The sequence below is a fragment of the Cupriavidus phytohabitans genome (genome assembly GCF_000426345.1).
In the GTDB taxonomy this organism is placed as follows: domain Bacteria; phylum Pseudomonadota; class Gammaproteobacteria; order Burkholderiales; family Burkholderiaceae; genus Cupriavidus.
This window is the reverse complement of the sequence record NZ_AUFE01000002.1, coordinates 228,860-274,173: the sequence shown is the minus strand read 5'-3', so window position 1 is coordinate 274,173 and position 45,314 is coordinate 228,860. Positions and strand designations below refer to the sequence as shown.

Genomic DNA, 45,314 nt, shown 5'->3' with positions numbered 1-45,314 from the left:
CTATTTCAAGGACCAGATCGTCCCGGTGGTGAGCAAGGGCCGCAAGGGCGATGTGACGTTCGACACCGACGAGCACGTGCGCCATGACGCCACCATCGACGACATGACCAAGCTCAAGCCGGTCTTCGCCAAGGAAAACGGCACCGTCACCGCTGGCAATGCCTCGGGCCTGAACGACGCCGCCGCCGCGGTGGTGATGATGGAGCGTGCCGAGGCCGAGCGCCGCGGCCTGAAGCCGCTGGCGCGCCTGGTGTCTTACGGCCATGCCGGCGTCGACCCCAAGACCATGGGCATCGGCCCGGTGCCGGCGACCAGGATCGCGCTGGAACGCGCCGGCCTGCAGGTGTCGGACCTGGACGTGATCGAGGCCAACGAAGCCTTCGCCGCGCAGGCCTGCGCCGTGACCAAGGCACTCGGCCTGGATCCGGCCAAGGTCAACCCGAACGGCTCGGGCATCTCGCTGGGCCACCCGATCGGCGCCACCGGCGCGCTGATCACGGTGAAGGCGCTGTACGAACTGCAACGCGTGCAGGGCCGCTACGCGCTGGTGACGATGTGCATCGGCGGCGGGCAGGGCATTGCCGCCATCTTTGAGCGGATCTGAGGTTGGCCTTGCGCCTGGATTGCCGATCAGGATGTAAAGGCGATCCAGGCCACCGGCGCCCTCACTCTGACATGCCAGTCGTCAGCGCAACCCTGGATGGTGCCTGCGTAGCGGCTTTTTCCGTTGGCTGGCGGGTCAGGTTGTCCCGCACTCCGTGCTGAAGCCAGCGCTCAACTCGGCACGCAGATAGTCAACGAAAACACGCACGGTCCTGGGCAAGTAAGGACTGTAGGGGCGGATCGCGAACAGTTGGTCGCCGAAGGATCCCACGGGTCGCCATTGAGGAAGGACCTTGACGAGCTTCCCATCCGCCAGATCTGCCTGAGCGGTGAAATCCGGCAGCAATGCTATGCCCAAACCGCCGGCTCCCGCCTCCCGAAGCGCTTCACTGTTATTCGCAGCGAAACTGCCGCGAATGGACACGCTTCGACGGGTTGCCGCACTACTCTTCCGGACCGACTCAAAGCTCCATGTAGGAGTCTCGCCACGTCGGAAATAGTGCAGGCATGTATGCGCTGCAAGGTCTTCGGGTTGCCCAGGCGTACCGTGACGGCGCAAGTAGTTGCGAGTGGCCACCAGCACGGAATGTGTGCGGCACAGTGACCATGCGACATGCGTGTCCGGCGCAGTCGAGGAATGCCGTATTGCCAGGTCGAAGCCCTCTTGCGCCAGGGACGTGAAGCGGTCGGACAGCTCGAGCTCAATTCGCATTTCCGGGTAGCGCCGAAGGAACTCCGGGATGCGAGGAACTATCTGCTGGCGCCCAAGCGCGACTGGCGCAGTCACACGCAGAAGCCCTCGCGGCTCGCCGACATGGTCTTTGACACTCGCAAAGCTTTGTGCGATTTCCTCGAAGGCGCCCCGCATGGAATCCACCAGGCCCTGGCCTGCCTCTGTCAGCCGCACGCTGCGCGAGGTACGCACAACCAGGGCGCATCCGGCCGCGCGCTCCAGCTCCGCGATGCGTTGGCTCATGGAGCCTTTCGTGACCCCCAATCGCTCCGCTGCAGCCGTGTAGCTTCCGAGCTCTCCCAGGATCACCAGGGAATAAAGATGCGCCCAACGGGTTTCTTTATCGACGTTTTCCATGCGTAGATTGTTTAGTTTGCTAAACGATGTGTCAAGCCAAAGGCCGTAGCCGGGGTCGACAAGTCACCCTACACTGGCCTCCATGTTCATGACGCAACCCCAGGAGATACGCATGACTTCGGCCCCTTACACCGACGCCAGCCAAGTTGGTCACTACATCAACGGTTCCAATGTCGAGGGACATGGCGGGCGCCGACAGGATGTCTTCAACCCTGCGACCGGCAAGGCCGCGCGGACGGTAGCGCTGGCGACCGTGGACGAAGTGGGCACTGCTGTGGCAGCTGCCGCCGCAGCTTTCCCTGCATGGTCCGAAACGCCGCCGATTCGCCGCGCACGGGTCATGAACCGCTTCCTGCAATTGATGAACCAGCACCGCGACGAGCTTGCGGCAATCATCACGGCCGAGCACGGCAAAGTATTTAGCGACGCCCAAGGGGAAGTCGCCCGCGGCATCGATATCATCGAGTTTGCTTGCGGCATCCCGCAACTGCTTAAGGGTGATTACACGGATCAAGTCAGCACCGGCATGGATAACTGGACCATGCGCCAGCCGCTGGGCGTCGTCGCGGGCATCACCCCTTTCAACTTCCCCTGCATGGTTCCTTGCTGGATGTTCCCCATTGCGCTCGCCGCCGGGAACACCATTGTGCTGAAGCCGAGTGAACGGGACCCCAGCGCCAGCCTGTTCATGGCTAATCTCCTCGCGGAAGCCGGCCTGCCGAAAGGCGTGTTCAATGTCGTCCAAGGTGACAAGCTTGCGGTCGATGCGCTGATTGAACACCCGGAAGTGCGCGCGGTAAGCTTCGTCGGTTCGACCCCCATCGCCCAGTACATCAGCGAACGCGCAGCCCATCACGGCAAGCGCGTCCAAGCCCTGGGCGGCGCGAAGAATCATCTGGTGGTAATGCCGGATGCGGATATCGATCAAGCCGTGGATGCGCTCATCGGTGCTGCCTACGGATCCGCGGGCGAACGCTGCATGGCGATCTCCGTCGCTGTGCTGGTTGGCGAGGTCGCTGACAAGATCGTCCCTCTGGTTGCCGAGCGCGCTCGCAACCTCGTCATCGGCAACGGTATGGACGCCACCTCGGAAATGGGCCCCGTCGTTACCCGACAAGCGCTTGAGCGTATCGAAGGGTATGTGGCCCTGGGTCTTGAGGAAGGCGCCAGCCTGGTCGTCGACGGTCGCGGCTTGCGCGTAGCTGGCCACGAGGAAGGCTTCTTTACCGGCGGTACGCTGTTCGACAATGTCACGCCTGAGATGCGCATCTACAAGGAGGAGATCTTCGGGCCAGTCCTCGCCTGCGTTCGTGTCAAGGACTTCGCTGAAGCCGTTTCCCTGATCAACGCTCACGAGTTCGGCAATGGCGTCTCTTGCTATACGCGGGACGGCGGCGTGGCCCGCGAGTTCTCGCGCCGCATCCAGGTCGGCATGGTCGGCATCAACGTACCGATTCCCGTGCCGATGGCATGGCATGGCTTTGGTGGCTGGAAGCGTAGTCTCTTTGGCGACACCCATGCATATGGCGAAGAAGGTGTTCGCTTCTACACCAAGCAGAAGTCGGTCATGCAGCGCTGGCCGCAGAGCATCGGCAAGGGCACCGAGTTTGCGATGCCGACGGCGAAGTGACGACAAGACCCATATCCGTCGAAAGCTCATTCCACGGGGAACTTCAATGGTCCCGGCTAGCGCGTCTCACATAACGAGCCAGTAGCAACCGCTGTCGGTGCAACGGATTCATCTCCACCGTTATCGAAACGCACCGCGAAGGGTGGTCCGCTCCCAGGCTGAAAACTGCATTGGGAGCGGTCCGCACAGGACTCATCGCCTGAACACGAGCCTGAGTCTCTGCTCGTGTGTCTGGTTCGAATGGCCGATGGTGCTGAACGGGAACGTCACACTTTGCCCTTGCGTGGCGCCAATTCAAGGACGGCTCCCCTGTGGGCAGCGATGTGGTCGGTCTTGTCGCTCTTGATCTCGTACTGGGGATCGTCTTCCGAAGCGCGATGCCTATGCCCTTTATAGTCAAAATCCTCGGTATGGACAGCGATTATCGTCCCCGTAACATGGCCTGCCTCAGAATTCCAGGAGACATGCTCCCCAACCTTGAATCGCTTCGTCATCTCAAGACTCCTTGGATCATTCGTGTGGCGCGAGATCCGTTGCGCTGACCTCCGAAGTAGTTTAGCCCCCGTAGACGAGAATGAAGGTTCATTCGCCCTACCCTGCACGGCGATCCAGGCCAGCGCCTCATGCTGGCAGTGCGAAGGGATTGAACCCGGCTTCGGTGGTGTCGAAGCTGAGGTAGTCAAGGTCCGCGGCAGCACCACAGTCGGTGCATTTCGCCCGCACCATGTGCCAGGCGCTCTCGCAGCGCATAAGAGATTGCTTAAGTAGCGCGGCGGCTACCTCGGCAACACGGCGCGTGCCAGGCTGGCCGATTGTGACGCCGTGGTCCGCGCGCCCAGGCGAGGGCAGAGCGCCGGCGTGGGCGCCTGGCTGCAGGGCTTCACCGGGAACCCGATGAAATGCTGGCTGGCGCGTCCAGTCCCGCGCCGCGATACCGTCGTGTCCGGCTCACCCGGCCAGGTGCCGGGGTCTTACGCCGGGCACCGACATGCCAACCTGCAGAATCTCGCCCGCGGTGGAGTCGGTAACATACAGCGTGCTTCCATCCGGTCCGCCAAAGGCGACGTTAGTCAGCGAATGGCCGGGGGTGCCTCGGATCACCTCGACCGGCTCGGCGCGATGATTGAGCACCCAGACATAGGCAAGCCCCGGATTGGCGACAAGGAGGCGGCCATCGATGTCCATGGCGAGTCCGTCCGGCCCGCTGGGGCCGTATGACGTAAAGAACTGCCCGGCCTTGGATACGCTGCCGTCCTCCTGCAAGGGCATGCGCCAGACGCAGTTGCCCCGGGTGACGGCAACGAACAGGAAGCGCTCGTCGGGCGACAGCACGATGCCGTTCGGGCTCGGCACGTTGTCGAGCAGCAGTTCGAGCCGCCCTGCCCGGGTCAGGCGATACACCCGGCCGCTGGGGTCATGCAAACCCGTTTGACCCTGGTCGGTGAAATAGATGTTTCCTTGCGAATCCAGCGTCAGGTCATTGACGCCCTTGAAGCTTTCGGTATTACGGCGCGGCAGGTACGGCCGGACACTGCCGGCGCGCAGGTCGACTTCCATCAGCCCGTTGCGGTAGTCGGTAACCAGCAGACGCCCCGCATCCAGGAACTTCATTCCATTGGGCTCGCCGTCCCATTCGGCAACCAGGTCCCAATCCCCCTTCTGGTCGATCCTGAAAATCCGGCCATTGGGAATATCGGTGACGTACAGGTTGCCGGCATCGTCGACGACCGGGCCCTCCAGGAAGGAATCGACCTCGCGCCCGCCCTGGTTGGCGCTGGACCATTCGCTCCGCCGCGGATGGCGATAGCGCGCAGGCAGGCTGGAAAACTGCGACGCCTCACGTATGACCGGCGAATTCAGCAGAAACATGTCTCGACACCCGTTGATCGTCCTGTTGCAGCGGCGCTGGCCATTACTGCTTCTGAAACCCCGTGCCGCGGGCAACCTTCCCCCAGAATGCGGTCCTGTTGGCCACTTCGGTCCTGAAAGTGCCGGCATCCCAATAGCCCGGTTCGGCACCGATACTCTCAGCATAGGCCTGCATGTCCGGCGTCGCCATCGCCTTGGACACTTCCTTCTGGATTCGCCCCAGCACGTCGGGGGGCGTGCCGTTGGGCGCCCACAAGCCGGTGAAATTGGTGACACCGTAGCCCTTGACACCAGCCTCGGCAAAGGTGGGCACGCCGGCCAGCGCGGGCAGGCGCTTCGTGCCGCTGACGGCCAGCACCGCCAGCTTGTTGCCCTTGACCTGCCCGATCACACCCGGAATGGAAGCCATCTGGAAGTCGACGGTGCCGCCCAGCAGCGCGACGGTTGCTTCGCCGGCGCCCTTGAATGGCACGTGCATGAAGTGCGCTCCCGCTGCGAGCCCAAGGGCTTCGCTGGCGAAATGCGGGGTCGAACCTGGCCCGCCCGATCCGTAGGAAACCGTGTCGTCGGACTTCGCCGCGGCAATCAGGTCAGCCAGCGTCTTGTATTTGCCGCCGGCCTTGACCACCACGCCCATCGGCGCGAACACGTATGCCGCGACAGGCTGCAGGTCCTTGGCCGGGTCGAAGGGAAGCGACTTGAAGATGTGGGGCAACAGCGCGTAGGTTGTATCGTTGGCGAGCAGCGTGTAGCCATCGGGCGTGGCGCGCGCGACCTGGCCCGAGCCGATCGTTCCGGTCGCGCCGGCCTTGTTCTCGACATAGAAACTCTGGCCGGTCTGCTCGGAGAGCCGCTGCGCCATCTTGCGGGTGACGGCATCCACGGCACCGCCAGGCGGATAAGGGACGATGATCTTGACCGGCTTGGCTGGCCACCCCTGGGCTTGCGCCGCCATCGACATGGCGGCAAGCGCGGCAAGCGCCAGCGCCCGGAGCAGCGAGGCTCCGACGTGCTTGTGTTTCATGTTGTCTCCATTCCTGCGAACGTTCTTTTCAAGGTACTGGGGCTAGTGCCGTCCCAGCGCCGGCTCGGCCATCTGGTCCAGCACCGCCAGGGTATTGTTCGCCGCAGCAACCCCCATATTGAAGTAGGCCGCACTGGTCACGCCACCGATATGCGGACTGAGCACGAAGCCCGGCTGTCCCTGGAAAGGATGCGGCACTTGCAGCGGCTCGCGCGCAAGGCTGTCCAGCCCGGCTGCGGCCACGTGGCCCGAGCGGACGGCTTCGAGCAACGCCGCTTCGTCGACCAGCCCGCCGCGCGCGGTGTTGACGAGGATCACGCCACGCTTGCACCGTGCCAGTGTGCCGGCATTGACCATTTCCCGGTTCTCGGCCGTCAACGGACATTGCAGCGAAATAACATCCGATTGCTCCCAGATTTTTTCCAGCGGGACCGCTTCGATATAGTCCGGCAGGTCCGTGGCAAACGGATCGAAGCCGATCACGCGCATGCCGATGGCATCGCACATCCTGGCGAACCGTCGCCCGATCGCACCCAGGCCAATCAGGCCGATGGTGAGGCCATTCAGCTCCAGGCTCTTGTGCGTGGCCTTGTCCCAGTGGCCGGCGTGCATGCGCGCATCCAGTTGCACCACCGACTTGGCGCACGCAAGCATCAGCGCCAGCGCATGTTCTGCAACGGCCGCGGCGTTTGCCCCGGCGGCGGCCGTCACCCTGATGCCGCGCGCCTCGGCAGCGGCCTTGTCGATGGTGTCGGTGCCGGTGCCGTGCTTCGAGATCACGCGCAAGGCCGGGGCCGCGTCCATGACTTCCGCCGTCACGCTGCCGTAGCGCACGATGATGCCGACAGGGTTGTGCTTCGCCGCCAGCGCGGCCAGATCGGCGGCCTGGGGCGTCTTGCCGGCGAATACGACCTGATAGTCGCGCAGCAGCGCCATGGCTTCCGGTGCCAGGTCCGCACCCGTGACGATAATGACTGGCTGGTTCATCACAATGCTTCTCCCGCTTTCAGGACACCGGCGGTCACCAGCGATGCCATCAGCCACGGCGCGGTGGTGTTGCCCTCCTTGATCTGGGCAATGCGCCTGGCTTCGGCCTCTTCCTTCCTTGCCGCGGCGTCGAGCAGGGCTTCGATCTTCTCGCGCTCCACCACGACCAGGCCATCGGCATCGCCGCAGATATAGTCGCCCGGGTTCACCGTCACGCCGCCGACGGAAATCGGGTGCCCGATGCGGCCGCCGACTTCCTTGGTCGGGCCATTGGGGTTGGTGCCCACCGAAAACACCGGGAACTGCATGTCTTCCAGCTCGAGGCTGTCCCGGACCGCGCCATCGATGACGACACCGGCCAGGCCGCGCTGGCGCGCGGCATGCATCATGATCGTTCCCATCAGCGCGGAGGTCTGGTCGCCCTTGCCGTCCACCACCAGCACATCGCCGGGCTGCGCAAGCGCCAGCGCTGCATGGATCATCAGGTTGTCGCCCGGACGCACTTCGACAGTGAAAGCCGGGCCGGCGACTTTCATGGCAGGACGCAAGGCCCCGATACGGCCATGCAGGGCGCCGCGGCGTCCCCCGACATCCGACAGGATGGCGGGCTGGAAGCGGGCGGCACGCGCGACGATGTCGGCAGGCACGCGATCGAATGATTTGATGATGTTGGGCAAAGTCATGGAGAACTCCGGCAATATGAGAGAGATAGTGGATGCGAGGGATAGATGCGAGGGTCGATCAATCCAGCTTCGTGCCGGAGGCCTTGATGACCGCTGCCCAGCGTCCGATGTCCTGCCTGATCAGCGCCGTGAATGCTTCGGGCGTGCCAACCAGCACCGACGCGCCTTGTTCGTTCAGCTTCCTGGCGAGCGCCGGGGACTGGAGCGCCTTGTTGAACTCGGCATTCAGCCGCACGACGATTTCCTTCGGTGTCGCGGCAGGCGCGACAAAGCCGAACCAGGTCGCCGTCTCGAAGCCGGGATAGCCCGACTCGGCGATGGTCGGGACCTGGGGCAGGTCCGGCACGCGCTTCGATGACGTCACCGCGAGCGGCCGCAGCTTGTTGTTCTTGATATGCCCGAGCAGGGTCGGCACCGATGCCATGTACAGGTCGACCTGCCCGCCCATCAGGTCGTTGACCGCCTGTGCCGCACCCTTGTACGGCACATGGGTGAACTTCACTTTCGCCGTGCTTTGCAGCTGCTCGCCACCCAGGTGCGCAACGGTGCCATTGCCCGGCGAGGCGAAATTCAGCGATCCGGGCTTTGTCCTGGCGGACTGCATCACGTCCTTCATCGTCTTGTACGGCGAGTTGACGTGCGTCACCAGCACCAGCGGCGCTGAAGCGACCAGGCCGATCGGCGCAAGATCCTTTAGCGGGTCATACGGCAGCCGCTCATACAGCGAGGGGTTGATGGCAAGATTGCTGCTCTGACCCATGGCGATGGTGTAGCCATCGGCGGGCGCCTTGGCTGCGGCGTCCACGCCCAGGTTGCCGCCTGAGCCCGGCTTGTTCTCCACGACAAAGACCCAGCCCGTCGACTTTGCAACGGTATTGGTCACTTCCCGCGCGATGATGTCGGTGCCTCCGCCGGCGGGAAACGGCACGATGACGCGAATAGGCTTGCCGGGATACTGCGGTGCTGCGTGGGCCGTGGCGCATGCCATCAGGAGGCCGGCAAGGGCCAGAACGCCACGGCGGGAAGTTGCCTTCATGGGTGTCTCCGAATCTGGTTTCGTTGTGATTCGGATTGTGGATGGCCGTTTCACGGCATACAATGCCGTTTCACACAGTGCACCGCATTTCGTGCCATGAACCGAAAAAGTGATACAACGGCCGCTTCATCGGGCGACGAGGGGCCGAGCGCCGTGATCGCTGTGACGCGCGCCCTGCGCGTGCTGGAAGCCTTCGGGGTCAACGACCCGCAGCTGTCGCTGGCCGAACTGAGCCGCCGCACCGGCATCCACAAGACCACGGTGCTGCGGCTGGCCCGCACGCTGGCAGCGGACAATTACCTGGTGCAGAAGGAAGACGGCAGCTGGCGGCTCGGGCGCGCGGCGGGATGGCTGGGCGCGTGCTACCAGGCAACGTTCAATGTGCAGGAAGTGGTGGAGCCAGTGCTGCGGGAACTGACGATCAAGACCGGCGAAAGCGCTTCGTTCTACATCCGCGAGGGTCAGCAGCGCACCTGCCTGCTCCGCGTCGAAGGACCGCAGGCCATCCGCCATCACGTCAGGATCGGCGCGGCGCTGCCGCTGGACAGCGGCTCGCCCGGCCGGGTCATATTGGCGTTCTCAGGCGAGCCGGGCGAACTTTACGAAACGATCCGGCGCCGCGGCTTCCACCTGTCGCTGGGCGAGCGCGAGGCCGAGGTCTCCAGCGTCTCCGCGCCGGTGTTCGGATTGCACTGGCGCCTGCTGGGCTCGATGTGCATTTCGGGGCCGACTTCCCGGCTCGGCGAAGAGCGGCTGCTGGAACTGGCGCAGACCGTTGTCGACGCGGCGACCAAGCTGTCGTATGCGATGGCAGGCAGCCAACGGCCCGCCATGCAGATTGAAAAACCGTCGACCTGGCATCCCTGACGGGGCAAGGGCGACGGATGCCGACTCAGAAAAAGTGCCGGATCCCGGTGCGCAGCAACAGCTGGTTCCGGTTGGACGAGACATTGGCCGCGCCGGCGATATACGCGGTATCGAGGACGGTGCCGGTGGCATCGCCGCCAACGTGCTGGTACACCCCCTGCACATAGACATCGGTCCGCTTCGACAGCTGGTAATCCGCCATCATGCCGATCGAATGGTAGACGGGATGCTGCCTGCCGGATGTCGCACTGACGCTCGCGCGCGTATAGCTGTACATCACCCCCGCCCAATACGCGGTGCCAAACTGGTACTTGGCGTTGACCTCGAAGTTCTGGAACCTGAGCGAAGACAGCGACCCCGCCGGCGGGACGATCGGCCCGACGTAGCCGGAGCTCTGCGGATTTTCCACATCGGTATCGGAATATACGACTCCCAGCGCTGCCTTGCCGATGGAATAGGTTGCCCCCGCGCCAAAGATCCTCAGCCTGCCGCCCAGAAGGTTCTGGTCACCGCTGTTGTTGATCGCACCATAGGACGTGGCCGACGGATTGTCGGCCCGGAGAAAGGCCGCGGACACGACCAGCCCGCCACTGGCGTATTGGCCGCCGACACTGTACTGGCGGTTGTTCGACCAGCTGGCATCATCGCTGAAGCTGTACGTTGCGCCGAACTTCAGTCCGCCCAGCGTCGGACTGGTGTACTTGACGGTGTTATTGACGCGGAAGGTGTTGATCAGGTTGTCGTTGTCATACGGGTGGGCAAACATGTAGCCGCCCCACGTGCCACCCGCGGAATTCTGCGCCAGGAAATCGACCACCGAGTCATATTGCCGCCCCGCGGTTAGCGCGCCCACGCTCTCGCTGGAAAGACCCACGTATGCCTGGCGTCCGAACAGGAGACCGCCCTGGTACGCGCGGCCGCTATCCACGTCGAACCCGTTCTCAAGCTGGAACACGGCCTTGACGCCGCCGCCCAGCTCCTCCGTCCCCTTGAGTCCCCAGCGGCTGCCATGCGGAAATCCGCTTGCCATCTCCACCATGCTGTGGCCGCCGACGTTGCTCGTATAGTTGAGGCCCTCGTCGAGCACGCCATACAAGGTCACCGAGACCTGCGCGAATGCCGGTGCGGACAACGCACACAGCAAAGCGGACAACCGAATCTTCATCTTTGTCTCCGCGGACATGTTCTTGTCCTGTTTCTGTTTCTATATCGATTTCACTGCCCAGGGACGCGCTCAGGCACTGCGCCCGGTTCCGGCGCAGCCGGTGCCTTGGAACGCTGTCCGCGCATGGCGAGCCAACACAGGATCGAGCCGGCGCAGACCATCGATGCGCCCTTCCAGAAGGCGATCGACAGCGGCGTGCGCAATATGACGGCCGCCAGCGCAGCGGAAAGCACAGGGATGAAATAGGAGGCGCCCGCAAGGATCGTGACGTTGCCGTGCAGGATGCCGACGTTCCAGGCCGCGTAGCCAAACCCCATCGCGCAAGCTGCCAGCGCCAGATACACGATGGCCTGGTAGCTGAACACCATCGTCCCGCCGTCGCCGGTGAAATACTTGATCCACAGGACCAGCGCTGTCAGCACGAAGAACAGCGTGATGCCATTCTTGCCATTGGCGATCCGGCTGGTCACGGTGCAATAGGCGGCCCAGATCACCGCGCCCGCAAAGGCCAGCCCGTAGCTGAGCGGGTTGTCCTGGACATTTGCCGCCATGCCGGCGAAGTCCAGCCCCTGGTCGCCGCCGAGCACCCAGCAAATGCCAAGAATGGCAATCGAAAACCCGGGAACGATCAGCAGGTTCGATTTCTGGCCGTTGAACGCCATGGCGCACAACATGGTAAAGCTCGGCCACAGGTAGTTGACCATGCCGACCTCGATGGCCTGCCTGCCGCTGTTGGCATAGCCGATCGACAGCGACAGGCACACTTCGTAGGAAACGAACAGGATGCTTCCCCAGATGAGATAGCGCCGGGGAAATTCACCTGGCCTGACGAAGCCAACCGTCAGCCAGAGCAGCACCGAGGCAACGGTATAGAGCATGGCCGCGCCGCCGGTTGCGCCAAGGCTTTCACTGACGCCACGAATCAGGCCGACGATCGCACTCCATAACAGGATCGCGATCAACCCGATAAGTGTTGCCTGACGCTTGCTTCGGATGAAACCTGCTTGCATGGAACCGAGAATCTATGAGGGACGATGGATGGACGGAATACCGGCGCGAGCTCCGGCGAGTCGCGCATGATACGTGTGTTGCACGGTGCCAGGGCAGCATGCGAGCGCCATGCCCGGTCCCAGACGGGACTCGCGGCATGGCTGGCCTTTTCACTTAGCTGTTGCCAACGTGGTCCGGTACGTCGATCCAGATGGTCTTCTGCTCGGTGTACTGGTCGTGCGCCCAGATCGATTTATCGCGTCCGCCGAAGCCCGACTCCTTGTAGCCACCGAACGGCGTGGTGATGTCACCCTCGCCGAAGCAGTTCACCGTCACCACGCCGGCGCGGATTTCCCGCGACAGCCGGATCGCATGGTTCAGGTTGCTCGTATAGACGGAGGCCGCGAGTCCATAGACCGAATCATTCGCCAGCGCGATGGCTTCGTCGACGGTGTTGAACGTCGTGACCGAAAGGATGGGACCGAAGATCTCTTCCCGGAACAGCTTGCTGTCCTGGCCCACGCCGTCGACCACCGTCGGCTCGACGAAAATGCCGCCTTCCGTGCCGCCGCCAAAGGCCACGCGCAGTTTCTCGATGCCGGCCTGCTCGATGTACGAACTCACCTTGCCGAAATGGGCTTCGCTGACCAGCGCGCCAATCCGATGCTCCGGATCGAGCGGATTTCCCATCTTCCATTCGCGCATGTGGACACCGATGCGCGACAGCAGCGCGTCCTTGATCTCGGCATGGACAATCAGGCGCGACGAGGCCGAGCAGTTCTCGCCCATGTTCCAGAAGGCACCGTTGACCACGTGCTGCGCGACGACATCGAGGTTCTCGACGTCTTTCAGCACCACCGCGGGATTCTTGCCGCCGCACTCGAGCACGATGCGCTTCAGGTTCGAATCGGCCGCGTATCTGAGGAACAGCCGGCCGGTAGCCGTCGAACCGGTGAAGCTGACCATGGACACATCCATGTGCATCCCCAGCGGCTCGCCCACTTCCTTGCCGCCGCCCGGCAGCACATTGAACACGCCGGCGGGCACGCCCGCCTCATGCGCGAGCTCGGCCACGCGCAACGCCGTCAGCGTGGTTTCCTTGGCCGGCTTGACGATGATCGAGCAGCCCGCGGCCAGTGAAGGACCGATTTTCCACGCCAGCATCAGCAACGGGAAGTTCCACGGCAGCACCAGGCCCACCACGCCGATCGGCTCGCGCACCACCAGCGACAATGCGCCCGCCCCGACTGGCGCCGTGCTGTCATAGATCTTGTCGATCAGCTCTGCGTGCCAGCGGATCGTATGGATGGTCTCGGGGATATCGGTGTTCTGGCATTCGCGGATCGGCTTGCCGCTGTCGAGGCTTTCCATGACGGCCAGCTCATGGGCGTTCCTCTCGAGCAGGTCGGCGAAACGCAGCAGGACTGCCTTGCGCTCGGCCGGGGAACGTCGGTGCCAGCGTCCGTCCTCGAATGCGGCTTTGGCTTTCGCCACCGCGATATCGACATCGCGCGCGTCGCAGGCGGCGATGCTGGCCAGCACTTCGCCGGTCGCGGGATTGGTGGTCTGGAACGTTGCGCCCGACACCGCGGGCACACAGGCGCCGTCGATGAATGCCTGCGTCGGCAGTACGATATCCCGGGCCATCGCTGCATATTCATCAGCCGTCAGTAGCCGCGCCATCAGACCTCCCCCCCGACGACCGCGGCGACATCCTGCCTGAGCCTGGCGACAATCGCCTGCAATGCCTGTTGTTCCCCTTCGTCGAGCCCTTGCAGCGGGGCGCGGACGCCACCCGGACGCAGGCCGGCGAGCTGGCAGCCGAACTTGATCGACTGGACGAACTTCCCGCCTTCCAGGAAATCCATCAGCGGCAGCATCGCGGCCATGATGCGGCGGCCCTTGTCGAAATCCTTCTCGATGACGCACGCTTCATAGAGCGCAACATGCTCGCGCGGGATAAAGTTCGAGCCGGCGCAGACCCAGCTGCGCGCGCCCCAGGCAAAGAACTCCAGCGCCTGGTCGTCCCAGCCGCACGAGATATCGATGTTTTTGAACTCCGTGGCCAGCATGTGCAGCTGTGCCGCCTGGCCCGAGCTTTCCTTGATGGCCACGAAATTGGCGGACGCCGCCGTGACGGTGCGGAAGAACTCGCGGCCCATCGACACGCCCATCCGGCCGGGATAGTTATAGAGCATGATGGGCAGGCCAGCGGCGCGGTCGATGGCAAGCGCGTGCGCGGCGTTTTCCTGCTCGGTCGGCAGCGCGTACGGCGGCGAGCCGACCAGGATGGCATCGGCGCGGATGGCCTTGGCCGCCTTCGCATACTCGACCGAATCTTCGGTGCGCACAGCGCCGGTGCCGACCACCAGCGGCACGCGCGTGCCGATGACCTCCCTGGCCAGCGCGGCAAGGTCGAGGCGTTCCTGCGCCGTATGCGCATAGTATTCGCCGGTCGAGCCCCCGATGACGATGCCGTGGACCCTGGCTTCGATCAGGGATTCGAGGACTTCCGCAAAGGCGGCGTTGTCGATCTTGCCTTCCGCCGTCAACGGCGTGATGGCAGGCGTATAGATGCCTTCGAATTTCATGGTTTCTCCGTGGAGTGATGTTGGTGAGAAGGAGCGGCCTAGCGAGTCAGCGATGCCGCTTCCTGCAGGCTGAGCGAGCGCGTTTCCGGAGCCAGTGCCAGCGATACCAGCAGGCCGAGCAGCGTGACCGCGGCGGCGGCGAACATGGTGTTGCCGATGCCGATGCTCTGCAGCGAGATGGGCACCAGCCACGTGCCGATGGCTGCGCCGATGCGTGACAGCGAGGCGCCCAGGCCCACCGCGGCGGAGCGGATCTCGGTGGGGAACAGTTCATTCGGATAGACCAGCTGCAGCACCTGGGCACCGCCGATAAAGACCGCGTAGGCGCCGAAAAACGCCAGCACCAGCATCTCCGCGCCATTGGAGAACGCGCCCAATCCCAGCAGTGCAAGACCGGACCACAGGAAGCTATGGATCAGCATGCTGCGCCGGCCGATGACATTGATCAGCCGCGTGGCGATGAAGCAGCCAACCACGAACAGCAGCGTGATGGCCACCGAGCCATACGACGCCCACGCGCCTTTCAGGTTGAGTGCCTGCAATACCGTCGGCGCGAACGCATACACCGCAAAGACCGGAATGACCGAGCAGCTCCAGAACACCGACACGAACAGCATGCGCTTGCCGTAGCCCGAGTGCAGCAGGCTCAGGATCGATACCTTTTTCTCGGGCGGCTGTTCCGGCAGGTTCCGCAGCGAGAACGACGGGCCATAGACCTTCCTGATGACGCGCTCGGCTTCCGCCGTGCGCCCCTTGCTCAGCAGCCAGCGCGGCGATTCAGGCGTGCCGATGCGCAACAGCACCAGGACCACGCCGATCGCTGCCGGGCTGGCCAGCACCAGGCGCCATGCATCCGGCCACCCGCTATCCAGGATCGCGTTTCCGACGATATAGGCGAGCGCGGCACCGGCGAACCACAGGATGGTCAGCATCGCCAGCCGTGGGCCGCGGTACTTCTTCGGCAAGAACTCCACCAGCAGGGATCCTGCGACCGGATATTCAAAGCCGACACCCACGCCGATCAGGAAGCGGAAGAAAAACAGCGCCACGCCCGAATCGGCCCAGAACTGCGCCACCGAGCACAGCACGAAAATCGTCGGCCCGAAGAAATACAGTTTCTGGCGGCCCAGGTGCCCGGTCAGCAGGCCGCCAAGAAAGCCGCCGAAAAAGATGCCGAGCAAGGCGGAGGCCGCCACCATGCCTTGCCAGAAGCCGTCCAGCACCCAGCCGCCGCCGGAGCGCACGCAGAGCAGCTGGTGGAATTTATTCAACGGCACGTCTTCGATCGAAACATTGTTTGCCACGCTTTGTCTCCTGCAATGCCCAGGCCGCCCTGATGGAATGCGGAACCTGAGTCTTTGAATGAAACCGAAGGGTCCGGGGACCCATGGATGAACGATCAGATCTCCCTGCCCGCGCGACGCTGTCCCAGCCATAGATTGGTGTTGACGCCCAGCGACAGGAACGGCTCGGGCGGATTCCTGTTCGGTCCCGGCGATGACAGCAGGAAGTCGATCAGGTCATTGCGCTCGCCCGCCAGGTAATCCGCCAGCAAGGTCCCGGTGACGGTGCCGCGCGTCACCCCCAGGCCATTGCAGCAAAGCGCGCCGTAGACATTGGGAGCGAGCTGGCCGAAATGGCCCATGTGGTTGCGCGAGAGCGCCAGCGAGCCGCCCCACGTGTATTCGAATTCGACGCCGGGCAGCATCGGGAACCGGCGCTCGAAGGACTCCCGGTGGGTCCTGACAAAGCGGTCCAGGTATTTCTGCTGGCTCCGTCCGTCGCGATTGAAGCTGAAGCTGTTCCTGACCAGGATGCGGTTGTCGTGGGTGCGGCGCAGCGTCGTGCCGAACGGGTCCGCGGGGATCAGGCCCCAGAACGGCTTGCCGCCGAGGCGCGCCTGCTCGGCCGGTGTCAGCGGCCGGGTCAGGCTTGCATAGGTGAAGATCGGCAGCATGGTCCCTTGCAGGAAGCCGAAGCGCATGCCGAAGGCGTTGTTGGTCAGGACCAGCTGGTCCGCGACGATGCGGCCATGCCGGTGCGTCAGCACGGTCTTTTCACCGTATTCCACGTCGGTGATGGCCGTGTGCTCGTAGAGCTCCACGTTTGCGGGAAGGCTGCTGGCCAGGCCCTTCACCAGCGCCGCCGGCTGGATCAGCGCGGTGCCGGGGGTGAACAGCGCCTTCCGGTAGTAGGACGTGCCGATGTGATCGGGCAAGGCCTCGCCTTCGATCATCTCGTACGGCTGGCCAAGCTTGTCCAGGCCGCGGCGATAGGCGTCGAGTACGGCGACGCCGCGATCTTCGATCGCTGCCTGGTATTTGCCGGAGGCCCGGAACTGGCAATCGATCTGGTGTGCCTCCACCAGCGACCGGAGGATCTGCTGCCCGGTCAGGTTCAGTTTCAGGCTGGTCTTCGCCGTTTCAATCTCGCCGATGTAGTCCTCCGCACCGATGTCATGGGGCAGGTCGATCGCAAAGCCCGCATTTCGCCCGGACGCGCCCAATCCCACCTCCTGGGCCTCCACCAGCACCACCCTGTCGCCCGGAAAGTTGAGCGCCAGTTGCCGGGCCGCGGCGAGGCCGGTGAATCCCGCGCCGATCACCACCCAGCGCGCCCTGGTCTCTCCCGAATGCGATGGCTTCGGCTTGCGCGGCTGGCTCAGGTGAAACCAGCCGCAAGTCGAATCGTCGGCGGGAATGGAAGTTACTTTGGTCATCTCGAAAACTCGCTGTCGCCCTTGTCTCCACCGCTCGCAACCCGGCGCCGGAGCGCGTGTCGCAGTCGTCGTGGTCATTGCGTTCGTCTGTCTACAAATTGTAGACATAGAATATTCATACGCTAGACATGCCGCCATCAGGGTAAACACGGCAGCGAAATGACGACTGAAGCGCCTTACAATCCACTTTTTGCTCCGGCAATCGGGCTGGCAGCACCGCGCGCCCGCCCGCCTGCTATAAAATGTCTACGATTGATAGACAAAGGCGATGAAGATGGCGAAGACAAAGGCAGCCGCGGAGAACGAGTCCCTGCAGGCCGATCCCTCCGTTGACCGGAAGGCGCTGCTGAACGAAGCCCTGCGCAGGCGTATCGTCAGCATGGAGATGGCGCCGGGCGCCGTGGTGGACGAACTGGCGTTAAGCGAGGAGTTCGGCTTGTCCCGGCCACCAGTCCGTGAACTGATGCGGCAGATGGCCGCCGAGGGATATATCGAGCTGGAGGCCAACCGGGCGGCGCGCGTGTCGTCGATGAACCATCAGTCGCTGCGGAATTTCTTCCAGGCCGCGCCGCTGATCTATATCGCGACCACGCAGCTGGCCGCGACGAATGCAACGCGTGCCGAGATCGATGAACTGAAGCAGATCCAGCTGCGGTTCCGCGAAGCCATCGAAAAGAACGATGTCGAGAACCGCGTGCTGTACAACGACCAGTTCCATCTGCAGATCGGCAGGATGGCGCACAACCCCTACCTGATGCCCAGCCTGCGCCGGATCCTGATCGACCATGCCCGGCTCGGCAAGATCTTCTACCGCCATCCGACCACGCACGACATGGAGGCGGATCTCGGCAAGGCGGCCGGCCAGCACGAGCAGATCATCGAGGCCATCGAGCGTCACGATGCGCAGGCCGCCGGAGATATCGTGCGCGCGCACATGGAACTGTCGCGGCGGCGGATCACGGAGTACGTCGCGCCTGTCGGCGTCGAGGTGCCGCTCACGTAGTGATGCCCGCCTGGCCGCACCGCAAGGCTGCGGGCTACCCTGCCGGCAAGCAGGTATTTCTTGCTGTGGCGCCCGCCCAGAAGTCCGAACACATAGATGCCTGCCACATTGGCAAGCGCGAAGATGGCGAGCGCGGCCACCCCGTCGGCCGGACGCATGCCGCGATCGATCAGATAAGCGGGCAAGTGGCTGGCGATGAAGGCCAGCTGGAAGCCGCAAGCCAGGAAGCCAAGGTTCAGCAGCCAGAAGCCGGGATGGCTGAGGGCCTCGTACCGCGGCCAGCAGCGGCAGCTCGCCGGCCGGCTTGCCTTCGCCACTGCGTGCCGAGGCGACGACGGCGGCGCGAGCCTGGAAAGGCAGCGCCGTCGGCAGCGCCACGGCCAGCGCAACGGCGAGGATCAGCAGCGTGGCCGCCCATCTATTGCAGCCGCCCCGGCGTCCTGCCTCAAGCGATCATTCTGTCGTTTTGCCATGCGCACCACGCATGGCAGAGGCGTCGCGGATCGTGCTGTAATGGGGTTTCGCGCGTCTTTATGCCGTGTTTGCCTGGAGGCCCCGCATGTCTGTCCCGCTCGTCCGACTGTTCCCGCTCGACCTGCTCAAGGGCTTCGTCGCCGTCGGCCGGCGCATGAGCATCACCCAGGCCGCGGACGACCTGTGCCTGACGCAGTCGGCGGTCAGCCGGCAGATCCACGCGCTGGAAGAGCAGCTGAAGGTGCCGCTGTTCGTGCGCAAGCATCGCGGCGTCGCCTTCACCGCCGAGGGCGAACGGTTGTTCCGCAGCGCCGACAGCGCGCTGCAGCAGCTGCAGGACGTGGTGGCCGAGGTACGCCGCATCGAGGGCCAGCGGCCGGTCACGGTCACCGCCAGCATCGGCGTGACGGGCTTGTGGCTGCTGCCGCGGCTGGGCAGCCTGCAGAAGACGCATCCGCACCTGGACGTGCGCCTGTCAGCCAGCAACCGCATCGGCGACCTGCGTGCCGAGGGCATCGACCTCGCCGTGCGCTATTGCCGCGACGCCGCGGCGCCGCCCGGTGCCATACGCCTGTTCGGCGAGCACATCGCCCCGGTGGCCCATCCCTCGCTGGTGCGCGAGATAGCCGAAGCCGGCGGGCACGACGAGCCGCTGCTGAGCCTGCCGCTTCTGGAATTCGACGATCCCCGCACATGGCTGCAGTGGCGCAGCTGGCTGGAGCCGGGCGGCTACCACCAGGCGAGCCAGCGCGGCATGCTGCGCTTCAACCAATACGACCAGGTCATCCATGCCGCGCTGGCGGGCCAGGGCATCGCACTCGGGCGACTGGAACTGGTGCGGCCGCTGATCGATGGCGGCCAGCTCGTGATCGTGCCGACGGCGCTGCAGGCGCCGCCGAGTCCGAACGCTTACTGGCTGGTCCATGCCTCGGACCAGCCGCGCGAGGATGTCAGGCGCGTGGCCGAATGGATCTGCCAGGAAGCCGCGCACACTGTCACGACGCGCGCGCGCGCCACAGCCACCTGAAGCGCCTGACCCACGACGATCCCGCGCTGCGGGAGCGTGACGGCGCTTCAACCTGGCACAACGCGGGGCCGGCGCCATGCAGCGCGGCGACAAACACATCGGCGTCACGATGCAGCCGGTAGCGTTCGCCCGGCGCAAGCATGACGTCAGGCGATGGCCGATCCCCGTCTTCGAAGGTCAGCCACAGGCTGCCCGCGCGGCAGGCCAGCTCCGCGCCGGCAGGCAGTCGCAGGCGCCGGCATTCCGCTTCGAGGGAAAGAGTGCATGAGGACATGGAAGGCTCCGGTTGGCCCTTCCATTGTGTGAACCGGTGAAGTGGCCTGCCATGAGCATTGCGTCGGCATGGCATGCCTGGCCGGCATGCCGCGCATGCCGCCCCGCCCCCGCCCCCCGGCCCTCAAAACCGATGCCGCAAGCCCACGCTCACCGACCTGGCATCGTCGCCGCTGCCCGGATCGATCGCGATGCTGTTGATGCTGGCGCTGCCGCCCGGACTGTTATGCACCCACACCGCCCGCATGTACGCCGTGGTGCGCTTGCTCAGGTCATGATCCCAGCCGATGGTCATGGCCAGCGGCCGTTCCCCGCCGCCCAGGATCTGCCGCTTGATTGCCGCGGCCTTGAAGATGTCGCGCGGCGTCACTGTCCAGCTGAAGGTCACGCCATAGTGGCGCGCCGACCGCGTCTCGGGGCGGTTGCTGCTTGCCATGCTGAACAGCAGGCCGACTTCCACCGGCTTGAAGCGGTAAGAGCCGCCGACAAAGTGGTTCGACGTCAGCGTCGGCTCCACCGGCACGTTGGCGCCGGTGTACATGCCCTGGTAGGTGTAGAACGCGTAGACGTTGCCGGCTTCGTAGGTCGCGTTCATGCCGAAGTTCAGCCCCGAGCGCGGCGAGCCCGGCACCTCGCCCGGCGCCACCGCCGCGCCGAAGGCGAAGCCGCCCCAGTTGGGCGAGAAGTACTGCACGGCGTTGTCGAAGCGCGCGCCATAGGCGACATGCCCGGTGCCCTGCGATGCCGTGGCGCTGAGCAGGTTGAATGGCGACACCGCGCCGTTGAGCAGGAACGGGTCGAGCCGCAGCAGCGCATAGAACGACGGCGTGTACTGGCGGCCGAGGCGGAATTCGCCCCACCCGTCGGACAAGCCCATGTACGCCTGCCGCCCGAACAGGCGGTTGTTGCCGAAGAACTCGGCGCCGTTGTCGATATTGAAGCCTGACTCGACCAGAAAGTTGGCCTTGAGGCCGCCGCCCAGGTCCTCGATGCCGCGGATGCCCCAGCGCGATGCCGCCTGCTGGCCTTCCCGCATCCGCACCACGCTGTCGGATCCCCGCGCGTATTCGATCGAGGCATCGACCACGCCGTACAGCTGCATCGTCCCCGCGGCCGTGTTGCCGCCGTAGAGCGCCGCCCCGGCCAATCCCATCGCCATCCACTGTCTAGCCTTCACGCTGCCTGTCTCCCGTCCTCGTTGTTGTCTTCGTGTGTTGCGTGTGTTGCGCTTGTTGCTTGTTGCTTGTTGCCCTCATTCCGCCTTCAGTCCGCCTTCAGTCCCGCCACCTTCACCACCTCGCCCCATGCCGCAAGGTCGGCGCTGACGAGCTTCGCCAGTTCCGCCGCGCTGGCCGGCGTGGCCGGCTTCAGGTTCATCGCGGCGAAGCGTTCGCGGTCTTCGGGCGATTGCAGGATGCGGTTCACCTCCGCGTTGAGCCGCGCGACGATCGGCGCGGGCAAGCCCCTGGGCCCGAACAACGCGACCCAGCTGGCTTGCTGGAACGGCACGCCCTGCTCGGTCATGGTCGGCACGTCGGGCGTGGGCAGCAGCCGCTCCGGGCCCGACACGGCAATGCCGCGAATGCGGCTGGATTTCAGGTGCGGGATGGACGAGACCGAATCGGTGATGCCGATGGTCACGTGGCCGGCGGCCAGGTCGTTGCTGCACTGGGTCGCGGTCTTGTAGGGGATATGGCGCAGGTGGATGCCGGTCTTCGCCTTCAGGTACTCCATCGCCAGGTGGCCGCCAGAGCCCACGCCCCACGAGCAGTACGCCAGTTCGCTCTTGCTGGCCTTCACATAGGCCAGCAGTTCCTGCAGGTTGCGCACGGGCACGCCGGCGCTGACGGCGAGCAGGTTGCCGCCCGGCGCGCTGGGGCGCGCGATCGGCGTGAAATCCCTGACCGGGTCATAGGGCAGCGACGGCGTGGTCCACGGGTTCACCGTCAGCGTGGCGGAATAGGTGAACAGCAGCGTGTATCCGTCCGGGGCGGCGCGGGCCACGGTCTCGCTGGCGATGATGCCGTTGGCGCCGGGGCGGTTGTCGACCACGACCGGCTGCTTCAGCGCCGTGGTCAGGCGCTCGGCGACCAGCCGTGCGGTCTGGTCGGTCACGGTGCCGGCGCCCGAGGGCAGCACCATGCGGATCGGCCGGTTGGGGTAGGCGGCCTCGGCGTGCGCGCCGGGGGCGGCCGCCAGGGCCAGCGCCGCAATGAGGGCAGAGCCGGCCCGGCGGGCGCCGGTGGAATGGTTCAACATGCTGCTGTCTCCGTGCGGCGCATTGGCCGCGCTGTGCCGGTGCGTTGCCGGCTTTCTTGTGAACGGGCGCTCGCCGGCGCCCCGGGTAAGGTCGGATGGCGCCTCAGGCTGCGTGCGCCTGCGCCGCCTGATCAGACTCCGCCAGCCGTTCGTAATGCCAGTCTGCATCGCCGAACAGATTCGCCAGCGCGGCCAGCCGCTTGTAGCAGTGGCCGATCTCCATCTCGTCTGTCATGCCCACCGCGCCGTGCAGCTGCACCACGTCCTCGCCAAGCGCCCGCCCCGCGACCGACACGAAAGCCTTGGCGAGCGAGACCGCGCGCCGGCGCGCGGGCACATCGCCGTGCAGGGCCGCAGCGGCGGCCTCGGTGATGGCGCGCGCCTGTCCGACGCTGACATACAGGTCCACCAGCCGATGGCGGATCACCTGGTTGGCGGACAGCGGGCGGCCGAACTGCTCGCGCGTCGTCACATAGTCGCGCGTCAGTTCGAAGGCACGGGCCATGGTCCCGACCGCTTCGGCGCAGGCCATCGTAGTGGCATGGTCGATGGCCGCTTCGACCAGCGGCCAGGCGCCATCCACCACCCCGATGCGGGCACTGTCCGGCACGCTGACGCGGCGCAGCGTCACGTTCGCGGTCTGGCGGCCGTCGTAGGTCGGCAGCGATTCGATGTGGATGCCGCGCGTTGCGGCCGGCACGGCGAACAGCGTCAGGCCGTCGCACTCGCGGCGCGCGCCGCTGGTGCGGGCCAGCACCAGCAGCACGTCGGCGCTGCCGCCGGCGAGGACCAGGGTCTTGCGGCCATCCAGCGTCCACCGGCCAGTGGCATCGTCGTGCTGCCGCGCGGTGGTGGCAACGTCGAAGGCGTCATGGCGCCCCTGCGGCTCCCACGCGGCCAGTGCCAGCAGCGTGCGTCCTTCCGCCATCGCCATCGCAGTGGCCACATGCGCCGGATCGCCGCACGCGGCCAGCAGCGGCGCGCACAGCGCGGCATTGGCCAGCCACGGTTCGGCTGGCTGCGCGCGGCCCAGCTCCTCGGCCAGCAAGGCCTGGTCGCTGGCATCGCCGAGGCCGCCGCACGCTTGCGGCAGGCCCAGCGCCAGCCAGCCGAATTCCGCAAAAGCCTGCCAGTGCCTGCGCGAGAAGCCGCCCGGCCCGGCCAGCGCCGCGCCACGCTGCGCGAAGCCGTAGTCGCGTTCGACATAGCGCCGCACGCTTTCCTGCAGCATGCGGCGATCGTCCTGATCGTCCTGAAAGTCGCTCATGGATTGGTTCCTGTTGCAGCGGTGCGGGGACTAGAGTCCCAGCACCTGCCTGGCCAGCAGCTCCTGCTGGATCTCGCTGGAGCCGCCGGCGATGGTGTAGCCGCGGGTGACGAAGCGCCGGGCCGAAGCCGCTGCCGCGTAGGCGGATTGCCCCGGTTGCGGTGCCGCCGGCTCGAAATGCGCGGCGCGGTCGTAGGCCAGCGTTTGGGGGCCGAGTGCATCGACGGCGAGGTTCTCGATGTCCTGGATCAGCCGGCTGCCCAGCAGCTTGAGCATGCCGGTCTCCGGGCCCAGCCGTTCGCCGGCGCGCGCCCGCTTTCGAAACCGCAGCACGGTTGCGGCCAGCGTTTCCAGACGCACCTCCAGTTCGCAATACCGGCGCGCAAACCACGGCCGCTGCAGCAGCGGCTGCCCGCCCTCTTCCAGCTCGGCGGCGACGGCGCGTACCTTGGCCAGCCGGCGCCGGTTCTCGGCCACGCGAGCCAGGTTCAGGCGCTCGTGCTCCAGCAGCGACTTGGCGATGGCCCATCCGGCGTTCTCGTCGCCGACGCGGTTGTTCACGGGCACCTCGACGTCATCGAAGAACACCTGGTTGAACAGGTGCCAGCCGTGGATCCCCACCAGCGGCCGCACGCTGATGCCGGGGCTGCGCATGTCGACCAGCAGGAAGCTGATGCCTTGCTGCGCGCGTGCTCCGCTGTCGGTGCGCACCAGGCAGAAGATCCAGTCGGCGTACTGCGCGTAGGACGTCCAGATCTTGCTGCCGTTGACCACGTACACCTCGGTGCCGTCGGGACGGGTCTTGCGCAGCGCGCGGGTCTTCAGCGAGGCCAGGTCGGAGCCGGCGTTGGGCTCGGAATAGCCCTGGCACCACCAGTGCTCCAGATTGAGGATGCGCGGCAGGAAGTACTGTTGCTGCGCGGGCGTGCCGTAGCGGATCAGGATCGGCCCGATCATCTCGATCGAGATGCCGCCGGTCTCCGGCGCGTGGGCCAGCACCAGTTCCTCCTGGAACGCGGCGCGGCGCCCGGCGCTCCAGCCCTGGCCCTCCCACTCGCGCGGCCAGTGCGGCGCGAGCCAGCCGCGTTCGGCCAGCCGGCGCTGCCAGTCGATCATCTCGTCCTTGCTTACCTCCAGGCCCAGGCGCACCTTCTCGCGCACGCCATGCGGCAGCGCCTGCGCGACGAACGCGCGCACCTCGCTGCGGAAGTCCAGCAGCGACGCTTCGCTGTCAGGGATAACGGATACGCTCATGCGGGGTCTCGCTTCAGTGATGGATATGGCGGCGGGTGCTGGCGGCGCGCATGCCGCCCTTGATCGCAGCGACGCCGTCGGCGGGGAAGCCGGCGATGGTCGCGGCCAGTTCGCGCGCGCGGTCCAGCACCTGGGCGTCGTCGGTGACTTCGGTGGCAATGCCCAGCCGCAACAGTTCGGCGGCCGGCACCCGGTCGCCCAGCAGGCACAGCCGCGCCGCCACCGCTTCGGAATGCCGCAGCGCGAGCCACGCCGCGTTGCGCGGTGCGGCCATGCCGAGGCGGATCTCGCCGATCTGCAGGAAGGCGCCGGCACCGCAGACCATCAGGTCGCCGGCCAGCGCCAGTGCCGCGCCGCCGTTGACCGCATGGCGCTCCAGCGCGACGATCCAGGCCTTGCGGCTTTGCAACAGGGACTCGTGTACCCGTTCCCAAATCCGCGCAAACGCGGCCATGCCACCGGGCTCCGCCTGCAGGGCCTTCAGGTCCAGGCCCGAACAGAAGGCGCCATCGGCGCCGCGCAGCAGCACGGCGCGCGTTTCGGCATCGGCGTTGATGGTGTCGACGGCATCGGCCAGCGCGCGGGCCAGCGCAGCGTCGATGGCGTTGCGGCGCGCCGGGCGGTTCAGCACGATCTCGGCCCAGCCGGCATGGCGCACCAGCAGCACCGGCGATGTGGCCGGGGTTGCGCTCATGCCGCCTCCGTTTGTTCGCAGCCGATCGCACCGGCGCGGACCAGATCGTTGATCTGCGCGGCGTCGTAGCCGAGTTCGGCCAGCACCTCGGCAGTGTGTTGGCCGAGCCGTGGCACGACGGCTATGTCGTCAGTCTTCATGCTTGCCAGCGTGAACGGCAGTCCCGGCAGCTCCAGCTGGCCGCCCTCGCCGTTGCCGACCGCGCGCAGGATGCCGCCGGCGCGCACGTCGTCGCTGGCGCCGACCTGGCGGTAGTCGCGCACCACACCGACGACGACGTGATGGTGCTCCAGCAACGCTCGCGCGGCATCGCCACTGAGGTGGCGCAGCGCTTTCCGCAGGATGGCCAGCAACGCGGGGCGGTTCTGCACGCGCAGCGCATTGCTGGCGAAGCGCGGGTCATGCGCCAGCGCGGGCTGGCCGATGGCCTGGCACAGGCGGCCGAAGTGCTCGTCCAGGTATGCCGACAGCACCACGTGCCCGTCCGCCACCGCGATCACGTCGGCCGCGGGCGCGGCCTTGGGCTGGCTGTTGCCGCTGCGCACCGGCAGCGCGCCGGAACACTGGTACTCGGCCCACAGCTGCGCCTGCAGCTGGATGCCGACCCGCAGCAGCGAGGTCTCGACGGTCTCGCCCATGCCGGTGCGCACGCGGCGGAACAGCGCGGCGAGGATGGCGTTGCCAGCGGCCAGCGCGGTGGCCGCGTCGATCAGCGCGAAGCCGGCCTTCAGCGGTTGCCCGCCGGCCTCGCCGGTGACGGACATCATGCCGCTTTCGGCCTGCGCGGCGATGTCCAGCCCGGGGCGCGAGCGCGACGGGCCGCGCGTACCGAAGCCGCTGATCGCGGCATAGACCAGTTCCGGTTTCGCTGCGCGCAGCGTGCCGGCGTCGAGGCCCAGCGCTTCCATCACCCCGTGGCGGGTGTTATGCAGCACCACATCGCTGGACAGTGCCAGCCGGCGCGCCGCCTCCACGCCAGCGCTGCTGCGCAGGTCCAGCGCGATGCCGCGCTTGCCGCGGTTGTACGCCAGGAACATCGGGCTCTGCGGGCTGGTGCCGTCGAAGCGCCGCGCGCTGTCGCCGCGCAGCGCTTCCACCTTGACCACGTCGGCGCCCAGGTCGGCCAGCATCATGGCCGCGCCTGGCGCCGCGATGAACTGCCCGAACTCCGCTACCCGAATGCCTGCCAGGGGCAGGTCTTGCCGGCTTGCCATGCGTTCCACTCCCGTTCCGTTGATGCGGAGACATCATGTGGCAGCCGCGCCTTTTGCGGCAGATGCCCGGATCGCGGGGGCGTAAACCCACGGTTAGCACCGCGGGCAATCCCGGGCTTCGCTGCCGCCTTAGCGCACCAGGCGACAACCGGGAACTGCCGCGCAACGCCGGCTGCTAACCACCGGTTCACACCGCGCCAGCGTGGCCGGCTCCCGCACCGCGCCGGCGCTGGCCCGACGGGCGATGCGCGTCGGCTTGCGGGGAGTTTCCCCAATCCCATGCGCCATCCGCTTGCGCGACATTGCCGTCAGGGCAAGCCGCATGCATCCGGCCGATGGCGGCAGCCGCATCCATTCTTTTGCTCAGGGAGCCACGCATGCAGGATTTCGAGGACAGGCCCGCCGCGCTGGTCACCGGCGCCGGGATCGAACCGGTCGAGGACGGCGTCTGGCTGTTGCACGGACAGGGACAGAGCTTCGTCGCCGACGTTGGCGGCGGACTGCTGGTGGTCGACAGCGGCCCGGGCGGCCGCGTCACCGCCGGCATGATCGAGGCGCTGCGCACGCAGACCAGCCTGCCGGTGCTGGCGCTGTGCTACAGCCACGGCCATATGGGCTACAACGCCGGCGTGCGGCAATGGCTCGACCATGCCGCCGCGCGCGGCGAGCCGGCGCCGCGCGTGCTTGCCCACGTCAACGTGCTGGCGCGCCAGGCGCGCTATCGCGAGACCGCCCGCATGCAGGAACGGATGGCGGAGATCCAGTTCCGCCGCCCGGCCGGCGCGCTGGCGGGCAAGCTCAACCATACCGCGCCGACCGAGACCTTCGCGGATGGCCTGACGCTCGGCCACGGCGAGCGTCGCGCCGAGCTGCTGTGGGCGCCCTCGGAGACCGACGATGCGATCGCGGTCTGGCTGCCGGGGCGGCGCGTGCTGTACGGCGGACCGGCCGTGATCGATTCCATTCCCAATGTCGGCACGCCCTTCCGCACGCTGCGCGATACCGTGCGCTGGGCCGAGACGCTGGAGCGCATGGCCGCGCTGCAGCCGCGTATCGTGGTGCGTGAGTTCGGTCCCATGCTGCATGGCGAAGCGGAATGCGAACGCGTGCTGGGCCAGACCGCGCGCGCGCTGCGCTGGCTGCGCGCCGAGGTGGTGCGGCTGATGAACGCCGGGTGCAACGAGCGCCAGATGCTGGCCGCGCTGAAGCCGCCTGCGGAGCTGTTCGAGCAGCCGTGGATGCGGCCGACGTACGGCGATCCCAGCTATATCGCGCGCGACATCTACCGCTCGGAAAACGGCTGGTGGGACCGCAACGCGACCACGCTGCACCCGGCCGCGCCGCAGGATGCCGCCGCGGAGATTGCCGCGGCGGTGGCCGACCACGGCGCGCTGATCCGCCATGCGCAAGCGCTGGCCGAACGCGGCGAAACGCAGCTCGCGCTGCATGTGATCGACGTGCTCGCGCTGGCCCCGGGGAATGCGCCCGCGCTGGCCGAGGCGCGCCGGTTCAAGGCCGCGTGGCTGCGCCAGCGCGCCGGACAGGTCAGGAGCTATGTGTCGCGCAGCCTGTATGGCGCCGCCGCCGACATGCTGGAACACGGCGCGGACGACACCTTCGGCATCCACTGAATGCCTGCCCGCACGCCACACGCACGCCTGCGTGCGGCGTGCATGCCGCTACTCCAGCACCACGCCGCTGGCCTTGATCACCGCCGCCCACTTGCGCACTTCCGCATCGATGAACCGCGCAAAGCCGGCACTGTCGCCCGGCTCGGGCTGCAATCCCAGCCCCGCCAGCTTGCTGCGCACGTCCGCGCCGGACAGCACCGCGCTGGCATCCTGGTTGAGCTGGCGCACGATCGCCGCGGGCGTGCCTGCCGGCGCCATCAGGCCGAACCAGCCGTAGCCGGTCACGCCGGGATAGCCCTGCTCGACGAAGGTGGGCGCATCGGGATAGACCGGCGTGCGCTGCTCGGACGCTACCGCCAGCACGCGCAGCTGCCCTGCCTTGATGAACGGCAGCGCCGTCGTGATGGCGGTGAGCGTGGCGTCGACACGGCCGGCCAGCAGCTCGGTATAGGCAGTGGCGTCGCCACGGTAGTGCACGTTCAGCACCTTGAACTTAGCCTGCGCGCCGAACAGTTCCGCGGTCAGGTGCGGCCCGGACCCGGCACCGGGCGAGGCGAAGGTGACGCCGTCCGCCTTGGCCCGCGCCAGCTTCACGAAATCCGCCACCGAACGCGCCGGCGAATCCGCCTTGACGATCAGGAACACCGGCCCGAGCACGCGCGGCCCCACCGCGACGAAGTCCTTGTGGATGTCGTATTGCTGCGGCAGGCCGGCCGCCGTATTGATGGCAAACGGCGCGGCCGCCCACAGCAGCGTGTAGCCATCGGGAGCGGCGCGGGCCAGCGTTTCGTTGGCGACCCGGGTGCCGGCGCCCGGCTTGTTCTCGACCACGAACTGCTGGCCATACTTGCGGCTCAGCGCTTCGGCCAGCAGCCGTGCCGAGGTGTCGTTGGACCCGCCGGGACCATACGGGGAAAGCAGGCGCACCGTGCGCGCCGGATACGCCTGCGCCAGTGCAGCCAGCGGCGCCAGCGCCGGCGCCGCGCCCAGCAGCGCCACGTCGCGCATGCGTGCCAGCAGGGCCCTGCGCGATATCTTGTCAGCAGTCATCGTCATGCCTCCATGGCCTGGATGCCCGGGTACGGGAAGGTCTTGCCAAGGTGCGCCTCGCCGGGCACGTAGAGCCGCAGCGCCACGTAGAAGGGCCCCGCCGGCGCCGGCAGCCAGTTGCCGTGGCGCGCCGCGTCGCGCGGCGCCGCGGCACCCAGGTGCAGGCGCAGGCTGCCGTCCGGCTCGTAGCGCAGGCTCGGCGAGCGGTCGCCCAGCGAATAGCGGCCGATCGGGTTCTCCACCAGCATGCAGTCGCCCTTGTCATACATGGTCAGCGACCAGAACGCGCCCACCTGCGGCAGCTTTCCGGCGGGGAACACCAGCTCGTGCGGATCGTTGCCGTCAAGCGGGCGTCCCTGCGCGTCGCAGTCGGCGATGATGTACATGGCCTCTTCCATGCCGAGCGCGCCGATGTAGTTGCGCGCCACCTGCGCGCGCTCGGCATAGCGCGTGCCGAATGACGCGCCGATCTCGACCGGCAAGCTCCAGCCGCCACCCAGTGCGGAAGGCATCGGCCGGGCCAGTTCGGCCAGCACCTGCTCCATGGCAGCGGCCAGCAGCGCCACCTGCGTTTCTTTCAGCGGCACGCCCTCGCACGCGGCACCGAGGCCGAGCGCGGCGAAGGCCTGCACGGTCGCCGCCTCGTCCGCCGGGGGCGGGTTCTCGCGCAGCGCGCGGTTCACCACTTCGGCGTAGCGCCGCACCTGCTGCGCCGACGCGCCGAGGTGTTCGTTGGGCTGCATGCCGACGTCGCAGGCGCGCACCGGGTCGCCGCCGTCCGGCAGCGTCAGCCGGAAGCGGTCCTGCAGCGCATGCACCGCGGGCAGGTCGTCGGGCCCGTCCACCAGCAGCCGGCCCAGCAGCCACACCGCATCGGTAGGACAGGCGATGGCGGTGGCGCCAGCCGGCGCTTCGCCCTGCCAGCCGGGACCGTGCAGCAGGAAGCGCCCGGCCTGCGTGCCGGTGGTGCGGCTGCCAATGTAGGCAAAGGGGTTGGTGTAGAAATCGAGCAGCCCGAGCACGTAGTAGCGGCCGGCGCTGTCCGGCACCTCCAGCAGCAGCGGCCCCTGCGACAGGTCGAGCCAGGCGTTGCTGTACAGCGTGTCGTTGTTGGGCGTGACCACCTGCCGGTGCTGCGGGCCCAGCAGCTGGCGCGTGTGGAAGAACTGGTTGACCCAGCGCAGCGTGCCGTCGGGGCGTGCATCGGCAAAGGCGCCTTCGCGGCGGCGGCGCGGGCAGGTGGCGGCGCGCATGCGCGCCATTTCATACAGCGGCAGCGTGTACAGCACGGCCTCGCGGGCAAGGGCGAGCGTGCGGGAATCGGCGGTGGATGGCGTCATGGAATTTCGCTCCTCAGGCAACCCGGCGCACCGGCGGAATGCGGTACTCGCCCGCGATAAAGGCCGGCGCGGGATGGTACAGGCGCAGGATCAGGTAGAACGGGCCCGCGGGCGCCGGCAGCCAGTTGTCGGCCTGTTCGGGCCGCCGGTGCGAGATCGGGATGATGAGGCTGCCGTCGGGCTCCATGCGCAGGCCCGGCGTGCGGTCTCCCACCGCGTAGCGGCCGATCTCGTTGGCGCAGAAGAAGCGGTCCTCGCCGTACAGCGAGACCGACCAGAACGCCTGCGCCGGCGGCAGCATGCCGGGCGGGAAGCGCAGTTCGTACGCCCGTGCCCCATGCAGCGGCTCGCTGTCGGCATCGAAATCGGCCATCGCGTAGATGGCCTCGTCGGCGCGCAGCGCGCCGAGGCCCTTCATCGCGGTGCAGGCGCGCTGCAGCCAGTCGTCGCCATAGACGCCGAGCTTCAGGCTGTAGCCCCAGCTCTTGCGGCCCTGGCTGCGCGTATGCGCCTCGATCAGCTGCATGGCCTGGCGATATGCGTTCTCCAGGCCGGCGCGGACCTCCGCGCGCAATGCCGTGACATCGATCTCGCCCTCCAGCTTCAGGCCGGCCTTGCGCAGCAGTGTGAACGCGCCCAGCTCGCGTTCGGTGGGCGGATACTCGCGCATCGCGTTGAACAGGTTCTGGAAGAAGTCGAGCGCCTCGTTGCCGGACTCGCACCAGTCGCGCACGCAGTGCGGCATGGTCTTGCCCGCTGCGTCCAGCGCAAAGCCGCTTTCGAATGCATGGGCCGCGGCCAGGTCGTCGGGGCCCTCCACCAGCACGCGGCCCAGCAGCCAGACCAGCGAGGTGGGGCACGCCACCACATGCCCGCCTTCGGCATGCTGGCCCGGGCCGACCAGGGTCACCGTGCCGCCTTCTGCCGGCACGTTGCGCGGGCCCAGGTTCTCGAAGTTGTTGGTGAAGGCATCCAGCAGCTCCACCACGTAGTAGCGGTCGCGTTGCGGCAGCGGCGGCACCCGCAGCGTGACCGGCCCGTCGGCCAGGTTGGCCCAGCCGCAGAAATACAGCAGGTCATTGGCGGGCGTGACGACGTCGCGGTCTTCATGCGTCCACTGGCGCTCGCTCGCCGACAGCGTATTGACCGGCGCGCGGCCATAACCGGTGGCCTCGCTGACCGCGGTCTGCACCTTGCAGGTACGGATCGTTTCGACCAGCGGATAGCCGTAGATCGCCAGCGGGATGGCGGCGGCGGCGACCAGCGCTTCCTGGCCGGAACTGTAGACAGGTGCGGAGAAGAGCTGTGGCGCGGGATGGTTCATGCAGGGACTCCGGAAAAATGGGCGGAAATAGCGGAAATGCGTGGCGGCTCATTCCTGGGCCGCGCCGCTCGACTTGACCAGCGCGGCCCAGGCGGGCACGTCGCTGCGCATCTGCGCGGCGAAGGCGCTGCGCGGCTGGGGGGTGTAGCGCATGCCGAGCGCTTCTGCCTGCGCCTTGATGGCGGGATCGCGCATGGCGGCGTTGGTGGCGCGTTCGAGCTTGTCGACGATCTCGGCCGGCGTGCGCGCGGGGGCGAACAGCGCAAACCAGCTGTCCACGCCGAACGCCACGCCCGCCTCGGTAAAGGTGGGTACGTCGGGCAGCGCGGGTGAGCGCTCGGAGCCGGTGACCGCCAGCGCCCTCACCTTGCCGCCGCGGATCAGCGGCAGCGTGCCGGCAAGGTCGGACATGGCCACGGGCAGCGTGCCGCCCATCACGTCGGTCAGCATCGGGCTGACGCCCTTGTAGGGAACGTGGCGCAGATGGATGCCGCCCAGCACGTTGAGGCTTTCGCCGGCGAGATGGCCGCCGGAGCCGTTGCCCCACGAGCCGTAGGTCAGGTCGGCGCCCGGCCGCTTTGCGGCAGCGATCAGCGCGGGCAGGTCGCGGCCGGTAAAGCCGGGGCCGGCGATCAGCACATTGCCGCCGTAGAAGAGGCGGCTGACGGGCACGAAGTCGCGCAGCGGGTCATAGGGCAGCTTGGGGAAGATGGCCGGTGCAATCGCATGCGTGGCGGAGATGCCCAGCACCAGCGTGTAGCCGTCGGGCGCGGCGCGCGCGACCTGTGCCGAGCCGATGGTGCCGGTAGCACCCGCCACGTTCTCCACCACCACGGTCTTGCCGAGTTCCTTCGACAGGCCCGCCGCGAGCAGCCGGCCGACCACGTCGGTGCCGCCGCCCGGCGGGAACGGTACCACCAGCCGGATCGGCTTGTCGGGATAGGGGCCGGCGTGCGCGGGGGATGTTATCCCGCACAGCGCCACGGCCAGCGCGCCCAGTCCGCGCAGCGCCATGCGCCGCGCCGGCAAGTGCGTGTGCCTTTGCATGCTTGTCTCCTGTCTTGTTTGAGGTATGACGTCCTGCCGCGGTGGCGGCGCCCGTCTGCGCGGGCATCCTTGACCACCGCGTTGCGCGCTGTCGCTATGAAGCGCTGCAACGATCCGCGCGAAGCGTGACCACCGCGTCGGCGGCGACCAGCCCCTGCGCGGTGACGATGAAAGGATTGATCTCGAGCGTGTCCAGGCGCTCGCCCAGATCGGCGGCGAGTTGCGATACCGTGGCCAGCACCTGCGCGGCGGCATCGAGATCCACCTCGGGGTTGCCGCGATGCCCTTCGCACAGCGCGGCGGCGCGGCTGTCGCGCAGCATCGCGCGCGCCTGCGCGCGCGACAGCGGTGCCAGCCCGCAGGCGGTCTGGCGGAAGATCTCGACGGCGGTGCCGCCGATGCCCGCCAGCGCCACCAGCCCAAACACCGGGTCGCGCCGCACGCCGACCATCACCTCGCCCCAGCCGCGCACCATGCGCGCCACCAGCACGCCCTCGAACGGCACCGGAGCGCCGCTTTCGGTGCGCGCCAGGGCGATCGCTTGCGCCATGCGGGCAAAGGCTTCGCGCACGGCCTGCGCATCGGCGAGGTTGAGGGCGACCCCGCCGACATCGCTCTTGTGCAGGATCTCGCGCGAGCACAGCTTGACCACCACGGGATAGCCAAGGCCCTCGGCGATGCGCACCGCCTCGTCCGCATCGCGCGCGAGCCCGTGCGGTGCCACTGGCACCCCGGCGTCGGCGAGCAGGCGCATGGCCTCGTATTCGGACAGCGCCGTGGCTTCGGCTGGCAGCTCGCGCACGAGGCCATCGCGCCGCGGCTCGGTCCCTGACGACGTACACGGGCCGGCTCCCAGCGCCGCCGCCCGCGCCAGCGTGGCGACGGCTTCGACCGCATGGCCCGGTTCGCGGAACACCAGGCAGCCGCGCGCTTCCAGCCATGCGCGCTTGTCGTCGTCGACGATGCCGGCCAGCAGCAGCGGCGCGGCATTCGCGTCTTCGCTCAACGCACCGATGGTCTGCTGCAGTTCCGGCCACAGCCGCGGCGCATTGGCGCCCCCGGCCAGGAAGGCCGCCACGCAGCCATAGGCGCCGCTGCGCGCCACGCCCGCGAGGGCATCCATGAACACGCGCGGCTGCGCCACCACCTGCCCCGTCACGTCGATGGGATTGGCGGTGCTGGCGAACGGGATCGCGGTGCGCAGCGCCTCGGCCGCGTCATCCGGCATCGGCGGCAGCGGCAAACCCAGCTGTTCGGCGCGGTCGGCCATCATGATGCCCACCCCGCCCGACACGGTGACGATCGCCAGCGGCGTAGCGGCGCCGCCATCGGCACCGGCCGCGCGCTGCGAGGTCGCCGGCCGCCGGCCGCGCGACAGCACGTAGCCGAGCCGGAAGAACTCTTCCAGCGTATGGGCCCGGTGCACGCCGTAGGCGTCGAACACCACCTGGTAGACCGCGTCCTCGCCGGTCAGGCTGGCCGTGTGCGACTGGGCCGAGCGCGCGCCGGCCGCCGTGGTGCCAACCTTAGTGACCACCACCGGCTTGCCTGCCGCGCGGGCCGCGGCCAGCGCCTGGCGCAGGCGCGCGCCATCGCGGCAGCCTTCGATGTAGGCGAGGATCACGCGCGTGTTCGGGTCATTGGCCAGCCATGCGATCACGTCTGCCACCTGCAGCCCGGCCTCGTTGCCGGTGGTGACCCAGTGGCTCAGGCCCAGCCCCGCCTCGCGCGCCAGCGCGTACGCATAGGCACCGAAGGCACCGCTCTGGCTGACCAGCCCGACTTCGCCGACCGGCGGCACGCCGCTGAGCGGGATCGGCGAGAAGGTGGCGAACATGCGCTCGCGCAGGTTCATTGCGCCGAGGCAGTTCGGGCCCAGCAGCGTCACGCCCGCATCGCGCGCACTGCGGGCCAGCATGTCCTGCATGCGCACGCCGCCCTCGCCGGCTTCCGCGAAGCCGGAAGTGAAGACCACCGCCGCGCGCGTGCCGTTGCCGGCCAGCTGCGCCATCACGTCCTGGCTGGCGCTGGCGGGCACCGCCACGATCGCCAGGTCGACGGGCTCGCCGATGTCCGCCAGCGAGCCATAGGCGCGCAGGCCCTGCACTTCGGCAGCGGACGGGTTGACCGGATAGACGCGTCCCGCATAGCCCAGTTCGCGCAGCAGCCGGATCGGCATGCCGCCCACCTTGTCCGGCTGGGTGGAAGCACCGACCACCGCGATCGAACGCGGGTACAGCAGGGAATTCAGGTCAACCATGTGGCAGTCTCCGGGTCTTGTTTTCTGGATAGTTTCGGTCGGGCCTGGCGGGCTATTGCCGCAGGCCGGTGGCGGCCTCGATGGAACGGACCATCTCCATCAGCAGCGGCGCCACCTTCTTTTCCATCATCCCGCGCTTCACCTGCGAGCCGGGCACGGCGCAGTTGAACAGCAGCGGACGGTTCAGGTATTTGATGCGCGAATAGACGCCCACGCCGTACACGCCGATGCCGGCATCGCCCTCGTTGAGCGCGAAGCCGCGCTTGGGGTAGTGCGCCACGTTGTGGCACAGCGTGTCGTAGAACGCCGCGTATTCCTCGGGCCGCTCCTCGCGGGCGGCTGCCATCAGGTTTTCGAACTGCGCCTTCGACAAGGTGCACAGGTAGGCCCGGCCCATGGCCGTGCTCAGCACCGAGCGCACGGCGCCGGTTCCCGGCCGCGCCGGGGTGCCCTCGTTGTGGGTGCAGGACTGCAGGTAGGTCACGTCGAGCCGGTGCGCCACGCCCATCGACACAGCGCCCTCCACGCGGTCCGCCAGCGCCTGCATCAGCGGACGAGCCACGTGGCGCACCTGCAGCCCGGTCAGGTACGGGTAGCCCAGCGCCAACACCTGGGCGCTGACGAAATACTTGTCGAGCTTCGGGTCCCAGTCGAGGTAGCCCAGCTCGAACAGCGTGCGGCAGATGCGCGAGACGGTGGCGCGCGGCAGCTGCAGCCGCTGCGCCAGCTCGCCGTTGCCGAGCGGGCGCGGCTCGTCGATAAAGCAGCGCAGCAGGGCAAAGCCCTTGGCCAGCAGGCCGCCGAAGGACGGGTCCTCGCGGCGGCGTTCGGCGATGAATTGTTCGACTGGCAGGTTCATGGCGTTTTCCTCTTTACCCAGTCTGGACAGCACGTCATCCAGTGTCAAAAAGCGGAATCAATTTCCACATATTGGAAATATAGGCCATCGTGTTGACCCCTCCGGCGCGCCGACCATAAGGTTCTCCGCATCGGACACAGATTCGAAAAGGAGACAAAACAATGAAGCAACGCACCCTTGTCCGCGGCCGGCGTGCCGTGCTGATCACAGCCGCGGCCTTGTGCCTGCTGCCGTCTGGCGCAGGCGCCGAGGATGCCTACCCGGCCAAGCCCGTGCGGCTGGTGGTGGCGTACCCGGCAGGCGGCCTGACCGACACGCTGGCGCGCGCGCTGGCGGACGGCCTTGGCAAGCGGCTGGGCCAGACCATCGTGGTCGAGAACAAGGGCGGCGCGGGCGGCATCATCGGCACTGACCAGGCGGCCAAGGCAGCGCCCGACGGCTACACCCTGCTGCTCACCATTCCCGGCCCGATCACCGCCAACCTGGCGCTGTACAAGAAGCTGCCCTACGATCCGCGCACCGACCTGCGGCCGATTTCGGATATCGCCACCGCACGCACCGTGCTGGCGGTCAATGCCGCCGTCCCGGTGAGGACCGTGGCCGATCTGATCGACTATGCGAAGAAGGAACCCGGCAAGCTGCGCATGGGTTCGTGGGGACCGGGCACCCAGCCGCATACCATCCAGACCTACATGGCCAAAAAGTATGGCGTCGACATCCTGCACGTGCCCTACCGCGGCGAGGGACCGATGGTGACCGACCTGCTGGCTGGCCAGGTCAACGTCACGGTGGGCTCGGTCACCGCGCTGCAGCAGCACTTCGCGGGCGGCAAGCTGCGGCCGATCGCCGTGACAGGCCCGCGCCGCGCGAGGTCGCTGCCCGACGTGCCCACCTTTGCCGAGGCCGGCTTTCCCGATGAAGCCTACCGGCTGACCGGGCCGATCACGTTGATGGCCCCTGCCAGGACACCACAACCCATCATCGACCGCCTCGGCCGCGAGGTCAGCGCGCTGGTGAAAAGCCCGGCCTTCGCCAAACGCGTGGAAGACATGGGCGCCGAACCCATCGGCAACATCCCGTCCGAAGCGGCCAGCGCCTACACGGCCTACCTGCCAGTGGTGCTGAAACTGACCGCCGACACCGGGGTCACGCTCGACTGACGCCCCAACCGGAGCGCCTGCCATGCGGCTCAGCCAGATCCAGGACTTCATCGCGGTGGCGGAAGGCGGCAGCATCCGTGCCGCGTCCCGGACGCGCGACGTATCGGCGCCCGCGCTCACCAAGAGCATCCGGCAACTGGAGGACGAGCTGCATGTGCCGCTGCTCACGCGCACCACGCGTGGCGTGGTGCTGTCGAACTACGGCGAGGCGTTCCTGCGCCGCGCACGCCTGATCGCAGCGGAGGCCCGCAGGGCCGCCGAGGAGATGACGCAGATGCTGGGCGCCCGCACCGGCACGGTCCGCCTCGGCGTCACGGGCGGACCGGCGCACCTGCTCGTGCCCGCGGCGCTGAACCGCTTCCGGCGGCAACACCCGGAAGTCCAGCTCTGCATCGACAGCGGCCGGTATGCGGTGCACCTGCAGGATTTGCGCGCGGGCCTGATCGACATGGCGGTGAGCCCGGTTCCCGACGCAGGCATCGACCACGACTTTATCTGCGAGCCGCTCTACAACAACGACTCGGTGGTCGTTGCGCACCAGGAGCATCCGCTGCGCCATGCGCGGTCGCTGCGCGAGCTGGTGGGATCCGAATGGATCCTGACGACCGCCGGCATGCACGGCCCGGGCGCGGCCATCATGGATGCGTTCCGGGCGCGCAGCCTGCCGCTGCCGCGCGTGGCGGTGCGCTGCGATACCTTTGGCATGATCCAGGCGCTGCTGCAGGACCGGAAGCTCCTGTGCATGGTGGCGCGCCAGCTGATGCAGGCCCGGGCTTCGGCTTCGACCGGATTGGCTGTCCTGCCGATCGAGGACGTCCTGCCCAGCCATACCGTGTGCCTGATCTACCGTGCCGACTCGCCGCTGCCGCCCGTCGCGGCCAGCTTTGCCGCGCAGCTCAGGCGCGAGGCGCACTACCTGGTCAACATGCCGGACAGTCCGCTGCGGCGGCCCGGCGCTGCGCCGCCGGCGTGCGACCCGGCGCCGTTTGCAAGTGGCGATCTGGTGACATGAGGCCGGACCGGCACGCCCCGAGGTGATTTGCAGGCCGTTAAACTCAGTTGTGACATTTTTTCCCACGGCTCAGCCGAAGTACCCGCGGGCACTACAATGCTGCGAAAAATGCACCGGCAGCGCCCGCCTCCATGATCGACCTTGCAAGACGACGCCTGCGCGTACGCCTGAACCCCGCTGCGATGATCGTCCCGGCGACCATCGTCCTGGCGATTGCCATTGCCGGACTGGGCGCCGCGGCACTGGCCCAGATGCGAAGCGACGCCCTGGCCAGCGCCAGCGAAGCCTCGGCCAACCTCGCGCTCACGCTGGAGCGCAGCATCTCGCGCAACCTGCATATCTACCAGTTCGCCATCGCCGGCGTCGCCGATGCCATGCAGGACCCGGAAGTGATGCAGCTGCCGACCGCCTTGCGGCAGCGCGTGCTGTTCGACCGTTCGATCAATGCCGAAGACATGGGCTCGCTGCTGGCCACCGATACCAGCGGCAATCTCGTGCTCGATTCGCACAAATGGCCGCCCCGCGCCGTAAACCTTGCGGACCGCGACTATTTCCAGGCCCACGTGCACAACGCCAACGCCGGCATCTTCCTCAGCCAGCCGTTCCAGCCACGGCTCACCGCGGACAACAAGTCCATCGGCCTGAGCCGCCGGGTGTCAAGGCCTGACGGCGCTTTCCGCGGCATCGTCGTCGGCACCCTGCGCCTGAACTACTTCCGCAAGCTGTTCGATGGCGTCAGCCTCGGCGCAGGCGGTACGCTGACGCTGCTGCGCAACGACGGGACCATCATCATGCGCCGCCCCTACGACGATTCGTCGGTGGGCCGCAATATCTCGGCCAGCCCTTCCTTCGCGCCGCTGCTGCGGGGCACCGAAGGCAGCTTTATCGGCGTCGCCGCGGTCGACGGCGTGCGGCGGCTGTATAGCTACCGGCGCCTGCCCGACTTCCCGCTCATGGTGGTGGTCGGGCTCTCGGTCCACGACGTGCTGGCCCCCTGGTACAAGCGCGCGTGGTGGTTCGCCGGGCTGATCGCCGTGGTCGATGGGCTGATCGTGGCGCTGGCAGTGCTGCTGTCGCGCCAGTGGCGCCGCCGCCTCGACATGGAAGCGCACCTGCGTCTGATGGTGAATACCGATGGCCTGACAGGCCTGGGCAGCCGGCGCGCGCTGGATGACGCCGCCGACAAGGAGTGGCGGCGGGCACGGCGCGAGGGCCAGCCGCTGTCGCTGCTGATGGTCGATGTCGACCACTTCAAGCAGTTCAACGACCGCTATGGCCACCTTGCCGGTGATGATGCGCTGGCCGCGGTCGGCGACAGCATCCAGAGACATATCCGCCGCCCGGGCGACTATGCCGGCCGCTACGGCGGCGAGGAATTCGCGATCCTGCTGCCCGGCACGCCTGCCGCCGGCGCCGCCAGGGTCGCCGAGGCCATTCGCCATGCGGTGCAGGCACTCGAGATCCCGAACGCGGCCAGCCCGCTCGGCGCGGTGACGGTCAGCATCGGCGTTGCCACCAGCTCGGCCAGCGGCGGGGACGCCCAGCCGTTCGCGGACCTGCGCGCCTTCCTGCATGGCGGCGACCAGGCGCTCTACCTGGCCAAGCGCGACGGCCGCAACCGCGTGGTGGTATTGGGCGAGGCCACGCCGGCGGCGCTGGCCATCTGATGCGGCGCCTCAGTGCGTCCGGTGCAGGCAAGCTTCGACGTAGCTCACGCCGAACTTGATCAGGTTGCGGGTATCGCCTGAATGATGCCCCGCCTCGGCAGACACGACCAGTGCCTGCGCCAGTTCCCGCAGGCGGTTACGCAATGCCTGCCTGTCCGAGCCCGCGGCGCTCCTGAAGTGGGTAAAGGCTTTCTCGGCAGCGTCCGCGATGGCGACCGCCGTCGCCTGCCCCTGCTCTCCCGCCTTGACGGCGGCGGTCACGATCTCGTCGACATAGAGCGCCACGATCGGCGTCACGCCGTCGTCGCCGGCCTTTACCGGATGGCGTGCCGCCTCGCCTTGGGCATGCTCGTCCACGACCACCTGCGCCCGCCCACGTATCGGCGCAGTCGGCTGCGGCTGGCCGCTGTGCCGCAGCGAGCCGAAACGCTGGGCAAAATGCCAGGTAAATTCGGCACCCAGCAGAAAAATCTGCGCGGCGTAGTACACCCATAACAGCAACACCACCAGCGACCCGGCGGCGCCATACCCGCTGGCCACGCCACTCTTGCCGATATACAGGCCGATCAGGAACTTGCCCAGCGTGAACAGCAGCGCCGTGACGACCGCGCCCAGCCAGACGTCGAACCAGCGGATCTTGGTGCGCGGCATGATCTTGTAGATCATCGCGAATACCACGGTCGTCAGCACCAGGCTGATGACGGTGTCCAGCGCATGCCCGACCGCCTCGTCGATGCCCAGCAGCGGCCCCCACTCACGCCCCAGCGCCGAGATGCCGGCACTGAGCAGCAGCGAAACCACCAGCAGGAAGCCGATGCCCAGGATCATGCCGAACGAGAGCAGCCGAGCGCGCAACAGCGAAAACAGGCCCGAACTCTTCTGGCGCTGCGGCACGCGCCAGATGCGGTCGAGCGCCGACTGCAGTTCGGCAAACACCGTGGTCGCGCCCACCAGCAATGCCACCACGCCCAGGGTGGCGGTAATCGTGCTGGTGGCCGGTTCGCTGACCGCGACCAGCATCTCTTCGACCGCCTCCGCCCCTTCGGCGCCGATCAGCCCGTTCAGCTCGCTGACGACCTCGCCGCGCGCCGCCTCCGCGCCGAATATCACACCCGCCACGGTGATGACGATCATCAGCAGCGGGGCGATCGAGAAGACGGTGTAGTACGCCAGCGCCGCGCCCATGCTCGGGGCATAGTCGTCGATCCACGACTTGATGCTCTCGCGGATCAGCTCGAAGGCGGCGCGCGGCGACACGGGGTCAAGGGAAGGCATGCGAGGTGCTGTCGCGACGTGTCCTGCATGGGAATAGCAAATCCCATTCCAGAGCACCGGCACCCGCAATGCGCCGCCTGTGGCGGCATCCTCGCGTTCCAGGTTGTAACGAGCACTTCCAGAATTACCAGCCGTGCCTTTTTACCTGTGCGGGATGTGCCTGCCAGAATACCGTGCGGGCGGTTCCTGTCAGTCCAGCGACACCCCAAGCTTGCGGATCAACTCGCCCCAGCGCTTGCTGCCGGCGGCCAGCCACGCCGTGGCCTGGGCGCCGTCGGTGGCCTGCGGCCTGACGCCTTGCGCCAGCAGCTTCTTCTGGAATCCCGCGTCCGCGAAGATCGTCTTCAGCTCCTGCTCCCAGCGCGCGCGGATCGGTGCGGGCGTGCCGGACGGCACCAGCATCACAAAAGCGAACTCGGCGTCGAAGCCGGATACGCCGGTCTCCGCCACGGTGGGCACGTCGGGCAGCAAGGGATCGCGCCGCAGCCCGGATACAGCCAGCGGCACCAGCTTGCCGCTGCGGATGTACTGCACCGCGGTCGGTGTCGCCAGGAATCCGGCCGGCACCTGCCCGGCCAGCACGTCGCTGAGCGCCGGGGCGTTGCCCTTGTATGGCACGTGCGTGCCCTGGATCTGCGTGCGCGCTTTCAGCATTTCGAAGGCGACATGCCCCGGCGACGCGATTCCTGCCGAGGCATACGACAGGTCCTGCGTCTTCGCCATGGCCAGGAAGTTGTCCAGGCTTGCGACCTTGATGGCCGGGTGCGTCACCAGCACCTGGTTGAAGGTGCCGGCCAGGCCCACCGGCTGCAGGTCGCGCAGCGGGTCGAACGACATCTTGCGATAGGCGAACGGGTTGACCGTCACCAGCGTGTCGGTCGACATCAGCAGCGTGTAGCCGTCAGCGGTAGCGCGCGCGGCGGCTTCGGCACCGACGTTGCCGCCGGCACCGGCGCGGTTTTCCACCACTACCGGCTGCTTCAGGTCACGGCCCGCGCGCTCGGCGACCAGCCGGGCCACGCTATCGAGCGGCCCGCCGGCAGGGAAGTTGACGATGATGCGGACCGGCCGCGACGGGTAGGCGTCCTGGGCGTGCGCGGGCAATGCGGCCAGCAATGCGATGCCGGCAAGGGCGGCCAGCAAGCCCCGTCGGGCGCGGTGCGAAGCGGTGGGGAAACCAATGGGGCGGGTAGCCATGGGGCGGGTCATGCGTTGTCTCCGTTTCTCTCGTTATCGGTGGGGCTGTTACCGGCTGGGCTGTCATCGGTGTCGCCGCAGGCCGGCGGGCTGGCCCGGATGTGTCAGGCCAGTGCGGTCGGGTTCGGGCTGGCATCACTGTGCGCGATCATCGCCAGTACCAGCTGGTGCAGCAGTTCCTGGCGCACGCCCGCCAGGGCGGGCTCATACCACAGGTTGTGCGATTCGGCCGGGTCGCTCTCCAGGTCGTACAGTTCGCCCCAGTCCGCGCCTTCATAGAGGCTGAGCCGGTAGCGCGCGGTCTGCAGCGTGCGCATGCGGGTGCGCATCGGGAAATCGAACAGCGTGCGCTGGTTTTCTTCTTCGACCAGCACGGCCTTGCGCGGCAGCGGCTCGCCCGCCATGGCCGGCAGCAGCGACAAGCCCTGCATGCCGTTGTAGGGCAGGCAGCCGGCGCGCGCCAGGATGGTCGGCGCGATGTCGATGGTCGAACACAACGCCTGGCTGCGCACGGCCGGTGCCTTGTGTGCGGCCCGCGCGGCCGGCTCGGACCACAGCAGCGGCGTGCGGATCAGGCCCTGGTAGTGCAGCGGTCCCTTCCACAGCAGCTGGTGGTCGCCGAAGAAATCGCCGTGGTCGCTGGTGAACAGCACCACGGTATTGTGGTCCAGCCCCAGGGCCGCCAGCCGTGCCATCACCCGGCCGATGGTGTCGTCGATATGCGCAATCGAGCCATAGTTCAGCGCCAGCGCCTCGCGCGCCTCGCGCCCGGTGCAGGCGAACATCGCCGGCGTGTGCTTGACCGCGCGGCCGGCATCGCGCTGCGCGTGCATCCATTTGAGGTGCGGCGGCGCCAGCGCGGGATCGTCATGGAACGACGCGGGCAGCACCATGTCCTCGGGACGGTACATGTCCCAGTACCGGCCGGGGGGCGTGAACGGGTGGTGCGGATCGGGGAACGAGCACTGGATCATGAACGGCGCGTCGGCACTGGCGTATTGCTCCAGCAGGTCGATGGTGCGGTCGCCGATCCAGGCGGTGGTCGACAACGTCTCCGGCACGCGTGTGCGCCAGGCCTGCCGTGCGGCGCACAGCGCGTATTCCGGCGTCGGGATGGCGTGCTGCTGCCCGCACAGCGCAGCCACTTCCGGATGGTGTTGTTCAAGCCAGCGGCGGTAATGGCCGCCGGCCGTGTCGCCATGGTCGATGACCAGCTGCACGTCGCCGAAGCCATAGAACGGCAGCGACATGTCGAAGCTGGCATCGTCGCGCCACGCCGGCCCCCATTCCTGATCGAAGCGCCCGGCCTCGGGCCGGCGCGCCTCGCCTTCGGTGCGCGGATCCTGCGGGCGCGGCCACACCGGCGGCAGCCCCGTCATGTTCTGCAGGTGCGACTTGCCGACCAGTCCGGTGCGGTAGCCCGCCTCGCGCAGCCGCTCGACGAAGGTCACCTGCGACAGCGGCAGCGGAATGCCGTTGTGGCGCGCGCCATGAGCCGACGGCATGCGCCCGGTCATCAGCGACGAGCGGTTGGGCATGCAGATCGGCGAGGCTACGTAGCAACGCTGCGCCACCCAGCTTCCCAGGCGGTCGATATTGGGCGTGCGCACGACATCGTTGCCATAAATGCCGAGGTGGTCGGCGCGGTGCTGGTCGGTGATGAAGAGCAGGAAATTGGGGCGCGGATCGGGACGCGAGTCGGGACGCGAATCGGTGCGCGGAAGCGGTGTCGGGTCGGACATGTGGGGCGGCTCAGGGGGCGGCTCAGGGGGCGGTCGGGGACGCTGTCGAGGCGACATGGCGCCACGTGCGAAAAGTATGGCATTGGCCGAGATGACATTGAAATGATTAAAATAGGCACTGCTATAACCTCTCTGGCATACCGGAAACAGAGCCATGGAATGGACCCAGCGCCTGCGCATCCGGCAACTGCATGTGCTGGTGGCGCTCTACGAAACCCGCAATGTCAGCCATACCGCGGAGCGGCTCAGCATGACGCAGCCGGCGCTGTCGCGCTGGCTGGCCGAGCTGGAAAGTGAACTCGGCGTCGCGCTGTTCGAGCGGCATTCGCGCGGCCTGATGCCGACGCGTTTCTGCGAAGCGCTGGTGGTCCACGCGCGCACCATCCTCAGCGAGATCGAACGCACCCAGGCCACCATCCGCGTGATGGCGGACGGCGCGGCCGGCCAGCTGGCGGTCGGCGCGACGCCAACGGTTGCGGTCGACCTGCTCCCCGCAGCGGTACGGCAATTCCGCGAGGCGTTTCCCGAGGCGCACCTGACGCTTTCCGAGGGCACCGTGGAAGACATGCTGCCGGCCCTGCGCGAAGGGCGGCTGGATTTCGTGGTCGGGCGCACCGAGGTGCAGGGCATCGACGCGCCGCTGCGCTGCGACCTGCTCTATCCCGAGACCATCCGCGTCATTGCCGGCCCGGCGCATCCGCTGGCGCGCCGGCGCAAGCTGCGCTGGGACGAGACGCGCGCCTATACATGGATCGGCCCGCCCGCCACCAGCCAGATCCGGCGCGAGCTGGACTACGAACTGGCACTGGCGGGCGAACCGGCGCCGACGGTGCGCATCGAGAGCGCCACGGTGCTGGCGAACGTGGCGCTGCTGCAGCAAAGCGAATTGCTGGCGGTGATGTCGGGGAGGATGACCGAGTTCTTCCGCGCGCTGGGACAGGTAGTGCCATTGCCGCTGCCATACCGGCGCGAAGGCACGGTAGGCGTGCTCCGGCATCGCGATGCCGAGCAGACGCCACTGCGGCAGGCCT

General features: G+C 67.4%; 38 protein-coding genes and 1 pseudogene (1 of these 39 cut by a window edge). 10 read left to right on the top strand and 29 right to left on the bottom strand.

The genetic code is table 11. The features are described from left to right. A partial coding sequence (locus K309_RS0102925) for an acetyl-CoA C-acyltransferase (protein WP_029045021.1) occupies positions 1-604 on the top strand: 604 nt, incomplete at its 5' end. 135 nt (positions 605-739) lie between these two features. On the opposite strand, the gene K309_RS0102920 is transcribed toward K309_RS0102925, so the two are convergent. Continuing rightward, positions 740-1,693 (bottom strand): LysR family transcriptional regulator, encoded by a 954-nt coding sequence (locus K309_RS0102920; RefSeq protein WP_029045020.1) that lies wholly within the window; start codon positions 1,691-1,693, stop codon positions 740-742. Between the two features lie 112 nt (positions 1,694-1,805). Between K309_RS0102920 and K309_RS0102915 the strand changes: the two genes are divergently transcribed. Further along, positions 1,806-3,323 carry a CoA-acylating methylmalonate-semialdehyde dehydrogenase gene (locus K309_RS0102915; RefSeq protein WP_029045019.1) on the top strand — a complete coding sequence of 506 codons (1,518 nt, stop codon included), beginning with the start codon at positions 1,806-1,808 and terminating at the stop codon, positions 3,321-3,323. 266 nt (positions 3,324-3,589) lie between these two features. Here K309_RS0102915 and K309_RS0102910 read toward each other — a convergent pair whose 3' ends face one another. The 6 genes from K309_RS0102910 to K309_RS0102880 form a co-directional block, all read right to left on the bottom strand. Beyond that, a complete protein-coding gene (locus K309_RS0102910; protein ID WP_029045018.1) occupies positions 3,590-3,817 on the bottom strand; it encodes a hypervirulence associated TUDOR domain-containing protein in 228 nt (75 codons plus the stop codon). Between the two features lie 454 nt (positions 3,818-4,271). Then, a complete protein-coding gene (locus K309_RS0102900) occupies positions 4,272-5,192 on the bottom strand; it encodes an SMP-30/gluconolactonase/LRE family protein (protein ID WP_029045017.1) in 921 nt (306 codons plus the stop codon). Between the two features lie 43 nt (positions 5,193-5,235). Beyond that, positions 5,236-6,216, bottom strand: coding sequence for a Bug family tripartite tricarboxylate transporter substrate binding protein (locus K309_RS0102895; protein ID WP_029045016.1), 981 nt, complete (start codon positions 6,214-6,216; stop codon positions 5,236-5,238). Positions 6,217-6,258: 42 nt separating this feature from the next. Continuing rightward, positions 6,259-7,203 (bottom strand): NAD(P)-dependent oxidoreductase, encoded by a 945-nt coding sequence (locus tag K309_RS0102890; RefSeq protein ID WP_029045015.1) that lies wholly within the window; start codon positions 7,201-7,203, stop codon positions 6,259-6,261. Continuing rightward, positions 7,203-7,886, bottom strand: a complete 684-nt coding sequence (locus tag K309_RS0102885; RefSeq protein ID WP_029045014.1) for an RraA family protein — start codon at positions 7,884-7,886, stop codon at positions 7,203-7,205. Before K309_RS0102885 ends, K309_RS0102890 begins: the two co-directional genes overlap by 1 nt. 58 nt (positions 7,887-7,944) lie before the next feature. Continuing rightward, positions 7,945-8,922, bottom strand: a complete 978-nt coding sequence (locus K309_RS0102880) for a Bug family tripartite tricarboxylate transporter substrate binding protein (protein WP_029045013.1) — start codon at positions 8,920-8,922, stop codon at positions 7,945-7,947. A 96-nt stretch (positions 8,923-9,018) separates the two neighbouring features. Here K309_RS0102880 and K309_RS0102875 point away from each other — a divergent pair, with 96 nt between their 5' ends. Beyond that, a complete protein-coding gene (locus K309_RS0102875; protein WP_029045012.1) occupies positions 9,019-9,789 on the top strand; it encodes an IclR family transcriptional regulator in 771 nt (256 codons plus the stop codon). A 25-nt stretch (positions 9,790-9,814) separates the two neighbouring features. Here the strand turns inward: K309_RS0102875 and K309_RS0102870 are convergent, their stop codons facing one another. The 6 genes from K309_RS0102870 to K309_RS0102845 all read right to left on the bottom strand — a co-directional run bounded on the left by K309_RS0102870 (position 9,815) and on the right by K309_RS0102845 (position 17,254). Beyond that, the gene (locus tag K309_RS0102870) at positions 9,815-10,954 is read right to left on the bottom strand and encodes a porin (protein WP_029045011.1); all 1,140 of its coding nucleotides are present in this window, start codon (positions 10,952-10,954) and stop codon (positions 9,815-9,817) included. Positions 10,955-11,004: 50 nt separating this feature from the next. Beyond that, entirely contained in the window at positions 11,005-11,949 is a 945-nt protein-coding gene (gene yddG, locus K309_RS0102865; RefSeq protein ID WP_029045010.1) for an aromatic amino acid DMT transporter YddG, read from the bottom strand. A 169-nt stretch (positions 11,950-12,118) separates the two neighbouring features. Beyond that, positions 12,119-13,627, bottom strand: a complete 1,509-nt coding sequence (locus tag K309_RS0102860; RefSeq protein WP_029045009.1) for an aldehyde dehydrogenase — start codon at positions 13,625-13,627, stop codon at positions 12,119-12,121. Next, on the bottom strand, positions 13,627-14,535 hold the full coding sequence (locus K309_RS0102855; RefSeq protein ID WP_029045008.1) for a dihydrodipicolinate synthase family protein: 909 nt from the start codon (positions 14,533-14,535) through the stop codon (positions 13,627-13,629). Before K309_RS0102855 ends, K309_RS0102860 begins: the two co-directional genes overlap by 1 nt. Before the next feature lie 38 nt (positions 14,536-14,573). Next, the gene (locus tag K309_RS0102850) at positions 14,574-15,839 is read right to left on the bottom strand and encodes an MFS transporter (RefSeq protein WP_029045007.1); all 1,266 of its coding nucleotides are present in this window, start codon (positions 15,837-15,839) and stop codon (positions 14,574-14,576) included. Between the two features lie 95 nt (positions 15,840-15,934). Continuing rightward, the gene (locus K309_RS0102845) at positions 15,935-17,254 is read right to left on the bottom strand and encodes an NAD(P)/FAD-dependent oxidoreductase (protein ID WP_029045006.1); all 1,320 of its coding nucleotides are present in this window, start codon (positions 17,252-17,254) and stop codon (positions 15,935-15,937) included. 274 nt (positions 17,255-17,528) lie between these two features. On the opposite strand from K309_RS0102845, the gene K309_RS0102840 reads away from it, so the two are divergent. Next, the gene (locus K309_RS0102840; RefSeq protein WP_029045005.1) at positions 17,529-18,257 is read left to right on the top strand and encodes a GntR family transcriptional regulator; all 729 of its coding nucleotides are present in this window, start codon (positions 17,529-17,531) and stop codon (positions 18,255-18,257) included. A 559-nt stretch (positions 18,258-18,816) separates the two neighbouring features. Further along, positions 18,817-19,758 carry a LysR substrate-binding domain-containing protein gene (locus K309_RS0102830; protein WP_029045003.1) on the top strand — a complete coding sequence of 314 codons (942 nt, stop codon included), beginning with the start codon at positions 18,817-18,819 and terminating at the stop codon, positions 19,756-19,758. On the opposite strand, the gene K309_RS0102825 is transcribed toward K309_RS0102830, so the two are convergent. From K309_RS0102825 to K309_RS0102795, 7 genes are all read right to left on the bottom strand, one after another. Beyond that, positions 19,727-20,032 carry a DUF2917 domain-containing protein gene (locus tag K309_RS0102825; RefSeq protein ID WP_029045002.1) on the bottom strand — a complete coding sequence of 102 codons (306 nt, stop codon included), beginning with the start codon at positions 20,030-20,032 and terminating at the stop codon, positions 19,727-19,729. The genes K309_RS0102830 and K309_RS0102825 overlap by 32 nt on opposite strands. Before the next feature lie 123 nt (positions 20,033-20,155). Next, on the bottom strand, positions 20,156-21,190 hold the full coding sequence (locus tag K309_RS0102820) for a porin (protein ID WP_035876602.1): 1,035 nt from the start codon (positions 21,188-21,190) through the stop codon (positions 20,156-20,158). Positions 21,191-21,294: 104 nt separating this feature from the next. Next, on the bottom strand, positions 21,295-22,290 hold the full coding sequence (locus K309_RS0102815; protein ID WP_029045000.1) for a Bug family tripartite tricarboxylate transporter substrate binding protein: 996 nt from the start codon (positions 22,288-22,290) through the stop codon (positions 21,295-21,297). A gap of 103 nt (positions 22,291-22,393) precedes the next feature. Further along, positions 22,394-23,557, bottom strand: a complete 1,164-nt coding sequence (locus K309_RS0102810) for an acyl-CoA dehydrogenase family protein (RefSeq protein WP_035876600.1) — start codon at positions 23,555-23,557, stop codon at positions 22,394-22,396. 30 nt (positions 23,558-23,587) lie between these two features. Continuing rightward, positions 23,588-24,811, bottom strand: a complete 1,224-nt coding sequence (locus K309_RS0102805) for an acyl-CoA dehydrogenase family protein (RefSeq protein ID WP_029044998.1) — start codon at positions 24,809-24,811, stop codon at positions 23,588-23,590. A 13-nt stretch (positions 24,812-24,824) separates the two neighbouring features. Then, entirely contained in the window at positions 24,825-25,505 is a 681-nt protein-coding gene (locus K309_RS0102800) for an enoyl-CoA hydratase/isomerase family protein (protein WP_029044997.1), read from the bottom strand. Further along, entirely contained in the window at positions 25,502-26,719 is a 1,218-nt protein-coding gene (locus tag K309_RS0102795) for a CaiB/BaiF CoA transferase family protein (protein WP_029044996.1), read from the bottom strand. The genes K309_RS0102800 and K309_RS0102795 overlap by 4 nt, the downstream gene beginning before the upstream one ends. Before the next feature lie 377 nt (positions 26,720-27,096). On the opposite strand from K309_RS0102795, the gene K309_RS0102790 reads away from it, so the two are divergent. Continuing rightward, a complete protein-coding gene (locus tag K309_RS0102790; protein WP_029044995.1) occupies positions 27,097-28,350 on the top strand; it encodes an alkyl sulfatase dimerization domain-containing protein in 1,254 nt (417 codons plus the stop codon). 48 nt (positions 28,351-28,398) lie between these two features. On the opposite strand, the gene K309_RS0102785 is transcribed toward K309_RS0102790, so the two are convergent. The 6 genes from K309_RS0102785 to K309_RS0102760 form a co-directional block, all read right to left on the bottom strand. Next, positions 28,399-29,400: a tripartite tricarboxylate transporter substrate binding protein gene (locus K309_RS0102785; RefSeq protein WP_029044994.1), complete on the bottom strand. Its 1,002-nt coding sequence runs from the start codon at positions 29,398-29,400 to the stop codon at positions 28,399-28,401. Between the two features lie 2 nt (positions 29,401-29,402). After that, the gene (locus tag K309_RS0102780; protein WP_029044993.1) at positions 29,403-30,740 is read right to left on the bottom strand and encodes a DUF1254 domain-containing protein; all 1,338 of its coding nucleotides are present in this window, start codon (positions 30,738-30,740) and stop codon (positions 29,403-29,405) included. Positions 30,741-30,753: 13 nt separating this feature from the next. Continuing rightward, a complete protein-coding gene (locus K309_RS0102775; RefSeq protein ID WP_029044992.1) occupies positions 30,754-32,064 on the bottom strand; it encodes a DUF1254 domain-containing protein in 1,311 nt (436 codons plus the stop codon). Between the two features lie 48 nt (positions 32,065-32,112). Continuing rightward, positions 32,113-33,111 (bottom strand): Bug family tripartite tricarboxylate transporter substrate binding protein, encoded by a 999-nt coding sequence (locus K309_RS0102770; RefSeq protein WP_029044991.1) that lies wholly within the window; start codon positions 33,109-33,111, stop codon positions 32,113-32,115. Between the two features lie 94 nt (positions 33,112-33,205). Then, positions 33,206-35,371: an acetate--CoA ligase family protein gene (locus K309_RS0102765; protein ID WP_029044990.1), complete on the bottom strand. Its 2,166-nt coding sequence runs from the start codon at positions 35,369-35,371 to the stop codon at positions 33,206-33,208. A gap of 52 nt (positions 35,372-35,423) precedes the next feature. Beyond that, positions 35,424-36,230 (bottom strand): IclR family transcriptional regulator, encoded by an 807-nt coding sequence (locus tag K309_RS0102760; RefSeq protein WP_029044989.1) that lies wholly within the window; start codon positions 36,228-36,230, stop codon positions 35,424-35,426. Positions 36,231-36,391: 161 nt separating this feature from the next. On the opposite strand from K309_RS0102760, the gene K309_RS0102755 reads away from it, so the two are divergent. The 3 genes from K309_RS0102755 (at position 36,392) to K309_RS35820 (ending at position 40,069) form a co-directional block, all read left to right on the top strand. Beyond that, entirely contained in the window at positions 36,392-37,390 is a 999-nt protein-coding gene (locus K309_RS0102755; RefSeq protein WP_029044988.1) for a Bug family tripartite tricarboxylate transporter substrate binding protein, read from the top strand. A 22-nt stretch (positions 37,391-37,412) separates the two neighbouring features. After that, positions 37,413-38,402, top strand: a complete 990-nt coding sequence (locus K309_RS35825) for a LysR family transcriptional regulator (protein ID WP_051320306.1) — start codon at positions 37,413-37,415, stop codon at positions 38,400-38,402. A gap of 131 nt (positions 38,403-38,533) precedes the next feature. Continuing rightward, positions 38,534-40,069: a sensor domain-containing diguanylate cyclase gene (locus K309_RS35820; protein WP_051320305.1), complete on the top strand. Its 1,536-nt coding sequence runs from the start codon at positions 38,534-38,536 to the stop codon at positions 40,067-40,069. A 408-nt stretch (positions 40,070-40,477) separates the two neighbouring features. Here K309_RS35820 and K309_RS0102740 read toward each other — a convergent pair. From K309_RS0102740 to K309_RS0102730, 3 genes and pseudogenes are all read right to left on the bottom strand, one after another. After that, positions 40,478-41,344 (bottom strand): annotated as a pseudogene (locus tag K309_RS0102740) (YihY/virulence factor BrkB family protein); the annotation flags it as partial. Between the two features lie 189 nt (positions 41,345-41,533). Then, positions 41,534-42,553 (bottom strand): Bug family tripartite tricarboxylate transporter substrate binding protein, encoded by a 1,020-nt coding sequence (locus tag K309_RS0102735; protein ID WP_232232302.1) that lies wholly within the window; start codon positions 42,551-42,553, stop codon positions 41,534-41,536. Positions 42,554-42,645: 92 nt separating this feature from the next. Beyond that, on the bottom strand, positions 42,646-44,283 hold the full coding sequence (locus K309_RS0102730; RefSeq protein ID WP_051320304.1) for a sulfatase-like hydrolase/transferase: 1,638 nt from the start codon (positions 44,281-44,283) through the stop codon (positions 42,646-42,648). Between the two features lie 154 nt (positions 44,284-44,437). Between K309_RS0102730 and K309_RS35815 the strand changes: the two genes are divergently transcribed. Next, a protein-coding gene (locus tag K309_RS35815; RefSeq protein ID WP_051320303.1) for a LysR family transcriptional regulator crosses the window boundary here: on the top strand, positions 44,438-45,314 show its 5' portion. 32 nt of this gene lie beyond the right edge of the window; 877 of the gene's 909 nt are visible here — the first part of the coding sequence; its start codon is at positions 44,438-44,440; its stop codon lies off the right edge, out of view.

Bases quoted from the DNA above. Each gene is read 5' to 3' on its own strand.
- K309_RS0102780 (WP_029044993.1), bottom strand. From the start codon at position 30,740: ATGACGCCATCCACCGCCGATTCCCGCACGCTCGCCCTTGCCCGCGAG.
- K309_RS0102870 (WP_029045011.1), bottom strand. From the start codon at position 10,954: ATGAAGATTCGGTTGTCCGCTTTGCTGTGTGCGTTGTCCGCACCGGCA.
- K309_RS0102800 (WP_029044997.1), bottom strand. From the start codon at position 25,505: ATGAGCGCAACCCCGGCCACATCGCCGGTGCTGCTGGTGCGCCATGCC.
- K309_RS0102920 (WP_029045020.1), bottom strand. From the start codon at position 1,693: ATGGAAAACGTCGATAAAGAAACCCGTTGGGCGCATCTTTATTCCCTG.
- K309_RS0102790 (WP_029044995.1), top strand. From the start codon at position 27,097: ATGCAGGATTTCGAGGACAGGCCCGCCGCGCTGGTCACCGGCGCCGGG.
- K309_RS0102730 (WP_051320304.1), bottom strand. From the start codon at position 44,283: ATGTCCGACCCGACACCGCTTCCGCGCACCGATTCGCGTCCCGACTCG.
- K309_RS0102735 (WP_232232302.1), bottom strand. From the start codon at position 42,553: ATGACCCGCCCCATGGCTACCCGCCCCATTGGTTTCCCCACCGCTTCG.
- K309_RS0102860 (WP_029045009.1), bottom strand. From the start codon at position 13,627: ATGGCGCGGCTACTGACGGCTGATGAATATGCAGCGATGGCCCGGGAT.
- K309_RS0102830 (WP_029045003.1), top strand. From the start codon at position 18,817: ATGTCTGTCCCGCTCGTCCGACTGTTCCCGCTCGACCTGCTCAAGGGC.
- K309_RS0102915 (WP_029045019.1), top strand. From the start codon at position 1,806: ATGACTTCGGCCCCTTACACCGACGCCAGCCAAGTTGGTCACTACATC.
- K309_RS0102840 (WP_029045005.1), top strand. From the start codon at position 17,529: ATGGCGAAGACAAAGGCAGCCGCGGAGAACGAGTCCCTGCAGGCCGAT.
- K309_RS0102825 (WP_029045002.1), bottom strand. From the start codon at position 20,032: ATGTCCTCATGCACTCTTTCCCTCGAAGCGGAATGCCGGCGCCTGCGA.
- K309_RS0102890 (WP_029045015.1), bottom strand. From the start codon at position 7,203: ATGAACCAGCCAGTCATTATCGTCACGGGTGCGGACCTGGCACCGGAA.
- K309_RS0102795 (WP_029044996.1), bottom strand. From the start codon at position 26,719: ATGGCAAGCCGGCAAGACCTGCCCCTGGCAGGCATTCGGGTAGCGGAG.
- K309_RS0102775 (WP_029044992.1), bottom strand. From the start codon at position 32,064: ATGAACCATCCCGCGCCACAGCTCTTCTCCGCACCTGTCTACAGTTCC.
- K309_RS0102845 (WP_029045006.1), bottom strand. From the start codon at position 17,254: ATGACCAAAGTAACTTCCATTCCCGCCGACGATTCGACTTGCGGCTGG.
- K309_RS0102765 (WP_029044990.1), bottom strand. From the start codon at position 35,371: ATGGTTGACCTGAATTCCCTGCTGTACCCGCGTTCGATCGCGGTGGTC.
- K309_RS0102900 (WP_029045017.1), bottom strand. From the start codon at position 5,192: ATGTTTCTGCTGAATTCGCCGGTCATACGTGAGGCGTCGCAGTTTTCC.
- K309_RS35820 (WP_051320305.1), top strand. From the start codon at position 38,534: ATGATCGACCTTGCAAGACGACGCCTGCGCGTACGCCTGAACCCCGCT.
- K309_RS0102910 (WP_029045018.1), bottom strand. From the start codon at position 3,817: ATGACGAAGCGATTCAAGGTTGGGGAGCATGTCTCCTGGAATTCTGAG.
- K309_RS0102805 (WP_029044998.1), bottom strand. From the start codon at position 24,811: ATGAGCGTATCCGTTATCCCTGACAGCGAAGCGTCGCTGCTGGACTTC.
- K309_RS0102880 (WP_029045013.1), bottom strand. From the start codon at position 8,922: ATGAAGGCAACTTCCCGCCGTGGCGTTCTGGCCCTTGCCGGCCTCCTG.
- K309_RS0102815 (WP_029045000.1), bottom strand. From the start codon at position 22,290: ATGTTGAACCATTCCACCGGCGCCCGCCGGGCCGGCTCTGCCCTCATT.
- K309_RS0102885 (WP_029045014.1), bottom strand. From the start codon at position 7,886: ATGACTTTGCCCAACATCATCAAATCATTCGATCGCGTGCCTGCCGAC.
- K309_RS0102755 (WP_029044988.1), top strand. From the start codon at position 36,392: ATGAAGCAACGCACCCTTGTCCGCGGCCGGCGTGCCGTGCTGATCACA.
- K309_RS0102810 (WP_035876600.1), bottom strand. From the start codon at position 23,557: ATGAGCGACTTTCAGGACGATCAGGACGATCGCCGCATGCTGCAGGAA.
- K309_RS0102770 (WP_029044991.1), bottom strand. From the start codon at position 33,111: ATGCAAAGGCACACGCACTTGCCGGCGCGGCGCATGGCGCTGCGCGGA.
- K309_RS0102855 (WP_029045008.1), bottom strand. From the start codon at position 14,535: ATGAAATTCGAAGGCATCTATACGCCTGCCATCACGCCGTTGACGGCG.
- K309_RS0102875 (WP_029045012.1), top strand. From the start codon at position 9,019: ATGAACCGAAAAAGTGATACAACGGCCGCTTCATCGGGCGACGAGGGG.
- K309_RS0102895 (WP_029045016.1), bottom strand. From the start codon at position 6,216: ATGAAACACAAGCACGTCGGAGCCTCGCTGCTCCGGGCGCTGGCGCTT.
- K309_RS0102820 (WP_035876602.1), bottom strand. From the start codon at position 21,190: ATGGCGATGGGATTGGCCGGGGCGGCGCTCTACGGCGGCAACACGGCC.
- K309_RS0102760 (WP_029044989.1), bottom strand. From the start codon at position 36,230: ATGAACCTGCCAGTCGAACAATTCATCGCCGAACGCCGCCGCGAGGAC.
- K309_RS0102785 (WP_029044994.1), bottom strand. From the start codon at position 29,400: ATGACTGCTGACAAGATATCGCGCAGGGCCCTGCTGGCACGCATGCGC.
- K309_RS35825 (WP_051320306.1), top strand. From the start codon at position 37,413: ATGCGGCTCAGCCAGATCCAGGACTTCATCGCGGTGGCGGAAGGCGGC.